Annotated in this window: 51 protein-coding genes and 2 pseudogenes (1 of these 53 cut by a window edge); 29 read left to right on the top strand and 24 right to left on the bottom strand. The window is 64.7% G+C overall.

What is annotated here, in order from left to right:
• The 4 genes from GH660_RS16210 to GH660_RS16195 all read right to left on the bottom strand — a co-directional run.
• Positions 1-617, bottom strand: partial view of a GNAT family N-acetyltransferase gene (locus GH660_RS16210; protein WP_153147803.1) — the 5' portion only. It extends 322 nt beyond the left edge of the window; the window shows 617 of its 939 coding nt (coding positions 1-617); it begins with the start codon at positions 615-617; its stop codon lies off the left edge, out of view.
• Complete coding sequence (locus GH660_RS16205; protein WP_153147802.1) at positions 614-1573, bottom strand: polysaccharide deacetylase; 960 nt, start codon at positions 1571-1573, stop codon at positions 614-616. The genes GH660_RS16210 and GH660_RS16205 overlap by 4 nt, the downstream gene beginning before the upstream one ends.
• Positions 1574-1656: 83 nt before the next feature.
• Positions 1657-1863, bottom strand: a complete 207-nt coding sequence (locus tag GH660_RS16200; protein WP_153147801.1) for a DUF5668 domain-containing protein — start codon at positions 1861-1863, stop codon at positions 1657-1659.
• Between the two features lie 42 nt (positions 1864-1905).
• The gene (locus GH660_RS16195; protein WP_153147900.1) at positions 1906-4128 is read right to left on the bottom strand and encodes a bifunctional (p)ppGpp synthetase/guanosine-3',5'-bis(diphosphate) 3'-pyrophosphohydrolase; all 2223 of its coding nucleotides are present in this window, start codon (positions 4126-4128) and stop codon (positions 1906-1908) included.
• A 53-nt stretch (positions 4129-4181) separates the two neighbouring features.
• Here GH660_RS16195 and GH660_RS16190 point away from each other — a divergent pair, with 53 nt between their 5' ends.
• Both GH660_RS16190 and GH660_RS16185 read left to right on the top strand, forming a co-directional pair.
• Positions 4182-5078: a DMT family transporter gene (locus GH660_RS16190; protein WP_153147800.1), complete on the top strand. Its 897-nt coding sequence runs from the start codon at positions 4182-4184 to the stop codon at positions 5076-5078.
• Positions 5075-5860, top strand: coding sequence for a zinc-dependent peptidase (locus GH660_RS16185; RefSeq protein WP_153147799.1), 786 nt, complete (start codon positions 5075-5077; stop codon positions 5858-5860). The genes GH660_RS16190 and GH660_RS16185 overlap by 4 nt, the downstream gene beginning before the upstream one ends.
• Here GH660_RS16185 and GH660_RS16180 read toward each other — a convergent pair.
• Positions 5800-6567, bottom strand: a complete 768-nt coding sequence (locus tag GH660_RS16180) for an alpha/beta fold hydrolase (RefSeq protein WP_153147798.1) — start codon at positions 6565-6567, stop codon at positions 5800-5802. The two genes, GH660_RS16185 and GH660_RS16180, sit on opposite strands and share 61 nt — an antisense overlap.
• A complete protein-coding gene (locus GH660_RS16175) occupies positions 6564-7418 on the bottom strand; it encodes an alpha/beta fold hydrolase (RefSeq protein WP_153147797.1) in 855 nt (284 codons plus the stop codon). The genes GH660_RS16180 and GH660_RS16175 overlap by 4 nt, the downstream gene beginning before the upstream one ends.
• 82 nt (positions 7419-7500) lie before the next feature.
• On the opposite strand from GH660_RS16175, the gene GH660_RS16170 reads away from it, so the two are divergent.
• Positions 7501-8358: an alpha/beta fold hydrolase gene (locus GH660_RS16170; protein WP_153147796.1), complete on the top strand. Its 858-nt coding sequence runs from the start codon at positions 7501-7503 to the stop codon at positions 8356-8358.
• A gap of 59 nt (positions 8359-8417) precedes the next feature.
• Here GH660_RS16170 and GH660_RS16165 read toward each other — a convergent pair whose 3' ends face one another.
• The 4 genes from GH660_RS16165 to GH660_RS16150 form a co-directional block, all read right to left on the bottom strand.
• Positions 8418-9416, bottom strand: coding sequence for a 2-hydroxyacid dehydrogenase (locus GH660_RS16165; RefSeq protein ID WP_153147795.1), 999 nt, complete (start codon positions 9414-9416; stop codon positions 8418-8420).
• A gap of 39 nt (positions 9417-9455) precedes the next feature.
• A complete protein-coding gene (locus GH660_RS16160) occupies positions 9456-11048 on the bottom strand; it encodes a TrkA C-terminal domain-containing protein (RefSeq protein WP_153147794.1) in 1593 nt (530 codons plus the stop codon).
• A gap of 349 nt (positions 11049-11397) precedes the next feature.
• Positions 11398-12735: an alpha/beta fold hydrolase gene (locus GH660_RS16155; RefSeq protein ID WP_153147793.1), complete on the bottom strand. Its 1338-nt coding sequence runs from the start codon at positions 12733-12735 to the stop codon at positions 11398-11400.
• Between the two features lie 35 nt (positions 12736-12770).
• Positions 12771-15308, bottom strand: coding sequence for an alpha/beta hydrolase (locus GH660_RS16150; RefSeq protein ID WP_194266343.1), 2538 nt, complete (start codon positions 15306-15308; stop codon positions 12771-12773).
• Between the two features lie 130 nt (positions 15309-15438).
• Here GH660_RS16150 and GH660_RS16145 point away from each other — a divergent pair, with 130 nt between their 5' ends.
• Both GH660_RS16145 and GH660_RS16140 read left to right on the top strand, forming a co-directional pair.
• On the top strand, positions 15439-16422 hold the full coding sequence (locus GH660_RS16145; RefSeq protein WP_153147791.1) for an alpha/beta fold hydrolase: 984 nt from the start codon (positions 15439-15441) through the stop codon (positions 16420-16422).
• Positions 16419-17033 carry a hypothetical protein gene (locus GH660_RS16140; protein ID WP_153147790.1) on the top strand — a complete coding sequence of 205 codons (615 nt, stop codon included), beginning with the start codon at positions 16419-16421 and terminating at the stop codon, positions 17031-17033. The genes GH660_RS16145 and GH660_RS16140 overlap by 4 nt, the downstream gene beginning before the upstream one ends.
• 67 nt (positions 17034-17100) lie before the next feature.
• On the opposite strand, the gene GH660_RS16135 is transcribed toward GH660_RS16140, so the two are convergent.
• Together GH660_RS16135 and GH660_RS16130 are read right to left on the bottom strand one after the other, a co-directional pair.
• Entirely contained in the window at positions 17101-18564 is a 1464-nt protein-coding gene (locus tag GH660_RS16135; RefSeq protein WP_194266342.1) for an OprD family outer membrane porin, read from the bottom strand.
• 146 nt (positions 18565-18710) lie between these two features.
• The gene (locus GH660_RS16130) at positions 18711-21044 is read right to left on the bottom strand and encodes a DNA internalization-related competence protein ComEC/Rec2 (protein WP_153147788.1); all 2334 of its coding nucleotides are present in this window, start codon (positions 21042-21044) and stop codon (positions 18711-18713) included.
• A gap of 23 nt (positions 21045-21067) precedes the next feature.
• Here GH660_RS16130 and GH660_RS16125 point away from each other — a divergent pair, with 23 nt between their 5' ends.
• Positions 21068-21598 (top strand): DUF2062 domain-containing protein, encoded by a 531-nt coding sequence (locus tag GH660_RS16125; protein WP_153147787.1) that lies wholly within the window; start codon positions 21068-21070, stop codon positions 21596-21598.
• 10 nt (positions 21599-21608) lie between these two features.
• Here the strand turns inward: GH660_RS16125 and GH660_RS16120 are convergent, their stop codons facing one another.
• From GH660_RS16120 to GH660_RS16105, 4 genes are all read right to left on the bottom strand, one after another.
• Complete coding sequence (locus GH660_RS16120; RefSeq protein WP_153147786.1) at positions 21609-22586, bottom strand: AAA family ATPase; 978 nt, start codon at positions 22584-22586, stop codon at positions 21609-21611.
• Between the two features lie 320 nt (positions 22587-22906).
• Positions 22907-23578: a hypothetical protein gene (locus GH660_RS16115; protein ID WP_153147785.1), complete on the bottom strand. Its 672-nt coding sequence runs from the start codon at positions 23576-23578 to the stop codon at positions 22907-22909.
• 239 nt (positions 23579-23817) lie between these two features.
• Positions 23818-24498 (bottom strand): ABC transporter ATP-binding protein, encoded by a 681-nt coding sequence (locus tag GH660_RS16110; protein WP_153147784.1) that lies wholly within the window; start codon positions 24496-24498, stop codon positions 23818-23820.
• Positions 24491-25738, bottom strand: a complete 1248-nt coding sequence (locus tag GH660_RS16105) for a lipoprotein-releasing ABC transporter permease subunit (RefSeq protein WP_153147783.1) — start codon at positions 25736-25738, stop codon at positions 24491-24493. The genes GH660_RS16110 and GH660_RS16105 overlap by 8 nt, the downstream gene beginning before the upstream one ends.
• 70 nt (positions 25739-25808) lie before the next feature.
• Between GH660_RS16105 and GH660_RS16100 the strand changes: the two genes are divergently transcribed.
• From GH660_RS16100 to GH660_RS18070, 6 genes and pseudogenes are all read left to right on the top strand, one after another.
• Positions 25809-26825 (top strand): hypothetical protein, encoded by a 1017-nt coding sequence (locus GH660_RS16100; RefSeq protein ID WP_153147782.1) that lies wholly within the window; start codon positions 25809-25811, stop codon positions 26823-26825.
• Positions 26822-28513, top strand: a complete 1692-nt coding sequence (recJ, locus tag GH660_RS16095; protein ID WP_153147781.1) for a single-stranded-DNA-specific exonuclease RecJ — start codon at positions 26822-26824, stop codon at positions 28511-28513. The genes GH660_RS16100 and recJ overlap by 4 nt, the downstream gene beginning before the upstream one ends.
• Positions 28514-28529: 16 nt before the next feature.
• Positions 28530-30626, top strand: coding sequence for a tetratricopeptide repeat protein (locus tag GH660_RS16090; protein ID WP_153147780.1), 2097 nt, complete (start codon positions 28530-28532; stop codon positions 30624-30626).
• 107 nt (positions 30627-30733) lie between these two features.
• Entirely contained in the window at positions 30734-30967 is a 234-nt protein-coding gene (locus tag GH660_RS16085; protein WP_153147778.1) for a DUF3567 family protein, read from the top strand.
• 352 nt (positions 30968-31319) lie between these two features.
• Positions 31320-31487: pseudogene (locus tag GH660_RS18220) on the top strand (HNH endonuclease); the annotation flags it as partial.
• Between the two features lie 192 nt (positions 31488-31679).
• Positions 31680-32021, top strand: a complete 342-nt coding sequence (locus GH660_RS18070) for a hypothetical protein (RefSeq protein ID WP_228276535.1) — start codon at positions 31680-31682, stop codon at positions 32019-32021.
• A gap of 154 nt (positions 32022-32175) precedes the next feature.
• Here GH660_RS18070 and GH660_RS18215 read toward each other — a convergent pair whose 3' ends face one another.
• The 6 genes from GH660_RS18215 to GH660_RS16050 form a co-directional block, all read right to left on the bottom strand.
• A complete protein-coding gene (locus tag GH660_RS18215) occupies positions 32176-33492 on the bottom strand; it encodes an ATP-binding cassette domain-containing protein (protein ID WP_153147774.1) in 1317 nt (438 codons plus the stop codon).
• 12 nt (positions 33493-33504) lie between these two features.
• Entirely contained in the window at positions 33505-34266 is a 762-nt protein-coding gene (locus GH660_RS16070) for an ABC transporter ATP-binding protein (protein WP_153147772.1), read from the bottom strand.
• Position 34267: 1 nt separating this feature from the next.
• Positions 34268-35200 carry a branched-chain amino acid ABC transporter permease gene (locus tag GH660_RS16065; RefSeq protein ID WP_153147771.1) on the bottom strand — a complete coding sequence of 311 codons (933 nt, stop codon included), beginning with the start codon at positions 35198-35200 and terminating at the stop codon, positions 34268-34270.
• A 2-nt stretch (positions 35201-35202) separates the two neighbouring features.
• Positions 35203-36081, bottom strand: coding sequence for a branched-chain amino acid ABC transporter permease (locus GH660_RS16060; protein ID WP_228276534.1), 879 nt, complete (start codon positions 36079-36081; stop codon positions 35203-35205).
• Between the two features lie 87 nt (positions 36082-36168).
• Positions 36169-37218, bottom strand: coding sequence for a 2Fe-2S iron-sulfur cluster-binding protein (locus GH660_RS16055; protein ID WP_153147768.1), 1050 nt, complete (start codon positions 37216-37218; stop codon positions 36169-36171).
• A 93-nt stretch (positions 37219-37311) separates the two neighbouring features.
• Positions 37312-38340 carry a hypothetical protein gene (locus tag GH660_RS16050; RefSeq protein WP_153147766.1) on the bottom strand — a complete coding sequence of 343 codons (1029 nt, stop codon included), beginning with the start codon at positions 38338-38340 and terminating at the stop codon, positions 37312-37314.
• A gap of 368 nt (positions 38341-38708) precedes the next feature.
• On the opposite strand from GH660_RS16050, the gene paaN reads away from it, so the two are divergent.
• The 15 genes from paaN (at position 38709) to GH660_RS15975 (ending at position 52980) form a co-directional block, all read left to right on the top strand.
• Positions 38709-40376, top strand: coding sequence for a phenylacetic acid degradation protein PaaN (paaN, locus tag GH660_RS16045; RefSeq protein ID WP_153147764.1), 1668 nt, complete (start codon positions 38709-38711; stop codon positions 40374-40376).
• A gap of 9 nt (positions 40377-40385) precedes the next feature.
• Positions 40386-41180: a 2-(1,2-epoxy-1,2-dihydrophenyl)acetyl-CoA isomerase PaaG gene (gene paaG, locus GH660_RS16040; RefSeq protein WP_153147762.1), complete on the top strand. Its 795-nt coding sequence runs from the start codon at positions 40386-40388 to the stop codon at positions 41178-41180.
• Between the two features lie 4 nt (positions 41181-41184).
• The gene (paaH, locus tag GH660_RS16035; protein ID WP_153147761.1) at positions 41185-42714 is read left to right on the top strand and encodes a 3-hydroxyacyl-CoA dehydrogenase PaaH; all 1530 of its coding nucleotides are present in this window, start codon (positions 41185-41187) and stop codon (positions 42712-42714) included.
• Positions 42707-43171 (top strand): hydroxyphenylacetyl-CoA thioesterase PaaI, encoded by a 465-nt coding sequence (gene paaI, locus GH660_RS16030; protein ID WP_153147759.1) that lies wholly within the window; start codon positions 42707-42709, stop codon positions 43169-43171. The genes paaH and paaI overlap by 8 nt, the downstream gene beginning before the upstream one ends.
• 28 nt (positions 43172-43199) lie before the next feature.
• Entirely contained in the window at positions 43200-44525 is a 1326-nt protein-coding gene (paaK, locus tag GH660_RS16025; protein WP_153147757.1) for a phenylacetate--CoA ligase PaaK, read from the top strand.
• 120 nt (positions 44526-44645) lie between these two features.
• Positions 44646-45851 carry a 3-oxoadipyl-CoA thiolase gene (pcaF, locus tag GH660_RS16020; protein ID WP_153147755.1) on the top strand — a complete coding sequence of 402 codons (1206 nt, stop codon included), beginning with the start codon at positions 44646-44648 and terminating at the stop codon, positions 45849-45851.
• 28 nt (positions 45852-45879) lie between these two features.
• Positions 45880-47025, top strand: a complete 1146-nt coding sequence (locus GH660_RS16015; protein WP_153147753.1) for an ABC transporter substrate-binding protein — start codon at positions 45880-45882, stop codon at positions 47023-47025.
• A 76-nt stretch (positions 47026-47101) separates the two neighbouring features.
• Entirely contained in the window at positions 47102-48115 is a 1014-nt protein-coding gene (gene paaA / locus GH660_RS16010) for a 1,2-phenylacetyl-CoA epoxidase subunit PaaA (protein ID WP_153147750.1), read from the top strand.
• Positions 48112-48405: a 1,2-phenylacetyl-CoA epoxidase subunit PaaB gene (gene paaB / locus GH660_RS16005; RefSeq protein ID WP_153147748.1), complete on the top strand. Its 294-nt coding sequence runs from the start codon at positions 48112-48114 to the stop codon at positions 48403-48405. Before paaA ends, paaB begins: the two co-directional genes overlap by 4 nt.
• Entirely contained in the window at positions 48405-49187 is a 783-nt protein-coding gene (gene paaC, locus GH660_RS16000) for a 1,2-phenylacetyl-CoA epoxidase subunit PaaC (RefSeq protein WP_153147746.1), read from the top strand. Before paaB ends, paaC begins: the two co-directional genes overlap by 1 nt.
• Positions 49188-49191: 4 nt before the next feature.
• The gene (gene paaD / locus GH660_RS15995) at positions 49192-49692 is read left to right on the top strand and encodes a 1,2-phenylacetyl-CoA epoxidase subunit PaaD (RefSeq protein WP_153147744.1); all 501 of its coding nucleotides are present in this window, start codon (positions 49192-49194) and stop codon (positions 49690-49692) included.
• Between the two features lie 19 nt (positions 49693-49711).
• A complete protein-coding gene (gene paaE / locus GH660_RS15990) occupies positions 49712-50809 on the top strand; it encodes a 1,2-phenylacetyl-CoA epoxidase subunit PaaE (protein WP_153147742.1) in 1098 nt (365 codons plus the stop codon).
• 36 nt (positions 50810-50845) lie between these two features.
• Positions 50846-51619 (top strand): enoyl-CoA hydratase, encoded by a 774-nt coding sequence (locus GH660_RS15985; RefSeq protein WP_153146622.1) that lies wholly within the window; start codon positions 50846-50848, stop codon positions 51617-51619.
• 8 nt (positions 51620-51627) lie between these two features.
• On the top strand, positions 51628-52410 hold the full coding sequence (locus GH660_RS15980) for an enoyl-CoA hydratase/isomerase family protein (protein WP_153147741.1): 783 nt from the start codon (positions 51628-51630) through the stop codon (positions 52408-52410).
• A gap of 69 nt (positions 52411-52479) precedes the next feature.
• A complete protein-coding gene (locus GH660_RS15975) occupies positions 52480-52980 on the top strand; it encodes an acyl-CoA thioesterase (protein WP_153147739.1) in 501 nt (166 codons plus the stop codon).
• On the opposite strand, the gene GH660_RS15970 is transcribed toward GH660_RS15975, so the two are convergent.
• The gene (locus GH660_RS15970; RefSeq protein WP_153147737.1) at positions 52977-53777 is read right to left on the bottom strand and encodes an IclR family transcriptional regulator; all 801 of its coding nucleotides are present in this window, start codon (positions 53775-53777) and stop codon (positions 52977-52979) included. The genes GH660_RS15975 and GH660_RS15970 overlap by 4 nt on opposite strands.
• Positions 53778-53850: 73 nt before the next feature.
• Here GH660_RS15970 and paaY point away from each other — a divergent pair, with 73 nt between their 5' ends.
• Complete coding sequence (gene paaY, locus GH660_RS15965) at positions 53851-54468, top strand: phenylacetic acid degradation protein PaaY (protein ID WP_194266341.1); 618 nt, start codon at positions 53851-53853, stop codon at positions 54466-54468.
• 1377 nt (positions 54469-55845) lie between these two features.
• Complete coding sequence (locus GH660_RS15960) at positions 55846-56532, top strand: hypothetical protein (protein WP_228276533.1); 687 nt, start codon at positions 55846-55848, stop codon at positions 56530-56532.
• Between the two features lie 40 nt (positions 56533-56572).
• Here the strand turns inward: GH660_RS15960 and GH660_RS15955 are convergent.
• Positions 56573-56704 (bottom strand): annotated as a pseudogene (locus GH660_RS15955) (IS481 family transposase); the annotation flags it as partial.

Genomic DNA, 56704 nt, shown 5'->3' with positions numbered 1-56704 from the left:
ATCAGCGTTCCATCGTCGATCGGACAATAGAGATACGAAACGGGGCGTTCACGGTCGAACAGGATGTATGCCCGGACCTGATCCTGTGACGCCAGCGACTCCATTTCGCGGACAAACCATTCGCTCTCCGGGATGCCGGCGTCGAGGAGCTTTTCCTGGTAAGTTTTCCTCGCCACCTCACGCGCCAGCGGAAGAAACTCCCGGAGCTCATCGACCGTCCGGTAGGTTTTCCAGGACAGCGCGCCACCCGCATGCTCGGCGTATTTCCTGACTTTGCGATTGATCGTCGACCGGGTCTTGGAGGAGAATTTTTTCTGATAGTCCTCGAACGACGATCGGAAATCGATAACGCAATGCCGATACTGGAGCTGGACGTAGCGCAGGTAATCGCCCGCCACCCCGATCGGCGACAGTGCTTCGGCAACCGGCAGCGCACGCACCAGATAGCCCTGGCTCCCTGGCGCCAGAGGATCGGCAGGCGGCACAGGCTCCCTCACCGGAACCAGGCGCTCGGCCACCTTTACCGACGCCATCTGCAAGGGAAACGTCGCACTGAACAGGGTCCAGTCGCTGAGTTGATACTTTAGCGCGTAATCCCGGCAGGCGCTCCCGTTCATCGGAACCTCCGGCGACCGGCTTGTTCCATCATTCTCATGGCAGTTTTCCAGACTGGGGATTTCAAGGGTGCCGGCTGCAGCGTAGCCAGATCAGGGGTCAAACCCTCGAAGCCGCGCAAGTTGAAAGAATCACGGTTGCGATCAAGGAAGGCGCAGAGCTGACGAAAACGGGAAACCACCACATCGTCCGGGCGATCCCTGGTCGTGTTCAGCAACTCGAAATTGTGAGAAAGGATCATGAACGACCGTCGTCCGGTTTCCAGCGCCTGCCAAAGCAAGCCCTCCATCTCGCGATGCGAGCAGGCAGTCAACTGGGCATGGCGCAAGGCCGTACCGTCGTCATAGACGGTCATGGGATACTCGCAGATGCCGTCGCACTCGAATGCATCCACCAACACCTGGCCCGGACCCACACCACTGTCGAGGCCGAATATCGTGGCGTTGTAGCTACTGTCAAAACGAATGCCATTTGCTACCAGCGCGGTCAACGTATCCCGATTGAAGCCGAAACTGCCGGCCCGGAATGCTGCACATTCGCCACCGCCCGCCTCCGCTATCAGGCGCTTGCCGGCAGCAACGAGAATCTCCTGTTCGCTGCGCGTGTAATAACGAAGGTGCTGCCGCTTGCCCTCGATATTTTCCAACAGGGGTTCGATGGATTCATCCACCCATTCAGGATGCAAATGCAGTTGGATTTCCTGCTTTCCCTCACGCAATAAACCGACGATTTCCTGCAACGGTTGGCTACCGAATCGCGTCGAGAAGAGCGGTTCGACGAAGAAGACCCCAGTCAGTCCATGATCCTCAAGCACCCTCAACGTGTACGGAAGCGCGTAATCTCCATGCGCAGTCGGCCCGTAGACGTAGCGTCTGAAGGCTTCAGGAAACTTCTCGTCGAGATTGTCCCAGCCATCGCACCAGACCTCGACGTCGACCGAGAAAAATACGTCAAGCATTTAAACGGACCTTCGCAAAGGGGTGAGCACCCCTGGCAAAACCAATTGCGGATGAAAAGAATTGAATGAACGCCAATCCATGCTCAATCACCGCCATGGGCTGACGATCCGGAACCCTTGCGCCGACCGTCGTCCGGCGTGAAGAACAGCGCCGTACCAAGGGCGATCAGCGCCAGCGGCCACCACTTGCGCAGCAGGGCAACGAGATCGAATTCGATCAGGTCGAGATTGACCGCCAGCGCGATGGCGCCGATGACGATCAGCGCCACGGACATGAAATTTCCCTTCATCGATTTCCCCTGTTTTCGGACGTCGACCGCAGCATTCGCCGATCAGGCCCGGCGCACGCCGACCACGCCTTCGACATCGTGGATCAGCGTCAGCGTGCGCTGCAGTTGCTGCAGGTTGGTGATTTCGACGGTGAAGCCCATGTGCGCCTTGCCCTGCTTGGACTGGGTATTGACGCCGATGACGTTAAGCTTTTCCTTGGCGAAAATTTCCGAAATGTCGCGCAACAGGCCCTGGCGGTCGTGGGCATCGACCACGATGTCGGCGGCGAAGACGCCGGTGGTCTGCAGCCCCCAATCGGTCTCGATGACGCGCTCGGGATGCAGGGCGGCCAGGTTGGCGAAATTGGGGCAGTCCATGCGGTGGATCGAGATCCCCTTGCCGCGCGTGACGAAGCCCTGGATCTCGTCCGGCGGCGCCGGCTTGCAACAGCGCGCCAGCTGGGTCAGCAGCTTGTCGACGCCGACGATCAGGATACCCTGGTTGCCGGCGACCGGCTTGCTCGGCCGGGTCTGTACCGCGTCCGGCAACTGGGTTTCGGCGAGCAGGTCGCCGCCGCGCGCCACCGACTGGAAGTGGCGCTGGTTGAGGTCGCCGCGCGCCGCCGCAATGTAGAGGTCGTCGGCGCGCGAAAAGCCGAGCTTGTGGGCGAGTTCGTCGATGTTGGCGCCGGTCTGCCCGGCGCGCTGCAGTTCCTTGGCGATCAGCGCCCGCCCTTCGGACAGCGTTTCCTCGAGCGCCAGGTTGGCAAACCAGGCCCGCACCTTGACCCGCGCGCTCTTGGTGTGGATGTAGTTGAGCGTCGGGTTCAGCCAGTCGCGCGACGGGCCGCCCACCTTGGCGGTGATGATCTCGACCCGCTGCCCGGTCTCCAGCGGCGTGTTGAGCGGCACGAGTTGGCCGTTGACCTTGGCGCCGCGGCAACGATGGCCGAGGTCGGTGTGCACGCGGTAGGCGAAATCGACCGGCGTCGCCCCCTGCGGCAGGTCGACCACCTTGCCCTGCGGGGTGATGACATAGAGCGTCTCGTCGAGCGCCGCCTGCTTGTAATGGTTGATCCAGTCCGAGCTGTCGGCGACTTCCTCCTTCCAGGTCAGCAGCTGGCGCAACCAGGCGATCTTCTCGTCGTAGTTGTCCTCGGCGCTGCGCTTGGTGCCTTCCTTGTAGCGCCAGTGCGCGGCGACGCCGAGTTCGGCGTGCTTGTGCATCTCCCAGGTGCGGATCTGGATTTCCAGGCTGCGCCCGTCCGGGCAGCGCACCGCGGTATGCAGCGAGCGGTAGTAGTTGCCCTTGGGATTCGAGATGTAATCGTCGAATTCCTTGGAAATCGGCGACCACAGGTTATGCACGATGCCGAGCGCGGTGTAGCAGTCCTTGAGGTCGTCGACGATGATGCGCAGGGCGCGGATGTCGTACACCTCCGAGAACTCGACGCCCTTCTTGCGCATCTTGTTCCAGATGCTGTAGATGTGCTTTGGACGGCCGTAAACCTCGGCGTTGGCAACGCCGGCCGCCGCCAGTTCCTCGCGTACCCGGGCCACGGCGTCGGCGATGAACTGCTCGCGCTCGCGGCGCTTCTCGTCGAGCATGCCGGCGATCTTCTTGTAGGTCTCGGGGTGCAGGAAGCGGAAGGAAAGATCCTCCAGCTCCCATTTCAGCTCCCAGACGCCGAGCCGGTTAGCCAGCGGCGAGTAGAGTTCCAGCGTCTCGCGGGCGACCTGGACGCGCAGGTCGTCCTGGTGGACAGCGTAGAAGCGCAGGGTCTGGGTGCGGCTGGCGAGGCGCAGCAGGACGACGCGGATATCCTCGACCATGGCCAGCAGCATCTTGCGCAGCACTTCGATCTGCGCCTTCATCTCGGCCGGATTGACTTCGCCGCCCTCGATGTTGGCGGCGACGAAGCCCTTGGTGATCGGCCGCAGGCGGTTGAGCCGGGAAATGCCATTAACCAGGTGCGCTGCCGGCTTGCCGAAGCGCTCCTCGATGCGCACGATGCCGTTCTCGTCGTGCGCCGGCACGGCGAACAGGAGCGCCGCCATGCGCGATTCGACGTCGAGCTTGAGCCCGGCGATGATCACCGCCATGCCCAGCGCATGCGACCAGATACGTTCGCCACTACCGAGCATGGCATCGCCGTACACCTCCCAGGCGTAGGCGACGGCCGCCTTCAGCGCAGCCGTCTCGTCGGCGTCGAGGCCTTCGGCGAGCGTCACGAAAAACTGGTCGAAGTCGCTTTGCGCAGCGACGGAATGAACGACGGAAACCATGGTGGAATTATACCGTCTGAGCATGCCCAACCTGCTGAGGCATAATTCACGGCATGTCCGAGAAAAAGACCCATTTCCATACCAATCCCTACCTGCTGCTGACCCTGACCGTCCTCTTCTGGTCCGGCAACATGGTCCTCGGACGCGGCATCCGCGCCGACGTGCCGCCGCTGGCGCTCGCCTTCTGGCGCTGGGCGATCGCCTTCGCCTGCGTGCTGCCGCTCGCCCTGCCCCATTTCAAGGCCCAGTGGCCGTTGCTGCGCGGCGGCTGGAAGCCGGTCGTAATCCTCGGCGTGCTCGGCGTCGGCGGCTACAACACCTTCGCCTACATCGCCCTGCAATACACCTCGGCGACCAACGCGGTGCTGCTCAACTCCTTCATCCCGGTCGCCACCATCGCCATTTCCTGGGCCTTTCTCGGCAAGCACCTGCGCCGCCTCGAAGGGCTCGGCGTCGTCGTCTCGCTGTGCGGCGCGCTGACCATCATCGCGCGCGGCGACCCCGCCGTGCTCGCCCACCTCAACCTCAACGCCGGCGACGTCTGGATGCTCGGCGCCGTGCTGGTCTGGGCCATCTATACCGTCGGCCTCGCCTGGCGCCCTGCCGGCGTGCACCCGATGCTGATGCTGGCGGCGATGACTGCCGTCGGCCTCGCCACCCTGGCCCCCGCCTACGCCTGGGAGATGATGCAGGGCCGGCAGATCAACGTAAGCATCGCTTCGCTCGCCTCGCTCGCCTATGTCGGCATCTTCCCCAGCTTCCTCGGCTACATCTTCTACAACCGCGGCGTCGCCGAAGTCGGCGCCAACAAGGCCAGCCTGTTCATCCACCTGATGCCGGTGTTCGGCACGCTGCTCTCGGCCATCTTCCTGGCCGAGATCCCGCACTGGTACCACTACCTCGGCATCGGCCTGATCTTCACCGGGATCTGGCTGACGATGAGGAAATGATGGCCCTCCGCGACTGGTTCGGCGGTCGCCGTCGCTCGGCCGTTCCCGATGACTTGTGGGTGCGCACCCTGGGCGCCCTGCCCTCCCTCGACATGCTTGCGGTCGACGAGAAAAAAAGGCTCAAAACCCTGGTCGAGCAGTTCCTGGCGGAAAAGGAATTCAGCGCTGTCGGCGGCCTCGAACTGAGCGACGAGATCTGCGTCGCGATCGCCGCCCAGGGCTGCCTGCCGGTTCTCGAACTCGGCCTCGCCGGCTACCGCGACTGGGTCGGCATCGTCGTCTATCCCGACGAATTCGTCGTACCACGCCGCGTCGAGGACGAGGACGGCGTCGTCCATGAATACGACGACGTGCTCTCCGGCGAGGCATGGGAAGGCGGACCGCTGATCGTTTCCTGGCACGACGCGCAGATGGCCGGCGCCGGCTACAACGTCGTCATCCACGAATTCGCGCACAAGCTCGACATGCTCAACGGCGAGGCCGACGGCATGCCGGCGCTGCACTCCGGACTGACGGCGGCGGCCTGGAACGAGGTCTTCCTCCCCGCCTACGACGATTTCTGCCGCCGCGTCGACAGCGGCGAGGAAACCATCATCGACCCCTACGCCAGCGACGACCCGGCCGAATTCTTCGCCGTGCTGTCGGAAAACTTCTTCGAACTGCCCGACGTGGTCGACCGCGAATACCCCGCCCTCTATGCGCTGCTACGCACCTATTACCGTCAGGACCCGCTGAGCCGCCTGACGAAGGCATCGACCGCCCCGAGCACCGCCGCCGGCTGATCGCGGTGCGGCGAGTGGCCGCACTGGGGCAGCTTGAGCAGCGTGGTGCCCGCCACCTGTTCGGCGATGACCTCGATCTGGCGCATCGTCGCGTACTCATCGTCCTCACCCTGGATCGCCAGCACCGGGCAGCGGATCGCCGGCAGGTATTCCTCGATGTTCCAGTCGCGGAAGGCGGGCGACAGCCAGGTGTCGTTCCAGTCGGCGAACACACGATCGACATCGGCGTGGTAGCGCCCCAGCTTCTGCGGCAGGTCGGTTGCGGTCCACGCCTCGCGGGCGGCCAAAATGCCGGTCAGCGTTTCTTCCTCGACGAATTCATGCGGCGCCATGACGATCACGCCCAGCGGCACCTCGGGAAAGGCGCCGGCGAAGATCAGCGCGATGCTGCCGCCGTCGCTGTGCCCGAACAGCAGCGGGCGCGCGACCCCGATTTCGGCCAGCAGCGCCGGCAGCGCCTCCAGCGCCTCGCGGTGCATGTAGCGTGGCGTGCGCGGCTCGCCATAGGGCTGCGAATGGCCGTAGCCGGCGCGCGACCAGACGATCACCCGGCAGCCGGTCACCGCCGCCACGCGTTCGGGAAAATGCCGCCACATGGCGATGCAGCCGAGCCCTTCGTGCAGCATCAGGATGGTCGGCAGGCCGTGGCGATGCGCCGGGTAATCGAGATATTCGAGGCGCAGGCCGTCGACGACGAGATGTTTCATGGCGTCAGCAGGAAATCGCGGGCGACGGCGACCTGGTCGTCGGTCAGGAACAGCGGCGCATGGCCGACGCCGGGAATTTCGGCCAGTTTTGCGCGTGGACCGCGGCTGCCCATCTGCTCCCACGTTGCGCGCGTCAGCAGGTCGGATTCGGCGCCGCGCACGACCAAGGTCGGGCAGCGCACGCGCTCGTAATACGGCCAGAGGTCGATCGGCTCGCCGGAAAAGGCCGCCTTGAAGGGTTCGGAAACGCGCGGATCGTAGCGGAAGCGCCAGCTGCCGTCGGCGTCGCGGATGATGCTGTGCTCGGTCAGGTGGTGCCACTGCGCATCGTCGAGGGCACCGAACGGCGCGCTGACCGTGCGGATGTAGGCAAGCGCCGCCTCGAAGCTGGGCCAGCGCGGGTCGGTGCCGACATAGGCGGCGATGCGCGCGATCGACTCGGACGTGATCTCGGGGCCGACGTCGCTGAGCACCAGGCGACGCACCGGCGTATTGTCCATGCTGGCCAGCGCCATGCCGATCAGCCCACCCATCGAGATGCCGACCCAGTCCACGTGCTCGACGTCCAGACGGGCGATCAGCGTGACGACGTCGGCCACGTAGTTTGGAATCACGTAGCCGGCCGGATCCTTGAGCCAGTCGCTCAGGCCGCGCCCGGCGATGTCCGGGCAGACGACGCGGTAATGCGTCGCCAGCGCCCGGGCCAGAAAATCGAAATCGCGGCAGTTGCGGGTCAGCGCATGCACGCAGACCAGCACCTGCGGATTACGCGGGTCGCCCCACTCCGTATAAGCCATGCGATGCAGGCCGGACGGCCCGGCACACTGGACGCTGCGCAGTCTGAAATCCATGTCCTTCCTCCTCGCCGTGCAATGTAGCACCTTCCGGCGGGAGCAATCTATAATGCATGAACCCATCATGGAGGATAAAAATATGCCGCGCATCCAGGTCGGAGACATTTCCCTGAACTATATCGAGCACGGCAGCGGCGACAACGTCGTCCTCGCCGTGCATGGCAATCTCGGCTGCGCCAACTGGCTCGACCTCGCCATGCCGCTGCTGCCCGACAACATCCGCGTCATCGCCGCCGAATGGCGCGGTTGCGGCGATTCCGACAAGCCGGAGCCGGCGCCCGACTACTCCAACTACACGATGGAAGTCCATGCGCGCGACCACCTCGCCCTGATGGATGCACTGGATATCGGGAAATGCCATCTCTATGGCCACTCGACCGGCGGCATCATCATTTCGCACATGCTGACCATGGCGCCCGAGCGCTTCGGCAAGGTGCTGATGCTCGATCCGGTCAGCCCGCTCGGCCTGCAGATGAACTCCAGCCAGGTCGGCGTGATCACGGCGATGAAGACCGATCCCGACGTCTGCTTCGCCGGCCTGGCCAGCGCCGCGCCGACCCTGTTCCGCCCCGAGACCATGGTCGCCGGCCAGATGCCGCAGTTCGCCGATGCGACGAGCAGCGCGCAGCGCGACCTGTTCAAGAAGATCATCGAGCGCACCCGCGTGCTGTCCGACGGCATCTGGTTCGGCACGCCGCACAATCTGGGGCTGGAATGGGACGCCGGCACACTCGCCCGCCGCATGCCGGAGATGGCGCACGAACACCTCATCCTGTTCGGCAAGATGGACTACTGGATTCCGCGCGAGCACATGGACGTCATGGTGGACAAATTGCCGAACGCCCGGCTCGAAATCTTCCCCTACGTCGGGCACTCGATGAACCTCGAACAGCCCTTGCTGTTCGCGCGCGTCTTCGGCGACTACTTCCGCGGCTGAAACGCCGCCAATGAAGAGGGCAGCCCGCGGGCTGCCCTCTTTTTTCGGCGTGGCGACCCTCAGCCGCCGGCAGCGATCTCGTTGGTCAACGGCTGGCCGGCGGCGAACTCGGTCGCGCTCTTCAGCGTCGTCTCGCAGATCGTCGTGATCGCTTCCCGCGTAAAGAAGGCCTGATGGCCGGTGATGATCACGTTGGGGAAGGAGATCAGCCGCTGCAGCACGTCGTCAGTGACGACGACACTGGACAAGTCGCGGAAGAAAATCCCCGCCTCCTGCTCGTAGACGTCGGCCGCGAAGCCGCCGATCTGGCCGCTCTTCAGACCCTCGATCACCGCCTCGGTATCGACCAGGCCGCCGCGACTGGTGTTGATCAGCAGCGCACCGCGCTTGGCGCGGGCGATCGTGTCGGCGTTGATGATGTGGTAGGTCTCCGGCGTCAGCGGCGCATGCAGCGAGACGATGTCGGCGTCGCGACCGATCTCGCCCGGCACCGCGTAATGGCCGCCGAGGGCCACGAATTCCTCGGACGGATACTTGTCGTAGCCGATCACGTTGCAGCCGAAACCGACCATGATCTTCGCGAACACCCGGCCGATCTTGCCGGTGCCGATCACCGCGACCGACTTGCCATGCAGGTCGAAGCCCATCAAACCATCGAGCGCAAAATTCGAGTCGCGGGTGCGGTTGTAGGCGCGATGGATCTTGCGGTTGATCGCCAGCAGCAACGCAACGGCGTGTTCGGCGACCGAGTACGGCGAGTAATCGGTCACGCGCACGACCTTGAGGCCGAGCTGTGCGGCGGCCTTCAGGTCGACGTTGTTGAAGCCCGTGCAGCGCAGGGCGACCAGCCCCGTACCGCCGGCCTTCAGTTGCGCCAGCACCTCGGCATCGGCCTTGTCATTGACGAAGATGCAGACTGCCGCGTAACCGGCGGCCAGATGGACGGTATCGAGGTCGAGCGGCGCTTCGTGGTACTTGAGCGTATGCCCCGCGGCGACGTTGACGGCATCGAGGTATTCGCGGTCGTAGCGCTTGGCGCTGAAAACGGCAATTTTCATGTCTTCTCTCCAGATGTTGTCGTTATGGGCATACGAAGGTCAGCCACCGAGCAGCGCCGCGGCGACCTGAACGAAAAGTATCTTTGCCACCGTCATCGACGGGAAGATCATCGCGTAGCCGATGTCGGGCTTGTCGGTCGGCGCGACGCGCCCGGCGAAGGCGAGGATGGCGGGGTTGCCGGTGGCGCCACTGATAACACCGGCGGTGGTATCGAAGGGCAGGCGGAACACCCAGAGCGCCAGCGCGCCGGTGATCAGCACCAGCGCCAGCAGGATCAGCGCCCCGTAGGCGAGGAAGGTGATCCCCTGCGCCCCGACGGTGGCGAAGAACTTGGGCCCCGAAGCGATGCCGACCTGGGCCAGGAAGATGGTCAGGCCGAAGTTGCGCAGCACGAGGTTGGCCGACAGCGGCATGGTCCACACGAACGGACCGGTGCGCCGCGCCTTGCCGAGCCAGAGCGCGAGCAGCAGCAGCGCAGCGAGGCCGAGCGTCAGCTTGCCGACGCCGGGAATGACGATCGGGATGAGGCCGAGGCCCAGCCCGAGCGCGGCGCCGATGCCGATCGAGATGAAGCTCAACTCGGCAGTGCCCTTGATCGAGTCGCCGAAGAACTTGCGCATCGCCTTGACATCCTTGCGGTTCACCAGCAGGCCGACGCGGTCGCCGAATTCGAGGATCAACTCGGGATTGGGCAACATGTCCGCGTCGCCGCGGCGAACCTGGACGATGGATGCAGTCACGCCCTCGGGGAAACGGAGGTCGCCGAGCGCCAGACCGACCACCGCCTTGCTCGATGCGAAGACGCGCTGGTAGTCGAGATCCTCGCGGTGGCTGGTCATGCGCCCCGGCTGCAGTTCGCCGAACAGGGCAGCGGCCTTCCTGAGGGCATCCGGACTGGTGCTCGTGGCGAGCAGGACGTCGTCGTCGCGCAGCACGAGGTTGTCCGACGGCAACTGGTTGTGGTGCTCGCGACGGATCGCGGCGATCGCGACGCCGGCCGGCAACTTGGCGGCCAGCACCGACAGGCGCTTGCCGACGAACTCGGAACTGTGCAGCGCGATCTCGGCCAGCTCGATGACCTGATTGGGGGGCTGCGCGATCTTCGGCTTGAGGATGGCGTTGAGCGCATAGATGCAGAGGATGGGCCCGGCGACGCCGAACGGGTAGGCCACCGAGTAGCCGACCGCGGCGCCGTCGCTCTTCAGCGCCGCGATGATCGCCTGCAGCGTCGCAGTGCTGGTTCCCGAGCCGGCGAACATGCCGAGCGCCTCGTCGAGCCTGACGCCGGCCAGCGGCACCAGCGCCAGCGCGACGCAGCCGGCGCCGAGGACGCCGAGAAAGGCGGAAACGTTGGCCTTGATCCCCTCCGGACTGGTCAGGCCCTTGAAGAACTGGGCGCCGTACTGGATGCCGACACCGTAGAGGAAGAGCAACAGGCCGAGGGTGCCGAGCAAGGCTGGCGGCGCCGCCTTGGGCGCGAAGCCGCCGACCGCCAGGCCGACGAAGAGAACTGCCCCCGAGCCGAGGGAAAATCCCTTGATGTTGATTTCCCCGACCAGATAGCCGAGCGCCACCGTAAGAAACAGCGTCAACAGCGGCTGGGATTCAAGCAGTATTCTGACCTGTTCCATATCACCCCCTTGGCATGGCTATTTAAGATGCGGATTCCCCGCTGCCTACCACTTCCCGGGCGCTCGGGAAACCCAGCATTGACTACGACCAGTATAGGCCCTTCCTGCTGCGGTCGACCGACAAAAAATGACAAAAACGACTGCGGGAAAACGGTCGCAACATGCGGCAATTCGACGTGTCGGTCAGGGTGCGCGATGCTCTTCCAGCCATGAGGTTGCGCGATCGGCCTCGCCCTCACCGATCGGCCTTGGACCCGGACTCGCTTCGCGGGAGCCGTGATCCATCGCCGATACCCGGCACAAAATGGCAAGGCCGCCCGCAGGCGGCCTTGCATCGGTTACGACCGCCTTACTTCGCCAGTCCCGCCGGCTTCTCGGCCGACGCCTTGGCCCCACCGCCACCGCCGCTCGCTCCGGCAATGCCCGGCAGGCTGGTGGTGAAGGTATTGTCGACGAAGGACTTGATCGTGTCCTTGAGCACGTTCGGCGCCTTGAACACGCCATAGTGCGCCGTCGCATCCGGGAAGCTGGCGAACGCGGCGCCGTTGACCTCCTTGGCCGCCTTTCTGGCATTCTCGACCATCAGCCACATGTCATTGTCGACATGCACCACCAGCGTCCGCGCCTTGATCCGCTTCAGATCCTTGTTGATGTTGTAGTTGAAGCCGGCATCGTTGCGGTACCAGTAGTCGACCGGATCCTCGGTCTTGGTCCGGGCGATCCAGGTCGCGTTCTGGTTGCCCGTCGGCTCCCAATAGAAGACCTCGCGCTCGATCTTGTCCCACGGCGTCGCCGAACGTACCGGGAAAGTCAGCCCGGTCAGCTGCAGGCGTGACCACATGAACTGCAGGCCGCGCTTGGGATGCTGGTCGACCGGCAGGTCGTAGTAGTTGCCGTTCGTCTTGCGCCACACCGGGTCGCTTTCGATCGCCGCCTGCGCCAGCAGGAAGGTCCACGCGCCGATCGGATCGTCGCCGTCGGAGGCGGTCGTCCCGCCGATCGGCATGATCGCCTTGACGAAGCCGCTCGGCGAATGCATCACGCCCCACACCCAGCTCTGCGTGGCCCCCATCGAGACACCGGTCGCCAACTCGACCTGGGCAACCTTCAGGTGGTCGCGCAACAGGCGGTAATTGGCCTGCACCATGTCGAAATAGCTGTAGCTCGGGAACTTGCGTCCCAGCCCTTCCGACGGCTTGGAAGCGCCCCACAGGCCGATCGCGTCGAGAAAGACCACGTAGTAGCGGTTGGTGTCGATGGACAGGCCGGGACCGACGACCGCGCCACCGGAAAAGGCATTGGCCGGCTGCCCCGCGTACCAGGTGTTGTACATGAAGGTCGAATCGCCCGAATAGAAGGTGTTGACCACGATGGCGTTGATGATCTCGCCGCGGTCGTTGCGCTTCGGCGTGCCGACCGCGATGTAGGCGACCTTGAGCGGCCCGGCGCCCAGCGATTCGAGGGTGGTGCCGCCCTCGCCGCCATTGCGCCAGGTTTCCGGATCGGCATCGAGGTTGTACTTGCCGCCGATGCGGAAATTGGAGATTTCGTAATAGCGCTTGTGCTGGTCCTGCGCCATTACCAACGAATTCGGCGTCAGCGGGAACTTGCCCGCCTCGGCCGCCAGAGCGGCGCCCGGCAGCGCGAAAACGGCAGCCAGCGCCAAGGCAACGATTTGCTTTTTCACGTCAGCTTTCCTCATGTTCGTTTTCATGGCGCACCTCACTTGGCCAGGCCGGCAGGCTTGTCGCCCCCGGCGGCAGGCGCGGCGGCGGCCATCGGCTTGGCGCCATTGATCAGCGAGTCGATCACCTCGGGCGTCACCGCATCGACATGGCGGGTCTTCATGAAGCTGACCGTGTCGCGGGCGAATTCGAGCGGCACGTCGGTATGGATGAAGTGCCCGACCCCCGGGTAGATCTTGACGACCGGCGGGTTGCCCGCGGCGGTCATGCGCTCGACGAAGGGAATGATGACCTGTTTCGACTTGTCGGTCAGCCCGTTCAGCGCGGTACTCGGGATGAACGGTTCGAGGGCGCCGAAAGCCAGGAAGATCGGCGCCTTGATGTGTGGCAGACGCTTGTACAGTGAGTTCCCGTCCTCGCGCGCGTTTTCCGAGCACATCGAGAAGGTGTCGTAGTGGAACAGGAAGGCCCACTGCTCGAACTCACGCCGGTTGCCCGTGATCATCGCGATCCGCTGGTCGGTGTGCAGCCGCGAGTACTGGGTGTCGTTGATGAAATAGCCGGCCGGCGCGGGCACGGCATTGCCGGCGGCGTCGCGCTTCTGCCAGTAGAAGAAGTCGCGCACCTGCTGCTGCGTGCGCTTCAGTTCGGACTCGACCAGGCCGAACGGACCCCAGGCGGCTTGCCAGCGGTTCAGGTCGCGGCCGATCGCCTTGTCGCAGATCGGCAGTTCCTTGTCACCCAGCTTGAAGTTCTTCGGATACTCCTCGAGGCCGGCCGGACCTTCGAGAATCAGGCCCTGCACCGCGTTCGGGTAGCGCAGGGCATAGCCGAGCACCGTCTGCCCGCCCTGCGAGTGGCCGTAGTAATAGGCTTTCTGTACGCCCAGCTTGCCGACCACCAATGAATGGAAGGCGTCGCGGATGTCGTCCAGCGTTCGTGCCTGCGGCTTGTCGAGGTTGCCCGGGCCCGAGGTGCCGGCCAGCGGCATGTCGGGCGCGATGACGCGGAAGCCGCGCTCGACGGCGTACTTGATGAGGTTGCCGTAGTGCGCGCCGAAGGCACCCTTGCCGTGGACGACGACCAGGGTCGGCGGGTTGCTCTGCTTGCCGCAGTACTCGTCCATATAGCCGATCTGCCAATCGACGCCGTTGCGATCCTTGGCGTTGGCGTACTTGACCGGGAACGGCGAAACCATTTCGTCCTTCCAGAACGACTTCTTCGGATCCGGGTTCATGTTGATGCGCGGCCGGCGATAGTTCTTCGCCTCGCAGACGATGCCCTGTTCTGCCTGGTTCATGATGCCGGTCGAACGCATGAAGGCGCTGAAGGTCTGGTTGTTCTTCAGCACGTTCGGCGCCTTGAAGACGGCGTAGTGGGCGATCGGGTCGCTGAAGCCGGCATACAGGCCGCCCGGGATTTCCTCGGAAGCCTTGCGCGCATCGCTGCCCATCAGCCACAGGTCGTTATCGACGTGCACGACCAGGGTGCGCGACTTCATGCCCGGCAGCAACTTGTCGATGTTGTGGAGTTCGCCGACGGTATCGCGGTACCACAGGTCGACCGCATCGAACTGCCCCGCCATCCGCTTGAGGGTGGTGCCGATGTTCTTGCCCAGGCGCGGGTCTTCCTTCCAGGTGAACACTTCCTTGGAAACCTCGTCCCAGCCGAGCGACTGGCGGAAGTTCAGGTCGAAGCCGGTGAGCAGCAGTTGCGACCAGTGGAACTCGACGCCCTGGTTCGGGTGCTTGTCCTTGGGCAGCTTGTAGTAGTCCGCCTTGGTTTCGATCCAGACCGGGTCGGATTCCAGCGACGCCTTGGCCAGCTGGAAGGTCCACGCGGCGATCTGCCCGCCGGTGCCGTCGGTCGCCGAGGCGCCGCCGATCGGCATCACCGCCTTGACGAAATCGGGATACATCAGGCCCCAGTAATACGACTGGGTGCCGCCCATCGAGACGCCGGTGGCCAGCACCACCTGGCCGATCTTGAGGTGATCGCGCAGCAGGCGGTAGTTCAGGTGCACCATGTCGTAGTAGCTGTAGACTGGGAACTTGCGGGCCAGCCCGTCCGATGGCTTGGACGCGCCCCACAGGCCGAGGCCGTCGAGGAAGACGACATAGAAGCGGTTGGTGTCGAACATCTGCCCGGGGCCGACCAGCGCACCGCCGGCGAAGCCGTTGCCGGACTGGCCGGCATACCAGCTGTTGTACATCGCGGTCGCGTCGCCGGAGAAGAAGGTGCTGATCACGATGGCATTGACGATTTCGCCCTTCTCGTTGCGCTTGGGCGTGCCGACAGCGATGTAGGCGGTCTTCGCCGGACCGGCGCCGAGCGATTCGAGGATCGTGCCGCCTTCGCCGCCGTTCTCCCAGGCCTTGGGATTGGCCAGGTCGTACTTGCCGCCGATGCGGAAGTTGCGGACCTCGTAGGTCTGCTTCAGCTTGTCCAGCGCGGCGACGGCCGAACGTTCGGTGACGGCTTGTTGAGCATGCGCCATGCAGACCAGCGAAAGCGTCAGCAACAACGACGCCAGCCAGTTCACGACAGCACGGCAACCCAGCGGGCTACTTGTCATGTCTTGATCCTCCATTGTTGGAATTTTTGTTTCGCCGGTCATGTCACTGCGCTACCGGAGCTATCATAATAGTCGCATTGAATAGCCGGTCAATGTCTTTTTTCAGCTGCATTTCCTCACGGGGAGCGCCATGCCAACGACCCAGTACGGCCACCATCAGGTGCATTACGAATTGACCGGCGAAGCGGGCCGGCCGGTCATCACCTTCCTCAATGGCCTGACCCAGAATGCCAACCTCTGGAAGAGCTACGCCGATTATTTCGTGCCGCGCGGCTACCGCGTTCTGGCCTACGACATGCTCGGCCAGGGGCGTTCGTCGAAGCCGGTCATCGACATCAAGCTGGCCATGCATGCCGACCTGCTCGACCACCTGCTGGAGCAGCTGGACATCGAGAAGACGCATCTCGCCAGCATCTCCTTCGGCGGCATCGTCGGCCTCGATTTCGCAATTCGCTACGGGCATCGCCTGCACAGCCTGACGGCGATGAGCACCTTCGCCGAGCTGACCCCGCAACTCGGCCTGCTCGGCGCCGTAATGCTGCAGGGCCTGGCCGAGGTAGGCCTGCCCTACCTGCAGAGCATGCTCTACCCGATGAACATGAGTTCGGCGTGGATCGCCGCCAACCGCGAACGCATCCCGGCGATGAAGCGCGCCGGCTACATCGGCAACGACGGCTATGCGATGCAGAACCTGATGGAGTCCTTCGTCGAGTTCGAGCCGCTGACGCCGAACCTGCACAAGATCAAGGTGCCGACCCTGATCATGAACGGCGAATTCGACTTCTTCACGCCGCGCGAATGCCACGAGGTCATCCGCAGCAAGGTGAAGAACTCGCGCCTGCTGATCGTCCAGCGCGCCTATCATGCCTTCACGCTGGAAATGCCGGCGGTCACCATGCGCCAGCTCGAGATCTTCCTCGAACAGGTCGGCACGAAAACCTGGCAGGGCGACCAGAGCGTGTGGATCGCCGCCGACGACCCGGCCGCCGAAGTGCAATGGCTGCCCTGCGCCGGCGACTGGATGCGCGCCGTGCAAGCGCAAGCGGCCACCGTCCCGCCCGCCGCCCAAGCCCCCGCCCGCCGCAAGGCTCCCACGAGGAAGAAAACCCCATGATCGATCCCGCACTCTACGACAAGGCGCGCGACCGCATCGCCGCCGCCGGCTTCACGCCGGAAATCCAGACCAAGATCACCCTGCTGGTGTGCACGGCCAAGAACGGCAACCTGATGTTCCACTCTGGCGTGCAGTGGATGCAGAACCTCAACGTCGTCCAGCAGTTCATCCTCTCGCAGTATTCGCGCGAGCTAGAGGCCGTCACGCTGCTGAGCCGGACGACACACTGGTCCAAGGACCCGGCGCTGGCCATGGAAGGCAGCCGGATCGTCGCGCCGCTGATGCTGGCCTGGGGTCAGATCATGCTGCCGCCTGGACCGATGCTGAATCCGCAGGCGGCCTACCGCGGCATCTCGCTCGGCCACGCCCAGCTGGCGCGCATCCGCCTGCTGCCGGTCATTCCCGACAAGGCGGATCCGCTCGATCCCTTCGTCGTCGCCCTGCAGCGCATCGAAACGGAAAACGGGCGCATGCTGCAGACGCAGATCCGCCTGCTGAAGAATATCGGCACCGAAATCCCGATCGAGGAACGCGAAGCCCTGGTGGAACAGGATCAGGAACTCGTCGACGGCGTCTTCGGCGAATTCCTGACCTGGCTGGCCGCGCCCTGACCCGGTTGCGGTCGACACAAAAAAGGCGGCCAATTCGGCCGCCTTTTCGTTACCTGACTGTCACCGCTTACTTGAACGGGATGTTCAGCTGGACGTCGAAGCGCACGTCGTTGGTCGTGGAATCGGCGTACTGAATGGAACTCCCAGTCCAGTTATCGCCCTTCTGCCAGACCTTGGCGTAGCGTGCCCGGGCACGCAGGTTCTTGAAGAAGCCGTCCTGCGGGAAAATGTAGATCAGGTCGGTGGCCATTTCGTCCCAGTCGGCAACCGGCAGGTTGGGATTTCCGTCCACGTTGCGATTGGTACGCTGGCCGTAGGTGATATCGAACGACAGTCCCGGCGCGCCAAAAGTCGAGAAATCGAAGACCGTGCCGAGAATCCAGGTACGCTCGCCCGCCCGCGAGTTCTCGCCAACGCGCTGGATCAAGTAGGACGGGCCAATGGAGAATGGCGAGTAGATCTGGTTGTGGTCCGAAGTCAGACCGGCCATGGCATAGGGAATCCACCACTTTACCGGCCGCGCTTCGAGATAGATGCCGCCGTAGTTGGTATTAAAACTCGGCCCGGTGCTTCCGTTGACCCCGCGCATCAGGCTCTGGCCGTTCGACTCCTGGTACATCCACTGGGCGCCGATCCGGAAGTACTTGCCCTCTTCCATGCGGAATACATGGTCGTAATCGAGATAGACCATGTTCAGCATGTTCTGCACGTTGTGGTACGACGCCGAGATCATGTTGTCGTTGGTCGGCTTCCAGTTCATGCCGATGTAGGCCATGCCGTCGCTATCGCCCTCGCGGCTGGCGGAAGGATACTGGAAGACATTCCAACCACCTTGATACAGGTTGCGGAACTTGTCGTCGTTGACCTGCTTGACACTCGTCACATAGCCGGCGTAGTAGCGCAGGGAGTCGTTCAGCACCCGGCCCTGGAGGGTCGCCGCCTCATAGGTCAGCCACTGCATGCCGCGGATGTCGCGCGGGCCGACCATGCTCTGGTCGAGCTTGTTGAAGAAGCGGTAGACGCCATCCATGAACCACTGGTTGCGGATGGTCTGACGCCCGATGACGAAGGTATTGGTTTCATAGCGCAACCGGGCGTTGAGTTCGCCGACGACCCCGTAGCCGGACTGGCTGGTGTCCTTGAGGATGAAGTTGAACGGATATTGCTCCGGCGACCAGATCGGCTGGACGAAATTGTAGGTCGCGCCGAAGGAGAGGAAATTGGCCAGTTCGCCGGTCGTGCCGTACAACCAGCCACCGACACCGGCACCCGCCTGCTTGAAGGTCGCTATGCCAGCGCTCGGATCGCCGTTCGACGAACGATTGAAGGACGCGGTACGGAACATGTAGCCGATATTGGCTTCGTCCCAGAAGGGCACGCCGCTTTTGGCAGGTTCCTCATACAGCGTCGGTGCTTCGTTCTGAACCTCCGACTGGCTCTGTGCCGCCACCGGCCCCGCTGCCAGCATGGATGCCAGGGCAATGCCACCCAACACGCCGGCCTGCCGGCCTCCTCTCGCTCTCTTCTTCATTGATTGTCCCCTCGTTGTTTTGTGCGACGCCACCCACATGGACTATCCCATGCAGATTGCACGATACTCCTGCGCGCGTTATGTGTGTCACGGTCGACGCAAATTTTGCTGCAAATTTGCGTTTGCGCAACACGCGCTCAGGGCATTCAATCCGCCAGCCGGTGCGCCTGCCAATAACGTTGACGCTCGTCCCGCCAGGCCGAAACCGTCAGCCCGCCGCCGGCCATCACCACGCGCAGCGCGCCATCGCGGTCGGTCCGCCAGACCCGGGCGCCACCTGCCTCGTGGCGGTCGACGACCTCGGCCTTGGGATGCCCGAAGCGGTTGCGGTAGCCGACCGGAATCACGGCATGCTGCGCCCCCACCGCCGCGATGAACGCCGGCGTCGACGACGTGCGGCTGCCGTGATGCGGCACCAGCAGCACGTCGGCCGCCAGTTGCGCCGGGTCACGGGCGAGCAGCGCCGCCTCGTCGCGCGCCTCGATGTCTGAGGTCAGCAGCAGGCGCCGGCCGCCGGCCTCGACGCGCAGGACGCAGGAGAGATTGTTGCTCTTGCGCGGCCCGTCGTAGTCGTCGGCCAGCGGATGCAGGACGTCCATGGCCACCCCGTCCCACGCCCAGCGCTGCCCGGCCCGGCATGGTTCGCTGCCGGCCTCGCCGGTCGACGACAAGACTTTGTCGACCTGCAGCGCCGAGCGCACCGACACCGCCCCGCCGGCATGGTCGCTGTCGCGGTGGGTGACGACCAGCGTGTCGACCCGGTCGATGCCGAGCGCGCGCAGATAGGGCACGACGACACGCTGGCCGGCGTCGGATTCGGCGCTGTAGAGCGGCCCCGGGTCGTAGATCAGCGTGTGCTCGCGGGTCCACACCACCGCCGCCAGCCCCTGCCCGACATCGAGCACCGTCACCCAGGCCTCGCCCGCGGGCGGCCGCTCGACCGGCCAGAACAGCAGCGGCATCAGCAATGCCGCGCTCACCCAGCGCCCCGGCATGCCGCGCGGCAGTAGACAGAGCGCCACGCCGAGCGTCGCGACGACAGCCACCCACAGCGGCGGCGCCGGCGCTTGCCAGACCGGCCACGTCGCGCACCAGTCGAGGAACACCATCAGCCAGCCGAGCACCGCATGCGCCAGCGCGGCGATCGGCCACCACGGGATGACCGCAGCGAGCAGCGCCAGCGGCGTGACGATGAAACTGACAACCGGGATCGCCACCGCATTGGCCAGCGGCGAGACCAGCGAGAACTGCTGGAAGACGAGCAGCAGGACCGGCAGCGAGGCCAGCGTCGCCGCCCACTGCACGACGCCCCAGGCGCGCAGCCGCGCGCGCCAGCCTTCGCCGGCGCCGACCAGCGCCGAACCGACATAGAGCAGCGCGCCGACGGCGCCGAATGACAGCCAGAAGCCGGCAGCCAGCACCGCCCAAGGGTCGATCAGCAGGACGACGGCGAGCGCCAGGCACAGCGTGCGGCTGGGCGCAACGATGCGCCCCGAGCCGGCGGCCAGCGCGGCGACCAGCAGCATGTAGAGCGTGCGTTGCGCCGGCACCGCGAAGCCGGCCAGCAAGGCGTAAAAGAGCGCCGCCAGACAGCCGGCCAGCAGCGCCGCCCGCTGCGCCGGCAGGCGCAGGGCGAGCGCCGGGATACGCCGCCACACGGCGCCGACCAGCAGCGCGAACAGGGCGGCGACCATCGTCACGTGGAGCCCGGAGATCGACATCAGGTGGGTCGTCCCGGTACGGTTGAAGGTGTTCCACAAATCGCCCTGGATCGCCCGCTGGTCGCCCACCGCCAGCGCCACCAGGATGCCCGCCCAGGGGTAGCTTTCGGCCGGCAGCATGGCGGCGAACGAATCACGGACGCCGAGGCGCAGCCGCTCGATCACATAGTCCGGCCGCCACACCATGTCCGCCAGGCGTTGCGGCGGCACCGGCCGCACGTAGCCGGTCGCCCGGATGTCGCGTTCGAGCAGCCACGCCTCGTAGTCGAAGCCGTTCGGGTTGGCGTTGCCGTGCGGGCGCTTCAGGCGCACCGTCAATTGCCAGCGCTCACCGGGGCGCAGCGGCTGGCGCACGAACTCCTCGCCGTCGCGCTGCCCCTGGTACCACGACAGCATGATCCGCCGCGGCACGACGGCGGTTGCGGTCGACACCTTTTCAACGGCAAATTCGAAGCGGCTGCCCTGGCTGAAATCCTGCGGCAGCGCGGCGACGACGCCGATCACCTCGACATCGCGCCCCTCCCACGCCGCCGGCAGCGCATCGGCCAGGCGGATGTCGGCCCGCCACGCCGCCCAGGCGAAGCCGAGCACCAGGCAGCCCAATACGGCGAACGTGCGCGCCGGCACGGCCTTGTGCCAGTGCATCGCCGGTAGCACCAGCGCCAGTCCGGCCAGCGCCCAAGGCCACGCCGGCCGCAGTTCCGGCTGCATCTGCAATGCGATGACGCCGGCAGCGAAGGCGAGAATGTTGAGGCGCATCCTGCAATAATAGAGGCGAGACCATGCGCAAGCACCTGAAAAAATACCTGCCGAATCACGAGGCGGTGCACGATAACCGCTGGCTGCGGCCGTTCCGCAATTCGCTGCTGCACCCGCGGCTGTGGCACCTCAATCGCCACTCGGCGGCCGGCGCCGTCGCCGCCGGGTTGTTCTGCGGGCTGATCCCGGGACCGCTGCAGATGCTCGGCGCCGCCGTCTGCGCCCTCGTCTTCCGCGTCAACCTGCCGCTGGCACTGCTGGTGACGCTCTACACCAACCCCTTCACCATCGTCCCGCTGTACGTGCTGGCCTACCAGATCGGCCGCCTGGCGACCGGCGACAGCAACGGCTTCGTCGAGCCGCCAGCCTTCGACATGACGCGCTTCGTCGCCTGGACCGAGGCCATGCAGCACTGGATGCTCGGCGTCGGCAAGCCGCTCGGCATCGGCCTCGTGTTGCTCGCCATCACGCTGGCGGTCGCCGGCTATTTCCTGACCAAGGCGGCCTGGCGCTTCTACCTGATCCGTGCCTGGCGCCAGCGCACGCGGCGCTGAAGCGGGCCGTTCAGGAGAAGACGGCTTCCTCGAACAGCGAGCGGATCGTCACCTTCTTCACTTCCGGCCGATCCGGCACCACGTAGAGCACCGGCGTGATCATTTCCTCGAAGATGCCGCGCAGGCTGCGCGCGCCGACCTTGAACTCGAGCGCCAGATCGGCGATCTGCCCGAACACCACCGGCTCGATGACCAGCTCGACGCCCTCGTTCTGCAGGATGGCGCGGAACTGCCGGTAGATCGAATGCTGCGGCTCGATCATGATGCGCACCATCATGTCCTTGGTCAGTTCGCGCAGGCGGGCGATGATCGGCAGGCGGCCGGCGAACTCCGGGATCAGGCCGAAGCGGAAGAGATCGGTCGGCTTGACGCGGGCGTTGAGGCGGTCGAGCACCTTCTGGTCGTCGCCCTGGGAGGTGGCGATGAAGCCGAAGGCCTGCGTCTCGGCCAGGATGCTGTCGAGCCCGACGAAAGCGCCGCCGCAGATGAACAGGATCTGCGTCGTGTCGATGTAGTTCCCGCTCGCCAGGCGCACCGAGGCGCCCTCCATGATCTTGAGCAGCGCATGCTGGACGTTCTCGCCCGACGCCGCGCGCGCCTGGCCGCTGATCGCCTTCAGCTTGTCCACTTCGTCGATGAACACGATGCCGCGCCCGGCCTTGTCGGTGTCGCCGCCGGCGCGGTCGAGCAGGCGCTGCAGGATGGCGTCGAGTTCCTCGTTGACGTACTCGGTCTGCGCCAGCGACGTCGCGTCGGCGGTGACGAAAGGCAGGTCGAGGACGCGCGCCAGCGTCTCGCAGAGCAGCGTCTTGCCACTACCGGTCGGGCCGATCAGCAGGATGTTGCTTTTGAGCATTTCCAGACGGTCGACCGCAACCATCTCGACCTTGCGGAAATGCGAATAGACGGCCACGGCAAGCGTCTGCTTCGCCTCCTCCTGGCCGATCACATGGCGGTTCAGCTGGGTGACGATTTCACTCGGTTTCATCGGAGCATTCCCTGGCAGGCGTTGAAGCAGACGATAGGCTGCGAAAATCGGAAGAAGACGGCAATGCCACCATTGTGAAAGCGGCGTTAAGACTGTGCCAGCATTTTTGCCTGTTTTTTCCGGGGCGACCGCAACAGGGCAGAGGGAACGGTGATCTGTGCCCTATAGTTGCTTTAATTCGAGCCTGGCCCCTTTGATTCCCGCTTTGATTCCCGCTTTGATTCCCGGGCCCTTTGATTCCCTAAATGCCTAACTTTTTACATAAGCAGCCTGCCGAACACAGGTCCGCTTGAATGATGGGTTAGGTTGTGCGGTAAAGCCTAGGGAGCGACAGCGGCTCCAACCCCGGCACCGCCAAGGGTGAATGATGCGGTGGCGACACCGCCGCTGGGTACAGCGAAAACAGCGTCCGCAGCAATGAGCGACAAACCGCCAAGACCAAGAGACCACTTCGCAATCTGACGTCGCAGCTTAGTGCCAGCCTCTTCCTTCTCCTGAGCCTCCGCCAAGACCTTTGCACCTCTACACGTCTCGGTTCGCAGTTTCTCCATATTCCCCAGAAGTACTGCGGCCGACAAGGGCTCGCGCAGCGAGTCCCTTGATAACGCCGCTGCTATGAGGATGTTCTCTGTGGAGCCAGCCGGCACCCCTGACCTTAGCAAGTACTCGCGCTCCTGAGGAATGAAGACGTCGATAAAGAAGATGAGATCAGTAGCGAGCTGACGATGAAACTCAATGTTCTTCGGTGAGGCCGCCGCTAGGGCCTCGACGTCCTTTCGGAAGTATGGGTCTTTGTCGAGAAGAATGTTTAGCGTATTGCACGCACGAACCGCGATGGCAGCAACGTCAGCAGAGGACGGCTTTAGTGCCCGACGCTGAATCTCCAGTATCTCGGCAACGGACTTGTGAAGATAGTCATAGCGGGACTGTGCAGAAGCGCTCGTGCACGCAAGTGCGAACAAAATGAAGACACAACGGCAAAAAGCGTTCATTTGAGTCTCCTATGTTCTTCGACGCGATACGCGGACTGTACTTGCGAGCCTAACGTGGATCAAGCCCAACATGTCCGATTGTAGTACCGTAAGCAGTAATAGGGACAGACCACAGTTTCCGGGCCATTTGTCGCGGTCGACCCAAAATTATGGGTAAAAAAAATCATTTGGGTAGCCGAGCCGCTTTCGCGGCATCGGCAATGCCAGGCACTTGCAGCGCCTCGCCTTCTCGCAGCGCCCTACTCGCCCACCAGCACACCGTCATTCAAATGCATGACCCGGTCGGCGCGGCCAGCGAGTTCGGGGTCGTGCGTCACCATGACCAAGCTGGCGCGCTGCGAGCGGACCTGGCCGAGCAGCAGGTCGAAGACGGTGCCGGCGGTCTGGCGGTCGAGGTTGCCGGTCGGTTCGTCGGCCAGCAGGCACGATGGCGAACTGACCAGCGCGCGGGCGATCGCCGCGCGCTGGCGTTCGCCGCCGGAGAGTTCGCCGGGGCGATGCTCCAGGCGGTGGCCGAGGCCGACGGCGGCGAGCATTTCGCCGGCCGCGCGCAGGGCCGCCGGGCGCGCCGTGCGGCGGATGAGCAGCGGCATGGCGACGTTTTCCAGCGCCGAGAATTCGGGCAGCAGGTGGTGGAACTGGTAGACGAAGCCGAGGTGCCGGTTGCGCCAGTCGCCGCGGTCGACCTCGCCGAGGGCCGAAAAATCGCGGTCCATCAGGCGCACATTGCCGGCGGTCGGCGCGTCCAGCCCGCCGAGCAGGTGCAGAAGCGTACTCTTGCCGGAGCCCGAGGCGCCAACGATGGCGATCGTTTCGCCGGCCCGCACGGTGAGGTCGATGGCGGTCAGCACCGGCACTTCCAGCCCGCCGTTGCGGAAGACCTTGCCGAGCCCGGCGGCGGCGAGAATCACGTCACTCATAGCGCAGCGCCTCCGCCGGATTAACGCGCGAGGCGCGCCAGCTCGGGTAGAGCGTGGCGAGCAGCGCCAGCACGAAGGCGATCAGGGTGACGCCCCAGACGTCGCCCCACTGCAGGTCGGACGGCAGGTCGGAGATGTAATAGACCTCCTTCGACAGGAAGTGGATGCCGAGCAGGCGCTCGATGAAGGGCACGACGACGTCGATGTTGAGCGCCAGCGCAACGCCGCCGGCGATGCCGAGGCCGAGGCCGATGAAGCCGACCAGCGCGCCCTGGATGACGAACACCGTCATGATCGACAGCGGCCGCGCGCCGAGTGTGCGCAGGATGGCGATGTCGGCCTGCTTGTCGGTAACCGCCATGACCAGCGTCGACACCAGGTTGAAGGCAGCGACGGCGACGATCAGCGAGAGGATGATGAACATCATGTTCTTCTCGATCTGCACGGCGCGGAAGAAGTTGGCGTGGCTCTTGGTCCAGTCGCTCAGGTAGGCGTCGGCGTTGATCATTCCGGCCATTTCGCGGGCGATGCGCGGCGCCTGGAAGAGGTCGTCGACCTTGAGCCGCACACCGCTGACGCGGTCCTCCATCTGGTACAGCTTCTGCGCGTCGGCCATGTGGATCAGCGCCAGCCCGCTGTCGTACTCGTACATGCCGACCTCGAAGATGCCGACCACCTTGAACGACTTCAGGCGCGGCACGACGCCGGCCGGCGTCACCGTGCCCTGCGGCGCGATCAGCGTCACCTTGTCGCCGACGAAGACGTGCAGCATGCGCGCCAGGTCGGCGCCGAGGACGACGCCGAATTCGCCGGGACGCAGGTCGTCGAGGCTGCCGCTCCTGATCGTCTGGCGGAAATCGGCGACGCGGTCCTCCTGGTCGGGCAGGATGCCGCGCACCAGGGCGCCGCGCACGCCGTTGTCGACGGTGAACATCGCCTGCGACTGGACGAACGGCGCCGCTGCCCGCACCTCCGGGTGCTGCGCGGCCTGCGCGGCGATCGCCGGCCAGTCGCTCAGCTCGCCGTTGATGCCGGTGATCTGGATGTGCGAGGCGACGCCGAGGATGCGCGTGCGCAGCTCCTTCTGGAAGCCGTTCATCACCGACAGGACGACGATCAGCGCGGCGACGCCGAGCCCGATGCCGAGCATCGAGATCAGTGAAATGAAGGAAATGAAGTGGTTGCGGCGCTTGGCCCGCGTGTAGCGCAGGCCGATCAGGAGTTCGTAGGGGAATGCCATGCGGCGGGGAAAGGCATGAAAAACCGCTATGGTACACTCTTCGCCTCCCCCGACGCTGGCCAGAATTCCCGTGCATCTCACCCTGCTTGTCCCCGAACTGATCTGGCCCGAACCGGCCGACCAATTCACCCTCGGCAAGCTCGCCGCACCCGGCCTCGAATGGCTGCTCGCCCGCGCCCATCTGGAACGCCGGCCGCGCCGCCCCTATGAAGTTGTGCTCGCCGACTGCTTCGGGCTTGCCGCCGCGCCCTTCGGGCCGCTGCGCCTGCTCGGCGAAGGCAGCGACGACGCGCGCAGTGGCCACTGGCTGTGCGCCGACCCGGTGCACCTGCGCTTCCACCAGGAACGCATCATCCTCGCCGACGCCGGCGCCTTCGACCTCGAAACCGAGGAAGCGGAGAGCATCGTCCAGGCGCTCAACGCCGAGTTCGCCGACGTCGGCCGCTTTCACGCCGCCAGCGCCCGGCGCTGGTACCTGCGGCTGAACGTTGCGGTCGACCACCCGGCGGAGCCGATTTCCGCCGTCGCCGGCCGCCGCGTCAACGGCGAACTCGAGGGCAGCGCCCTGCCGCTGGCGCGCTGGCTGAACGAAGTCCAGATGTTCCTCTACTGCCACCCGGTCAACGAACGGCGCCAGGCCGCCGGCCAGCCGGCGATCAACAGCCTGTGGCTGTGGGGCGGCGGCACCCTGCCGGCCGCCACGGCGCCGGCATTCTCCGCCGTCTGCGCCGACCTCCCGCTCGCCGCCGGCCTCGCCCGCGCCGCCGGCATCCCGCTGCACGCCCGACCGGACGACCTGGCCGCCGTCATCGCCAGCGGCGGCGAACGGCCGCTGATCGTCCTCGACCAGCTGCTGGCGCGCGTCCTCTACGAAGACAGCGAGGGCTGGCGCGAGGATTTCGCGCAGCTCGACGCGCGCTGGTTCGCGCCGCTCAAAAAAGCCCTCGGCGGCAAGGTCGACCGCATCAGCCTGCTCGCCCCCACCGTCTATGGCGACCTGCGCTACGAACTTTCCTCCGGCGACCGCTGGAAGGTCTGGAAAGGCGGCAAGGCAATCGCCGAATCGGCCAAGGAACTCGCCCGATGACCCGCATCGTCGCCCGCACCATTCCGCCGCGCGCCGCCTGGCAGCTCGAACAGCAGGGCCTGCACCCGCTGCTCGCCCGCCTTTACGCCGCACGCGGCGTCACCGACAAGGCCGAGCTCGACTACGAGCTGAAGTCGCTGCTGCCGCCGGCCACCCTCACCCACGCCGGCGACGCCGCGCAGATCCTCGCCGACGCCATCGAGGCCGAAGCCCGCCTGCTGATCATCGGCGACTACGACTGCGACGGCGCCACCGCCACCGCCGTCGGCATGCGCGCCCTGAAAATGCTCGGCGCCGACGTCGATTTCCTGCTGCCCGACCGCTTCAAGCTCGGCTACGGCTTGTCGCCGGAAATCGTCGATGTCGCCGCGCAGCAGTCGCCCGACCTCATCATCACCGTCGACAACGGAATTGCCAGCATCGAGGGCGTCGACCGCGCCCGGCAGCTCGGCATCGCCACGCTGATCACCGACCACCACCTGCCCGGCGCCACGCTGCCCGAAGCAGACTGCATCGTGAACCCGAACCAGCCGGGTTGCGACTTTCCGTCCAAGTGCATCGCCGGTTGCGGCGTCATGTTCTACGTCATGCTCGCCCTGCGCGCCGAACTGCGCGAGCGCGGCTTCTTCGCCGACAGGCCGGAGCCCAATTTCGCCAGCCTGCTCGACCTCGTCGCGCTCGGCACCGTCGCCGACGTCGTCCGCCTCGACCGCAACAACCGCATCCTCGTCAGCCAGGGCCTGAAGCGCATGCGCGCCGGCCAGCTGCAGCCCGGCCTCGCCGCGCTGTTCAAGGCCGCCGGGCGCGACCCGCGGCGGGCGACGGCGATGGATCTCGGCTTCATCCTCGGCCCGCGCCTGAACGCCGCCGGCCGCCTGGCCGACATGCGCCTCGGCGTCGAATGCCTGCTCACCGACGATGCCAGCCGCGCGCTGCAGATCGCCCAGCAGCTCGACACCCTCAACCGCGAGCGGCGCGAGATCGAGTCGGACATGCAGGAACAGGCGCTGCTCCTGCTCGAATCGCTGGCCGCCGACGACGCCGCGCCCGGCATCGCCCTGTTCGACACCGGCTGGCACGAGGGCGTCGTCGGCATCCTCGCCTCGCGCATCAAGGACAAGCTGCACCGCCCGGTATTCGCCTTCGCACCTGGCGAGGGCGGGCTGGTCAAGGGTTCCGGCCGCTCGATCCCCGGCCTCCACCTGCGCGACGCGCTCGACCTCGTCGCCAAGCGCGCCCCCGGCCTGTTGGTGCGCTTCGGCGGCCACGCTATGGCGGCCGGCGCGACGCTGCGCGCCGAGAACTTCGAACAGTTCCGCGCCCTGTTCGCCGAGGTCGCCGGCGAACTGCTCGACCCCGCCGACCTGACCCGCACGCTGGAAACCGACGGCGCGCTGGAAGGCGGCTACATCTCGCTGGAAACGGCGCGCCTGCTGCAGAACGAAGTCTGGGGCCAGGGCTTCCCGGCGCCACTGTTCATGGACGAATTCGAGGTCGAGCAGCAGCGCGTGCTCAAGGACAAGCACCTCAAGCTGCGCCTGCGCAAAGGCAACACCCGCATCGACGCCATCCAGTTCAACTTCAGCAGCCAGCCCGGCAACCGCGCCCGCGCTGCCTACCGCCTCGCCATCAACGAGTACATGGGCGTCGAATCCCCGCAGCTGATGGTGGAATACCTCGACCAATGACCCGCCGGAGCGCCCGATGACCGCCCCCTTCCAGCTCCTCGGCCAGTGGATCGGCGCCGCCAACGCCGCCAACGCCAGCGGCCAGTTCGACACCGCCGTCGGTCTCTGCCGGCAGGCGCTGAAGGTCGCACCGAACCTGCCGGAAGCCTGGTACAACCTCGCCATCGCCCATCGCGGCCGCGGTCGGCGGGCCGATGCGCTGGACGCGCTGAAGAAGACCGCCACGCTGACGCGCGACTCGGCCGACGCGCAGAACAGCATCGGCCTCGAATTCCTCGAACTCGCCGCCTTCCCAGAGGCGAAGCGCGCTTTCGAGCGCGCCATCGCGCTGGCGCCGGGCTACCCCTTTCCGCACTCGAATCTCGGCAAGCTGCTCGAACGCCAGAAGCGTTACAAGGAAGCCGAAGCCGCCTTCCGGACGGCGCTCCGCCTGCAGCCCGACCTGGCCCCGGCGCACGCCAACCTGTGCGGCATCCTCAACGCCCAGAAGCACTACGTGGCGGGCGAAGCCGCCGGGCGCCGGGCGGTCGAACTCGCCCCCGCGGCGCCGGTCGCCTGGAGCAACCTCGCCTCGTCGCTGATCGGCTGCAAGCGCTTCGCCGACGCCGAAACCGCCTGCCGCAAGGCGCTCGACCTCGACCGCAATTCGCCGGAAGCCTGGGGCAACCTCGGCCAGTCGCTGGCCGAGCAGTTCCGCCTGGACGAAGCCGAAGCCGCCTACACCACCGCCCTGGCGCTCGACCCGGCGATGGCGTCGCTGCACAGCGGCCTGGCCAAGGTGTTCCTGGAAAAGGGCAACGTCGCGCAGGCCGCCGAGGAACTCGGCAAGGCCCTGGCCAAGGACCCGGACGACCCGGAAATCCTTGCCCACCAGCTGTTCTGCCTCAACTACCTGCCCGACCGGCCGCCGGCCGAAATGACGGCGATCGCCCGGCGCTACGGCGACGTCCTCCGGGCCGGCGTCACCGCCTTCGACGCCTGGCGGTGCGACCCGGACCCGGCGCGCAAGCTGCGGATCGGCCTGGTCTCCGGCGACCTGCGGCGCCACCCGGTCGGCTACCTGCTGCGCGGCCCGCTGCGCGAAATCGCCAGGAGCGAATTCGAGCTCTTCGCCTACAGCAACTTCCCGCAGGAAGACGACCTGAGCGCCGAGTTGCGCCAGCACTGCGCCGCCTGGGCGGTGGTCAACGAGCGCAGCGACGCCGAACTGGCGCGCCAGATCCACGACGACCGGATCGACATCCTGCTCGACCTCTCCGGCCACACCGACTTTTCCCGCGTCGCCGTCTTCGCCCGCCGGCCGGCGCCGGTCCAGGCCAGCTGGGTCGGCTATTACGCCACCACCGGCGTGCGTGAAATCGACTGGAAGATCGGCGACCCCTGGGTCACCCCGGACGACGAGGCCGGACATTTCACCGAACGGCTGTGGCGCCTGCCCGACAGCTGCTTCTGCTTCGCTCCCCCGGAAGGCGCGCCGGCGGTCACGCCCCTGCCGAGCGAACGCAACGGTTACGTCACCTACGGCTGCTTCAACAACCTCGCCAAGGTCAACGACGCGGTCATCGAAACCTGGTCGCGCATCCTGCACGCCAGCCCGGACGCGCGGCTGCTGCTCAAGGCCCGGCAGCTCGGCACCGATGAACTGCGCGCGGCGCTGCTGGCCCGCTTCGCCGCCTTCGGCATCGGCCCCGAACGCCTCGATCTCGAAGCCGCCGGCAGCTACGCCGAATACCTCGACACCTACGCCCGCATCGACCTCGCGCTCGATCCCTTCCCCTTCGCCGGCGCCACGACGACGGCGGAAAGCCTGTGGATGGGCGTCCCCGTCGTCACGCTGCGCGGTGACCGCTTCATCGCCCACCAGGGCGAAAGCCTCATGCACGCCGCCGGCCTCGGCGAGATGATCGCCGCCAACCGCGACGCCTACGTCCAGCTCGCCGTAGACGCCGCCGCCGACCGCCAGGCCCTGGCCGCCCTGCGCGCCGGCCTGCGCGAGCGCGTCGCCGCCTCGCCGCTGTTCGACGCCGCGCGCTACGCGCGCAACCTCGAAACCGCCTGGCGCGGCATGTGGACCGCCTGGTGCGAACGCGGGGAAAAGCCCGCCACGCGCTGAGGCGCCGAGCGCCGACAAAATCTGCCGGCGAGCGTGAAATAGTTACTTAGGGAAAATTTGGCACTGCCGTAACTTGGCATCGGGAAACAGGTTCCCCGAGGTGTGCCATGAACGTCATCTACAGCAGCGACCATTTCTGGATTCTGGCCTATCCGGCCCAGCACAGCTTCGAGCTGTTCGACAAGTACCACCTGCGCACTCTCTACCTGCAGGGGCCGTCGGCCCGGCATTTCCAGAACGCCATGGAAGAAATCCCCGAAGCGGAACGCAACGAGGAAAACGTCGACGCCCTACTCGACTCCCTCTGCGATGACGGGGCACAGCCTATCGTTTTTCACTGATCGTCGTTGAAAAGCGCAAACCGGTTTTGCTCTGATACGCTTCATGCTGAGACAGCGACTAACCCACAACGAATATTCGGAAAATCTGGTCATCATCTGGTAAGAATCGGCCAATAGATCTCCTTGCAATTCAAAATCGCAGAGCGGACATACCCCTTGGGCCAAATGGCGTACGGATAGATACTTGTTCGCCTGTCTTTTCTTTCGTAAATAGACAAACGAGCGATATGCCAGAAAACACATATGAATTAATTGGTTTGCGGCGCTTTTCTTGTGCCACGTCGACTTTGCATAGGCGGACCGGCGGGTCCGCTTAATAACTGTCACCCCCCCATTTATCGAGCCCCTACCTATGCCATTTCCCCGTGTAGTACGCGACGAAGCGTTAGTGAGATCGCACCGGAGATGTTGCGTCTGCCACGAATTTGGTGGACGTAGCGTAAACGTTCATCACATTGTGCAAGAGGCAGACAGTGGCCCCAATACCATCGAAAACGCTATCTGCCTCTGCCTGAGATGTCATGCGGAAGCTGGTCATTTCAACCCACGTCATTCGATGGGAACGAAATACTCACCTGACGAGTTACGCTTGCATCGAGACCAATGGTGGACTCACTGCCAAAGTCATCCGGACGAACCGCGCGGACTATTTCTAGAAGTCCATTTCAAAGCTCGGTCCCGTAACGCTGATGCTCACAAGTATCGGCTCATCGTGAACTACACAAACACGTTGAAGGAAGCGCACAACGGATGGAAAGTACAAATCTTCATTCCTGCCTTCGTTCCGGTTGAAGTTGGAGACTTTGACAAATATGACACATCCGTTGATGACGCCCGCTACACGATGCTCGAGACCCAATCTGCTGAACGAGTCTTTCCGGGAGCAACCATTGAAGTTGTCCCGAATATGAACCACTTCTTCATCGAGTACGAAGTGAATAACGCCAATTACGATCGCGTCTTGAGCGCGGGAAATGTCATGTGGAAGTTCTTCACCTCCAATGCTCCGGTGATTGAAGGAGAAAAGCCAATTGCAGAACTTCAGGAGTTCTAACCAATAATCGCTAACTCGGCGTTGTAGGGGACGCTCTGCCTTTCGGCAGTGCGCCCCTGAACTGGACGTTTCTAAGTGTCAGCTTTTTCATAGCTCGATTGGCTGCAAAGAGTCGCCTCCCGCCTTTCCTGCCGTCTAACTTGCCCCTCCCCCATCACATCCCCAGATAAGCCGCCCGTACCTGCTCGTTGGCAATCAGTTCCTGCCCGGTGCCGGTCAGCGTGACGCTGCCGGTTTCCAGCACGTAGCCGCGGTCGGCGATGGCGAGGGCGGCGAAGGCGTTCTGCTCGACCAGGAAGATGGTCATGCCCTGCCCCTTTAGCGTCTTGACCACGTTGAAGACCTCCTCGACCAGCAGCGGCGCCAAACCCATCGACGGTTCGTCGAGCAGCAGCATCTTCGGTCGGCCCATTAGCGCGCGACCGATGGCCAGCATCTGCTGCTGGCCGCCGGACAGCGTGCCTGCCGGCAGCAGGCGCTTTTCCTTGAGGATCGGGAACATCGCGTAGATCTTTTCGAGATCGCCCTCGACCTGGGATTTCGGCTGCGTGTAGGCTCCGAGGCGCAGGTTGTCCTCGATACTGAGCGGGCCGAAGACCTGGCGGCCTTCCGGGCTCTGGCAGATGCCGCGGCGCATGCGCAGGTCGGAACGCAGTTTCGAGATGTCCTCGCCGTCGAAGACGATGCGCCCGGCGCTCATTGGCTGCACGCCGGAGAGGGTGCGCAGGAAGGTCGTCTTGCCGGCCCCGTTGGCGCCGACGAGGGCGACCAGCTCGCCCTGGCGAACTTCAAGGTCGATGCCCTTGAGCGCCTTGATCCGGCCGTAGCAGCTTTCCAGCCCGCTCACCGAGAGCAGTACGTCGCCGCGCGGGGCCAGCACGCCGGGCTGCAGTTCGCCGGCGCTGCGCGCGCCGAGGCCGACCGATTCCGGCGCCAGGCTGACGATGCGGTGGAACAGCTCGCGGAACTCGGCGCGCGCCTTGGCGCCGAACAGCGGGTCCTCGTTGTCGAGGAAGGCGCGGTCGATCTCGGCCCAGTCGGCGGCGGTCAGCACCTCGCGGGCGAGCGGCATGGCGTCTTTTTCCTCGCTGCGCACGTGGCTGCGCATGCCCTGCGTGTAGTTGCGCAGGGCGGCGGTGAAGGCGGCGTTGTTTTCGCCGCCGGCTGCGGTCGACGCCAGTTTTGCCCTTAAATCGCGCAGGTTCTCCGGGCCGTTGCGGTGCTCGGCCTGCAGGCGGTCGAGGATGGCGCCCGCTTCCGGCGAGCGTTCGCGCAGCAGGCGGAAGAGGAATTCGTCCTCCTTGGCGTGGTGGGCGCGATCCATGAACTGGTCGATGTAGTCAAAGACCGAGGTGAAGAACGGCACCTCGACCCGGGCGCCGCCGTCGATCTCGTCGGCGACCATGTCGAGGGTGGTGGCGATGCGCCACAGGTTCTGGTGTTCTTCGGTGATGATGCGGAGAGCTTCCATGCGGTTCACCTCTTAGGCGTGCGCGCCGAGATAAGCGGCGATCACATCGGGGTTTTTTCTGATTTCCTCGCCCGTCCCCTCGGCCAGCTTCTTGCCGTAGTTGAGGACGAGGATGCGGTCGGAGAGGTTCATGACCATCTTCATGTCGTGCTCGACGAGCACCACCGTCACGCCGGAATCGGCGATCTTGCGCACCAGGTGGTCGACCTCGATGGTCTCCTTGGGATTGAGGCCGGCGGCCGGTTCGTCGAGGAAGATCAGGCGCGGCTTCATGGCCAGGGCGCGGGCGATTTCCAGGCGCTTCAGTGCCCCGTAGGACATCGCATCGGCGCGTGCCTCGACGTACTGCCCGAGGCCGACGAAGCGCATCAGCTCGGCGGCTTCCTCGCTCAGTTCGCGGTCGCGCGACTTGAGGCCGGGGAAGCGCAGCGCCGCCTTGACCAGGTTGCGGTCCAGCCGCAGGTGGGCGCCGACCATGACGTTCTCGCGGGCGCTCATGTTCATGCAGATCTGCAGGTTCTGGAAGGTGCGGGCGACGCCGCGCCGCGCCAGTTCGTTGGGCGACTTGCCGTGGATGCCTTCGCCGTCGAGGCGGATTTCGCCCGTCGTCGGCTTGTAGACCCCGGTGATCAGGTTGAACAGCGTCGTCTTGCCGGCGCCGTTGGGGCCGATCACCGAATAGACGATGCCGGCGTCGATGGTGAAGCTGACGTTCTGCACGGCCTTGACGCCGCCGAAGTGGATCGAGAGGTCGTTGACTTGCAGCAGGCTCATGTTACTCCCCCTTGCCGAACTTGGCGGCCAGCGTCGGCACCAGGCCGCGCGGCAGGAAGATCATCGACAACATCAGAATGGCGCCGAAGACCACCGTTTCCCAGCCTTCGAAGGTGGCCAGCGCCTGCGGCAAGGCGGTCAGCAGCACGGCGCCGACCAGCGAGCCGTACACCGAGGCCATGCCGCCGATCACCACCATGGTGACCAGTTCGATCGAGTGGAAGAAGTCGGCGAAATTGGGGCTGACGAAACCGACGTAATGCGCCGTGACGCTGCCCATCAGGCTGGCGAAGACGGCCGAGAGGACGAAGATCGCCACCTTGTAGCGCACGACATCGACGCCGACCACCTGCGAGGCAACTTCGGAACCGTGCAGCGCGCGCAGCGCCCGGCCGAACGGCGAGTCGATCAGGTTGAGCGAGGCCCAGACCGACACCGAGAGCAGGATCGCCACCACCCAGTACCACTGCTTGTCGTTGCTCAGTTCGAAGCCGAAGAGACCCATCGCCGGCACCGGCATGCCGTCCGGCCCGCCGGTCCATTGCGCCTCGTTGCGCAGGGCGATGTTGATGATGATGCCGAGCCCGAGGGTCGCCATCGCCAGGTAGTTGCCCTTGAGCTTGAAGATCGGCCGCGCGACCAGCGCCGCGAGGATGCCGGTCGCCGCCGCTCCCGCCCCCATGGCGAGCAGCGGATGCCAGCCGAAGTGGGTCGGCAGCACCGCCGAGGCATAGGCGCCGATGCCGAGGAAGCCGGCGTGGCCGAGGCTGATCTGCCCGGCGAAGCCGATCAGCAGGTTGAGCCCGAGGACGATCACGGCGTTGATCGCCATGCGGATGGCGAGGTCGAGATAGAAGCTGTTGGGCACGATGAAGGGCAGCACCAGCAGGATGGCGATGACCAGGAAGAGGCCGTTGTAGACGCTTTTCTTCATGCTCACACCCGGTCCGTCGATTTGCCGCCGAACAGGCCGCGCGGCATGAAGAAGAGGATGAAGAGGATCAGCACGAAGGGGATCGCGTCCTTGTAGGCCGACGAGATGTAGCCGGCGCCCATCGCCTCCAGAATGCCGACGAGCAGGCCGCCGACGACGGCACCGAGGCCGTTGCCCAGCCCGCCGAGGACGGCGGCGACAAAGCCCTTGAGGCCGAGCATGATGCCGACATCGTAGGAAGTGAGGGTGATCGGCGTGATCAGGATGCCGCCCAGCGCGCCGAGCGCCGCCGACATGGCGAAGCTCATGAACAGCACCCAGCTGGTGTTGATGCCGACCAGTTCGGCAGCCAGCCGGTTGTAGGAGGTCGCCAGCATGGCCTTGCCCTGCAACGTGCGGTTGAAGTAGTACCAGAGCGCGACGACGACCACGGCGGTGACGCCGAGCACCCACAGGCTTTGCGGTATCAGCGTGGCGCCGAGGATGTCGATCGGCGTTTCGCCGGAGAAGGCCGGCAGGCTGTGCGTGCCCTTGCCCAGAGTGACGGCGACCAGGCCGCGGATGACCAGCGAGGCGCCGATGGTGATGATGATCAGGGTCACCGTCTCGGCGCCCTTGACCGGCTCAATGGCGAACTTCTCGATCAGCACGCCGACCACCGCCGGCACCAGGATGGCGAGCAGCAGCGCCACCGGCAGCGGCAGCCCGGCCTGGGCGAAGAACACGGCGAGCATGCCGCCGAGCATGATGAACTCGCCCTGGGCGAAGTTGATGACGTTGCTGGCGTTGTAGATCAGCGTGAAGCCGAGGGCGGCCAGCGCGTAGGTGGCGCCGACCGTGATCCCGGAAAAGAGGAATTGCAGGAACTGGGCCAGCATCATGCCCTCCTTCTCTGTGGGTGCAAGGGGTTCATCTCGTCTCCTTTATCGTTATTTCGCTACTGCTTTGACACGGCTGCGGTCGACCGCTCAAACCGGCAACAAATGGTCGGCGTCGGCGACCACCGGCTGCTGCTGGGCGAAGAAGCCTTCGGTGTGGATCAGTTCGTCCAGCGCGCCCTGTTTTTTTGCGGCGGCGACGCAGGTATCGACGAATTCCGGGCTGCCGGCGACGAAGATCGTATGCTTCGACAGATCCTTGAACAACTGCGGCAGCACGACATCGATGCGGCCGGCGAGAAAGCCTTCGGCCTGCTCGCGGGTCAGCGTGATCTTGTAGTCGAAGTTGCGGTGCTTGGTCCGCCACCAGGCCATCATGCCCTGGCTGTAGACGTCGTCGCGGGTGCGCGCCGAGAACAGCATCGTCACCGGTTTCTTGAAACCGCGGCGCAGCGCCGCCTCGGCCAGGGAAAGCACGGGTGCCAGGCCGGTGCCGGCGGCCAGGCAGAGGACCGGCGTATCGACCGAGGGGTCGCCGATGAAGGTGCCGTAGGCGCCGGAAACCTTGACGTTCTCGCCGACCGCCAGCTGGTCGTGGATCCAGTTGCTGGTCACACCGCCGTCGGCGCGGGCGACCTGCAGCACCAGCTCGCCGTCCGGGCGCGGCGCGTTGGAAATCGAGTAGGCGCGGGCCGGGATGTCGGCGCGCGGATTGCCGATGGTCACGTACTGGCCGGGCCAGTAGCGGATCGGCTGGCCGACCGGGCGCAGGCGCAGCTCGACGACACGTGCGGCGATGACGCGCTTGTCGATGACGACGAACAGCGCATCCTCGCGCGGCGGAAAGAGTTTCGGCTTGGCATCGAGAGTGCCCCACTCGATGACCAGTTCCTCGGAAATCGGCTTTGCCATGCACATCAGGCCGTAGCCCTGCTTGCGCTCGTCCTGCGACAGCGCCATGTCGAGCACCATGCCCTGGTCGAACTGACCGGCGGTGACCTTGACCTTGCATTCGCCGCAGGCGCCGGCGCGGCAGTTGTTGGGCAGCGCGTAGCCGGCCTTTTCCAGCGCCATCAGGACGGTGTCGCCATAGGCGCAATCCACCGCCTTGCCCGAAGGTTGCATCACGATGCGAGCCATGTCTCTTCCTCTGTTGTATTGATTGATTCTCTGTTGCGGCAAGGCCGGCGCCTCACGAGGCGCCGGCCGGCTGCTTGCTGCGGTCGACCCTGCTTAGAAGACCGGAATGATGTCCTGCATGTCGATCTCCGACACTTCCTGACCGGTGATGCCGACTTCCGGAATCGCCGGGAACGGGATGTTGTAGCGGTCGAGCACGCCCTTCAGGTTGATCATCGCGTTTTTCCAGTTCTCCAGCTTGGCTTCGTAGCTCGGGATACCGAAGCCGGCACCGCGCGCCACTTCCTCGCCTTCACGCTGGTTGGCGATGAAGTCTTCCGGCAGGTCCCAGAATTCCATCGGCGGCTCGAACAGCACGGCCGACAGGAACAGGTAGCCGGCGCGGATCTGCTTGGTGACGACGGCCTTGGTCTCCTCCTTGAGGCCCGGATAGTCGCGTTCCATCACCGCCATGCAGATCGCCATGTGGCGGCCCTCGTCGCGGCCGATGTTCTTGAAGCCTTCCTTGAACACCGCTTCGCGGGAATTGTCGAACATCTGCTTGAAGATGGTGGCGGCAGCGATCTCGCCCATCAGGAAGGAACTGAACAGGACTGCCAGGTCGTACTTGGGCACCGCCTGCTTGTAGCCGTTCCAGTAGCGGGCGCCGTTGAAGTACAGCCACTTGACGTTCTTCTGCAGGCGGCGGCCGAGATCGGTCTTCGGCACATAGGTGATCGGGTCGGGGTGGCCGAGCAGCTTGGTGATGGCGAGGCCGCACATGATCTCGTGGTTCTGCTCGTCACGGGTCACCGAGAAGAAGCACTTGCGGACGGGGTCTTCCTCATGCACCTCATAGGTCTTGATCAGCGCTTCGGCGAACACCGGAGGGGCCGATGCATCGAACACCGACAGCAGACTCCACCAGTAGGCGATCGACTCGCGCTCTTCCCACGTATAGCTGTCCACGTCCAGGGTATCCCAGGGCAGCTTCTCCGGGTCCCAGTTCTCGCGCAGCGCTGCTTCCCAGACTTCCTGCAGCTTCTTGGTCTTGCTGTTCCACGACAGCGGATAGATGTTGGGCTGCTCGATTGCCGGCGGGAACTCCATCTTGTCCGCAAAACGCTCCTTGTTGCTTGCCATGTCTCACTCCTCGATTCGGGTTTCATCATCAGTTCTGGAACGCCATCCGGCCTGCCGGGTGGCGATGGACAAATAATGATACGTTACAACACAGTTTGTCAACATTTTTTGTATCTCTTTTGAAAAAAACACGTTCGTAACAAATTCTTCATTTCAGAACTGGTAGAACTATCATCATATTTTTAACATTTATTGCATTGTTTTAATTGTTATTTTTTTGTTTTTCACAATCTGTTTTGTTATTCGTAACATCAAAACGACACAATTTTTACGATACTTTTGTTTGACTTTTTTGAACCATATAAGTATCGTTGAGTCAGATTGTCGCTGCCCCGCACCCACAGAAGAACGTCGCCAAGGAGATATCGATGTCCCACCCCCTGCTGGAAAAACACCGCGCCACGCTCGATGGCGCCCTCAACGCCATCCACACCCGTGGTTACTGGTCGGCCTTTAACGAGATGCCGAGCCCCAAGGCCTACGGCGAAACGGCGGCCGACGACGGCAAGAAGGCTTTCGCAGCCCACCTCGGCCAGCAGTTCGCGCTGGAGCAGCCGGGCCAGAGCGGCTGGCTGGCCGGCGAGCAGTCGCCCTACGGCATCGACCTCGCTGTGCAATACCCCGTCTGCGACCACGAAGCGCTGATCGCCGCCGGCCAGCAGGCCATGAGCGGCTGGCAGAAGGCCGGCGCCGACGGCCGTACCGGCATCTGCCTGGAAATCCTCGACCGCCTGAACAAACAGAGCTTCGAGATCGCCCACGCGGTGATGATGACCACCGGCCAAGGCTGGATGATGGCCTTCCAGGCCGGCGCCCCGCACGCCCAGGACCGCGGCCTGGAGGCCGTCGCCTACGCCTGGCGCGAAATGAAGTTCGTGCCGGCCGAGACGACCTGGGAAAAGCCGCAGGGCAAGAATCCGCCGCTGGTCATGAAGAAGCACTTCGAGATCGTCGGCCAAGGCGTCGCCGTCGTCGTCGGCTGCGGCACCTTCCCGACCTGGAACACCTACCCCGGCCTGTTCGCGGCGCTGGCCACCGGCAACGCGGTGATCGTCAAGCCGCACGGCAACGCCATCCTGCCCGCCGCCATCACCGTGCGCACTATCCGCGCCGTGCTCGCCGAGAACGGCATCGACCCCAACCTGGTCACGCTGTGCGTCGCCGCCAAGCGCGAGACGACGCAGGCCCTGGTCACCCATCCGGCCGTCAAGTCGGTGGACTTCACCGGCGGCAACGTCTTCGGCCAGTGGTTGATCGATAACTGCCGCCAGGCACGCGTCTATGCCGAACTGGCCGGCGTCAACAACATCGTCATCGACTCGACCGACAGCTACAAGCGCATGCTCGGCAACCTCGCCTTCACGCTGGCGCTCTATTCCGGCCAGATGTGCACAACTTCGCAGGCGCTGTTCGTGCCGGCCGGCGGCATCGACACGGAAGACGGCCACAAGAGCTACGACGAGGTCTGCGCCGATCTTGCCAAGGCCGTCACCGGCTTCCTGGCCAAGCCGGAAGTCGCCCACGCCGTGCTCGGCGCCGTGCAGTCGGCCGACACCCTGAAGCGCATCGGCGAAGCCGACAGCGGCCGCCTCGGCAAGGTGATCCTGGCTTCGACCAAACTGGAAAATCCGGAATTCCCGCAAGCCGAAGTGCGCACGCCGGTACTGCTCGCCTGCGATGCCGCCGACGAAGCCGCCTACATGGAAGAGCGTTTCGGCCCGATCAGCTTCATCGTCAAGGTCGCCGACACCGCCGCCGCCATCGCCCTGTCCGAGCGCATCGTCCGCACCCACGGTGCGCTGACCGCCGGTATCTACTCGACCAAGCCGGAAGTGATCGACGCGATGACCGCCGCCACGATGCGTTCCAAGGTCGCGCTGTCGATCAACCTGACCGGCGGCGTCTTCGTCAACCAGTCGGCCGCCTACTCCGACTACCACGGCACCGGCGGCAACCCGGCCGCCAACGCTTCCTATTCCGACGCCGCCTTCGTCGCCAACCGCTTCGTCGTCGTCCAGCGCCGCTACCACATCTGAGTTGACGCCATGAATTTCGAAAACATCACCTTCACCGTCGACGCCGGCATCGCCCGCCTGACGCTGAACCGTCCCGACAAGCTGAACAGCTTCAATGGCGCGATGCACGCCGAGCTACGCGTCGCCCTCGACCGCATCCAGGAAGACAAGGCGGTGCGCGTCCTGGTCCTGACCGGCGCCGGCCGCGCCTTCAGCGCCGGCCAGGACCTCGCCGACCCGGCGATGGCCGCCGTCGACGGCAGGATGCCGGACATCGGCAACGTCGTCGAAGCCAGCTACAAGCCGCTGGTCATGCGCCTGCAGAACCTGCGCGTGCCGACCATCGCCGCGGTCAACGGCATCGCCGCCGGTGCCGGCGCCTCGGTGGCGCTGGCCTGCGACCTGGTCATCGCCACGAAATCCGCCTCCTTCCTGCAGGCCTTCTCCAAGATCGGCCTGATTCCGGATACCGGCGGCACCTGGTTCCTGCCGCAGCGCGTCGGCATGGCCCGCGCCATGGGCCTCGCCCTGCTCGCCGACAAGCTGCCGGCCGAGAAGGCCGCCGACTGGGGGCTGATCTGGCAATGCGTCGAGGATGCCGACTTCGCGGCCGAGGTCGACGCGCTGGCGCAGCAACTCGCCACCGCCCCGACCAAGGCGCTGGTCCGCACCCGCCAGGCCATGCACGCCGCCCCCGGCCACACGCTGGAACAGCAACTGTCCTTCGAGGGCGGCTTCATGCGCGAGCTGGGCTGGAGCCCGGACTACGCCGAAGGCGTCGCCGCCTTCATGGAAAAGCGCGCCCCGAAATTCACCGGAGAGTGATCGCGTGAGCCATACCCCCCTTCCCCAGCAGGCAGTCATCGCCGTCGTCGGTACCGGCGCCATGGGCGCCGGCATCGCCCAGGTGGCGGCCGCCGCCGGCCACCCGGTCAAGCTGCTCGACGCCCGCCCGGATGCGGCGAATCGAGCCGTCGCCGGCATCCGCGCCCAGTTCGCGAAAATGGCTGAAAAAGGCAAGTTGACCGCAGCAGCAGCCGAAGCGGCCGGGCAACGCCTGATCCCGGTCAGCAGCCTGGCCGACCTCGCCGATGCGGCGCTGGTCGTCGAGGCCATCGTCGAGAACCTGGAAGCCAAGCAGAAGCTCTACGCCGACCTCGAAGCCATCGTCGGCACCGACTGCATCTTCGGCACCAACACCTCGTCGATCTCGGTGACCGCCATCGGCGCCGCCCTCAAGCACCCGGAACGCCTCGCCGGCCTGCATTTCTTCAACCCGGCACCGCTGATGGCGCTGGTCGAGATCGTCTCCGGCCTCGCCACCGACAAAGGCGTCGCCGACACCCTGTACGCGACCGCCGCCGCCTGGGGCAAGACCCCGGTGCATGCCAAGTCGACGCCCGGTTTCATCGTCAATCGCGTCGCCCGCCCCTACTACGCCGAGGCCCTGCGTCTGGCGCAGGAAGGCGCCGCCGATTACGCCACCATCGACGCCGTCATGCGCGAGGCCGGCGGTTTCCGCATGGGACCGTTCGAGCTGATGGACATGATCGGCCACGACGTCAATTTCGCGGTGACGAATTCCGTCTGGCGCGCCTTCTACAACGACCAGCGCTTCCTGCCCTCGCTGATCCAGCAGGAGCTGGTCGATGCCGGCTTCTACGGCAAGAAAACCGGCCGTGGCTTCTACGATTACCGCGAAGGTGCTGCCAAGCCGGTGCCGCAGACCGAAGCCGCCCAGACGCCGGCCGGCAAAATCACCGTTTTTGGCGAGTCGACCGCAGCTGACGCCCTGGCCGATCGTCTGCAGCACAGCGGCCTGTCGTTCACCCGCGCCCCCGAGGTCGACGGCCGCATCGCCGACATCGGCCGGGCCATCCTCTATGTCACCGACGGGCGCAGCGCCACCCAGCGCGCCGCCGAATCCGGCGTCGCCAACACCGTGCTGATCGACCTCGCCCTGGACTACGACAAGGCCACCCGCCTTGCCATCTCCGCCGCCGAGCAGTGCGAACCCGCCGCCGTCGCTTCGGCCATCGGCCTGCTGCAGGCCGCCGGCTTCGCCGTCTCGCGCTTCATCGACGTGCCCGGCCTCGCCGTCATGCGCACCGTCGCCATGCTCGCCAACGAGGCGGCCGACGCCGTCAACCAGGGCGTCTGCTCGGAAGCCGGCGCCGACCAGGCGATGCGCCTCGGCGTCAATTACCCGCAGGGGCCGCTGGCCTGGGCCGACCAGGTCGGCATCGCCGCCATCCGCGACGTGCTGGCCAATCTCGGCACCAGCTACGGCGAGGACCGTTACCGCATTTCGCCGCTGCTCCAGCGCGCCGTCTTTGCCGCAAGGAAGATCCATGACTGAACCCAAGCTCACCCCGGCCGCAGCGCAAGCCTTGGCCGAAGCCACCGCCGAAGCGATGTTTTCCCGCGATCGTGCCGCCCAGGCGCTCGGCCTGAAAATCGTCCGCGTCCAGCCGGGCAAGTCGCTGCTGACCATGACGGTGCGCGGCGACATGGTCAACGGCCACCACATCTGCCACGGCGGCATGATCTTCAGCCTGGCCGACACCGCCTTCGCCTACGCCTGCAACAGCTACAACAAGAACACGGTGGCCTCGGCCTGCCATATCGACTTCCTGGCCCCGGCCAAGGAAGGCGAGACGCTGGAAGCCGAAGCCGTCGAACAATCCGCGTCGGGTCGCACCGGTGTCTACGACATCACCGTGCGCACCACCGGCGGCAAGACCATCGCCCTGTTCCGGGGCAAAAGCTATCGCATCAATGGCGAAGTCATCGCCGGACTGCAACAGGCCGACTAAGCCAGACCAACAACAGAGGAGACAAACCATGACCGCCAAGAAGCCCCTGCCCGGCGAGCTCGACCCGATCGAGACCGCCAGCCGCGACGAGATTTCCGCCCTGCAACTCGACCGTCTCAAATGGTCGGTGCGCCACACCTACGACAACGTCGCCCCCTACCGCGCCAAGTGCGAGGCCAAGGGCGTCCATCCCGAAGACCTGAAGTGCCTGGCCGACCTCGGCAAGTTCCCCTTCATGACCAAGCTCGACCTGCGCGACAACTACCCGTTCGGCCTGTTTGCCGTGCCGCGCACCAAGCTGGCCCGCCTGCACGCTTCCAGCGGCACGACCGGCAAATCGGTCGTCGTTGGCTACACGAAGAACGACATCGACAACTGGGCCAATGTCGTCGCCCGTTCGATCCGCGCCGCTGGCGGCCGCGCCGGCGACATGGTCCATGTCGCCTACGGCTACGGCATGTTCACCGGCGGCCTCGGCGCCCATTACGGTGCCGAGCGCCTCGGTTGCGTCGCCGTGCCGATGTCCGGCGGCCAAACCGAAAAGCAGGTCCAGCAGATCATGGACTTCAAGCCGGAAATCATCATGGTCACCCCCTCCTACTCGCTGGTCATCGCCGAGGAATTCGAGCGTCTGGGCATCAAGCCGGACGAAATTTCGTTGAATGTCGGCATCTTCGGCGCCGAGCCGTGGGGCGAAGGCATGCGCCACGAGATCGAGAAGAAGCTCGGCATCGACGCCATCGACATCTACGGCCTGACCGAAGTGATGGGCCCCGGCGTCGCCTGCGAATGCATCGAGACCAAGGACGGCCCGGTGATCTGGGAAGACCATTTCTACCCCGAAATCATCGACCCGGAAACCGGCGAAGTCCTGCCCGACGGCGAGGAAGGCGAGCTGGTGTTCACCTCGCTGACCAAGGAAGCCTTTCCGGTCATCCGCTACCGCACCCGCGACCTGACCCGCCTGCTGGCGCCGACGGCCCGCTCCTTCCGCCGCATCGGCAAGATCACCGGTCGCTCGGACGACATGCTGATCATCCGCGGCGTCAATGTCTTCCCGACCCAGATCGAGGAACAGATCCTGCGCGACGCCCGCCTGGCCGGCAATTACCAGGTCGTCGTCACCCGCGACGGGCACATGGACAACCTGGAAGTTCGCTGCGAACTCCAGCGCGAACTCTCCGGCAAGCTGCCTCCCGCAGAGATCCAGCAGATCGGCAAGGAACTGCAGCACCGCATCAAGACCATCATCGGCGTGTCGACCATGATTACCGTCATGGAATTCGAGGCCATCCCGCGTACCCAGGTCGGCAAGGCCAAGCGCGTGCTCGACGAACGCCCGACGCAGAACTAGCGCGAAGACCCACAACCCCTCCCCGGCCCTCCCCTTGTCAAGGGAGGGAGGTTGAGCTCCCCCCTGACAAGGGGGGCTGGAGGGTTCAGGAACGCCAGCCTAATTACGGAAAGAATGAAAATGACTGAAGCCTATATCTGCGACGCCATCCGCACCCCGATCGGCCGCTACGGCGGCGCGCTGTCCGGCGTGCGCGCCGACGACCTCGGCGCCATCCCGCTCAAGGCGCTGATGGAGCGCAACCCGCAGGTCGACTGGACCGCCGTCGACGACATCATCTACGGCTGCGCCAACCAGGCCGGCGAAGATAACCGCAACGTCGCCCGCATGTCCGGTCTCTTGGCCGGCCTGCCGATCGAGGTGCCGGGCACCACCGTCAACCGCCTGTGCGGCTCCGGCATGGATGCCGTCGGCCTCGCCGCCCGCTCGATCAAGTCCGGCGAAACCTCGCTGATGATCGCCGGCGGCGTCGAGAGCATGTCGCGCGCCCCCTTCGTCATGGGCAAGGCGGAATCCGCCTTCTCGCGCAGCGCGGCGATCTACGACACGACCATCGGCTGGCGCTTCATCAACCCGCTGATGAAGAAGCTGTACGAGACCCACTCGATGCCGCAGACGGCGGACAACGTCGCCGCCGACTTCAACATCAGCCGCGCCGACCAGGACGCCTTCGCCGTCCGTTCGCAACAGCGCTGGGGCGCCGCCGATGCCGCCGGCCGCTTCGCCGACGAACTGGTGCCGGTCGTCATTGCGCAGAAAAAAGGCGACCCCAAGGTGGTCGACCGCGACGAACACCCGCGCCCGGAAACCACGCTCGAACAACTCGCCAGGCTTAAGGGCGTCAACGGCCCCGAGCTGACGGTCACCGCCGGCAACGCCTCCGGCGTCAATGACGGCGCCTGCGCGCTGCTGATCGCCTCGGAAGGCGCCGCCGGCAAATACGGCCTCAAGCCGCTGGCGCGCGTCGTCGGCATGGCGACGGCGGGCGTCGCGCCGCGCATCATGGGCTTCGGCCCCGCCCCGGCAGTGAAGAAGGTGCTGGCGCAGACCGGCCTGACGCTGGCGCAGATGGACGTCATCGAGCTCAACGAAGCCTTCGCCGCACAGGCGCTGGCGGTGCTGCGCGACCTCGGCCTGGCCGACGACGCAGCGCACGTGAATCCCAACGGCGGCGCGATCGCGCTCGGCCACCCGCTCGGCATGAGCGGCGCCCGGCTGGTCACCACCGCCGCCTACGAACTCAAGCGCCGTGGCGGCCGCTACGCCCTGTGCACCATGTGCATCGGTGTCGGGCAGGGCATCGCGATGGTGATCGAGCGTGTCTGAAAAAATTTCCAACGGAGGAGACAAACCCATGAAACAAAGCATGAAGAAGCTGGTTGCCGGTGCCGCCCTGGTCCTTGGCGCCTTTGGTGCCATCGCCGCCGAGCCGATCAAGATCGGTTCCGTGCTGTCCGTCACCGGCCCCGCCGCCTTTCTCGGCGACCCCGAGCTGAAGACGCTGCAGCTGTACGTCGACGACATCAACAAGAAGGGCGGCGTCATCGGCCGGCCGCTGCAGCTCGTGCATTACGACGACGGCAGCGATGCCAACAAGGCCAACGGCTTCGCCAAGCGCCTGATCGACGACGACAAGGTCGACATCCTGGTCGGCGGCACCACCACCGGCTCGACCATGTCGATGGTGCCGCTGGCCGAGAAATCGGGCACGCCCTTCATCTCGCTGGCCGGCGCCGTGGTCATCATCGAGCCGGTCAAGAAGCACGTCTTCAAGACCCCGCACACCGACCGCATGGCCGCCGAGAAGGTCTTCGAGGACATGAAGAAGCGCGGCATCACCAAGGTCGCCCTCCTCTCCGAGACCTCGGGCTTCGGCGCTTCCGGCAAGAAGGAAACCGAGGCGGTCGCCGCCAAGTACGGCATCACGCTGGTCGCCAACGAAACCTACGGGCCCAAGGACACCGACATGAGCCCGCAGCTGACCAAGATCAAGGGCACGCCGGGCGTCCAGGCAGTGTTCGTCTTCGGTCTCGGCCAGGGTCCGGCGATCGTCACCAAGAACTACAAGCAGCTTGGCATCACCCTGCCGCTGTATCAATCGCACGGCGTCGCTTCCGACGAATTCCTGAAGCTGGCCGGTCCCGCCGCCGAAGGCGTCCGTCTGCCCTCCCCGGCGCAATTGATCCCGACCAAGCTGCCGGCCAACGATCCCCAGAAGCCGGTCGTCACGGCCTATGAAAACGCTTACAAGGCGGCCTACAAGCAGGACGTGTCGACCTTCGGCGGCTATGCCTACGACGGCCTGATGCTTGCGGTCGACGCCATCAAACGGGCCAATTCCACCGACAAGTCCAAGGTCCGCGACGCGCTCGAAGCGACCAAGGGCTTCGTCGCCACCAGCGGCACCTTCAACATGTCGCCGACCGACCACATGGGCCTCGACCTCTCGGCCTTCCGCATGCTGGAAGTCAAGGGTGGCGACTGGGTCATCGTCCAGTAAGCAGCCTCGTCCGGGACGACCGCCAAAGCCGTCCCGGGCAGTTGCCCAGACATAACACATACCCCAGGAGAACCTCATGTACACACAGTCGTTCAATGTCCCCGACGCCCCCGGCGGCAAGACCGTGCCGCTGGCGCCGTCCACCGAAGACCCGGCGCTGCAGGCTGCCTTCGACGCCCGCATCGACGCCGACGGCCGCATCGAGCCGCAGGACTGGATGCCGGAAGCCTACCGCCGGACGCTGGTGCGCCAGATCAGCCAGCACGCGCACAGCGAGATCGTCGGCATGCTGCCGGAAGGCAACTGGATTTCGCGCGCCCCCAGCCTCAAGCGCAAGGCGATCCTGATCGCCAAGGTGCAGGACGAGGGCGGCCATGGCCTCTACCTCTATTCCGCCGCCGAAACCCTGGGCACCAGCCGCGACCAGATGCTGGAAGGCCTGCACAGCGGCCGCGCCAAGTACAGCTCGATCTTCAACTACCCGACCCTGACCTGGGCCGACGTCGGCGTCATCGGCTGGCTGGTCGACGGCGCCGCGATCATGAACCAGATCCCGCTCTGCCGCTGCTCCTACGGCCCCTACGCCCGCGCCATGGTGCGCGTGTGCAAGGAGGAATCCTTCCACCAGCGCCAGGGCTACGAAGCCCTGCTGGTGATGATGCAGGGCACCGCCGAGCAGAAGGCGATGGTCCAGGATGCCGTCAACCGCTGGTGGTGGAAGTGCCTGGCCATGTTCGGGCCGCCCGACGCCGACAGCCCGAACAGCGCGCAAGGCATGCGCTGGGGCATCAAGCGCATCAGCAACGACGACCTGCGCCAGAAGTTCGTCGATGCCACCGTGCCGCAGGCCAAGGTGCTCGGCGTCACCCTGCCCGACCCCGACCTCAAGTGGAACGAGGAGCGCCAGCACCACGACTACGGCCAGATCGACTGGAACGAATTCTGGGAGACCGTCAATGGCAACGGCCCCTGCAACAAGGAACGCCTGGCGACCCGCGTCAAGGCCTATAACGATGGTGAGTGGGTGCGCGACGCCGCGCTGGCCCACGCCCGCAAGCAACAGCAACGCAAGATGAAGGAGGCAGCATGACTACCGCACTGAAAGAATGGCCGCTCTGGGAAGTTTTCGTCCGCAGCAAGCAGGGCCTCGAACACAAGCACTGCGGCAGCCTGCACGCCGCCGACGCGGCGCAGGCGCTGGAAATGGCGCGCGACGTCTACACCCGCCGCCAGGAAGGCGTCAGCATCTGGGTCGTCGAGTCGAAGGCGATCACCGCCAGCAACCCGGACGAGAAGGGCGAACTGTTCGACCCGGCGGCCGACAAGATCTACCGCCACCCGACCTTCTACGAGATCCCGGAAGAAGTGGGGCACATGTGATGAACGCCGCCACCGACTACCTGCTGCACCTCGCCGACAACGCCCTGGTCCTCGGCCAGCGCAATGCCGAGTGGTGCGGCCACGGGCCGATCCTCGAGGAGGACATCGCGCTGTCCAACGTCAGCCTCGACCTGATCGGCCAGGCCCGCCTGCTCTACCAGCTGGTCGCCTCGCTCAAGGGCGGCAACACGACCGAGGACCGCCTGGCTTACTTCCGCGACACGCACGAGTTCCGCAACTACACGCTGCTCGAACTGCCGCACCACGGCCCGCTTTCCGGCTACGCCCACGCCAGCCTCGACTACGGCACGACCATTGTCCGCAACTTCCTTTACAGCGCGCTGATGGCGCTGCTCTGGGAAGCGCTGGAAAAGTCGGCCAACGCCGACCTCGCCGCAATCGCCGCCAAGTCGCTCAAGGAGGTGCGCTACCACCTGCGCCATTCGCGCGACTGGCTGGTCCGCCTCGGCGACGGCACCGACGAATCGCACATCCGCGCCCAGGCCGCGCTCGACCATCTCTTCCCCTACACCCAGGAATTCTGGGCGCATAGCGCGGTTGAATCGGCGGCAGTCGCGGCCGGCATCGGCGTCGACCTCGCGACGTTGCAGGCCGACTGGGATGCCATCGTCGACGCCGCGCTGGCCGAAGCGACGCTGGTCCGCCCGCAAGTCGGCGGCTACGTCCCGGAAGGCAAGAACGGCATCCACTCCGAGCACCTCGGCTTCCTGCTCGCCGAGATGCAGAGCCTGGCCCGCGCCCACCCGAACGGCAGCTGGTAAAGCCATGACGACGAACCTCGCCGCCGTCTGGGCCGCGCTGGAAGACCTGGCCGACCCGGAGATCCCGGTCGTCTCGCTGCGCGACCTCGGCATCCTGCGCGACGTGCGGGAGGGCCCGGACGGCCTGGAGGTGGTCATCACCCCGACCTACAGCGGCTGCCCGGCGATGAGCCAGATCGAGGACGACGTGCGGTCGACCCTCGAAAAATGCGGAATTCCGGCCCGCGTCGTCACCCAGCTCGCGCCGGCGTGGACCACCGACTGGATGACCGAGTCCGGCAAGGAAAAGCTGCGCGCCTACGGTATCGCCCCGCCGCACGCGACGCCGGCCGGCAGCAGCGTCGTCCGCTTCATCGCGAAGCCGGCGCAGACCCCAGCCGTGCCCTGCCCGCACTGCGGTTCGGCCAACACGGTCGAAACCTCGCATTTCGGATCGACGGCCTGCAAGGCACTCTACAAGTGCCGCGACTGCCAGGAACCGTTCGACTATTTCAAGCCCTATTAGCCCTTACCGGAGCCCCAAGATGTCAGCCCTCCGTTTTCACGAACTCACCGTCAAGCGTGTCAGCCCCGAAGCGGCCGGCTCGGTGGCGGTCACCTTCGACATTCCCGCCCCCGTCCGCGATGCCTTCAGCTTCGAGCCGGGCCAGTTCCTCACCCTGCGCACCCTGCTCAACGGCGAGGATGTCCGCCGCACCTATTCAATCAGCAGCCCGCGCAGCCGCCTGGCGCGCGCCGGCGAGCTGGAGATCGGCATCCGCCCGGTCGAGGGCGGCCTCTTCTCCAACTGGGCGGCGCAGACCCTCAAGGCCGGCGACAAGCTCGACGTGATGCCGCCGGAAGGCCGCTTCACGGTCAGGAAGAAGCGCGCCATCCACCGCGTCGGCTTCGCCGCCGGCTCGGGAATCACGCCCATCCTGTCGATCGCCGCGACGACGCTGGAAGAGCAGCCGGAATCCAAATTCACCCTGGTCTACGGCAACCGCCGGATGTCCAGCGTGATGTTCAACGAGGCCCTGCAGGACCTCAAGGACCGCTTCCCCGACCGCCTTACGCTGATCCACGTCCTGTCGCGCCAGGCGCAGGAAGTCGACCTGCTGCAGGGCCGCATCGACGGTGACAAGGTGCGCGCGGTGATCGCCGCCCTGCTGCCGGCGGCCAGCATGGACGAGGTCTTCATCTGTGGCCCGGAAGCGATGATCGAGGCGACCGAAAAGGCATTGATCGAAGCCGGCGTTCCGGCAAGCCGCGTCTATACCGAACGCTTCACCTCCGGCCCGGCGCAGGCGGCCAAGATCCAGGCCGACACCGACGCGGCACCGCTCAAGCAGGCCGCCGCCAAGGACATCGCGCTGACCGTCGTCCTCGACGGCAAGGAACACGAGCTGCAGATCGCCGCCGACGAGCACGTGCTGGATGCCGCGCTCAACGCCGGCCTCGACCTGCCCTTCTCGTGCAAGGCCGGTGTCTGCTGCACCTGCCGCGCCAAGGTGCTGTGCGGCGAGGTGGTGATGGACAAGAACTTCACGCTGGAAAGCGACGAGATGAAGCTGGGCTACGTCCTCAGCTGCCAGGCGCGCGCGACGACAAAGCAGCTGACCGTCAGCTTCGACGAGCGCTGAGCAGGCCCGACAAGAACCAAACCGGAGACAATAGACATGACCCAGGTCGTACTCACCGAAACCCTCGGCAAGGTCGGGCTGATCCGCCTCAACCGGCCGGAAGCGCTGAACGCGCTGAACAACGCCGTGGTCGACGGCATCGCCGCCGCCATCGACGCCTTCGAGGCCGACGAGAACATCGGCTGCATCGTCATCACCGGTAGCGAGAAGGCCTTCGCCGCCGGCGCCGACATCGGCTTCATGAAGGAATTCGATTACATGCACGCCTACAAGACCGACTTCATCACCCGCAACTGGGAACGCATCAAGACGGCACGCAAGCCGGTGATCGCCGCGGTGGCCGGCTTCGCGCTGGGCGGCGGCTGCGAGATGGCGATGATGTGCGACATGATCTTCGCCGCCGACACGGCGAAGTTCGGCCAGCCGGAAATCAAGCTCGGCACCCTGCCCGGCGCCGGCGGCACGCAACGGCTGCCGCGCGCGGTGGGCAAGGCCAAGGCGATGGACCTGTGCCTGACGGCACGGATGATGGATGCGGCGGAAGCCGAGAAGGCCGGGCTGGTGGCCCGCGTCGTGCCGGCCGACCAGTTGCTCGACGTGACGCTGGATGCGGCGCGCACCATCGCCGGCTTCTCGCTGCCGGTGGTGATGATGATCAAGGAGTCGGTGAATCGCGCCTTCGAGTCGTCGCTGAACGAGGGGCTGCTGTTCGAGCGCCGGGTGTTCCATGCCGCCTTCGCGCTGGAGGACCAGAAGGAAGGCATGGCCGCCTTCGCCGAGAAGCGCAAGCCGGGCTTCAGGAACCGCTGAGGCCCGCCATGTACGAAACCCTGGAAATCGAACGCGCCGGCAAGCTCGCCACCATCTGGATGAACCGCCCGGCCGTCTTCAACGCCTTCGACGAACAGCTGATCGCCGAGCTGGCCACCGCCTGCAAGGAACTCGACGCCGACCCGACAGTGCGCGTCGTCGTCCTCGGCGGCCGCGGCAAGCATTTCTCGGCCGGCGCCGACCTCAACTGGATGAAGCGCGCATCGCAATTCACCCACGAGCAGAACCTCGACGACGCCCGCAAGTTCGCCGGCATGCTGCGCACGCTGTCGCAGATGAGCAAGCCGACCATCGCCCGCGTGCAGGGCGCCGCGCTGGGCGGCGGCACCGGCCTGACCGCCGCCTGCGACATGGCGGTGGCGGCGAGCGACGCGGTGTTTTCGACCTCGGAAGTCCGCTTCGGCATCATCCCCTCGGCGATCAGCCCCTACGTGCTGCGCGCCATCGGCCCGCGCCACGCCCTGCGCTACTTCCAGAGCGCCGAGCGGATTGGTGCCGAGCGTGCGCTGGCCATCGGCCTGGTCGGCGAGGTGGTGCCGGTCGAGGAACTCGACGCCTGCGTCGGCCAGCTGGTCGACGCGCTGCTGGCCGGCGGCCCGCTCGCCCAGAAGGCGGCCAAGGAGCTGATCGCTGCGGTCGACGGTCAAAAAATCGACGAAATCATCAGCGAGGAAACCGCCCGCCGTATCGCCCGCCAGCGCGCCACTGACGAAGCCCGGGACGGGATCGCCTCCTTCCTCGAAAAGCGTACGCCCGCCTGGTTGCAATAGCGGAACCGATGCGCCGGCGGCGTCACCGATGCCGCCGGCGTTCGATCATCAACCCCGGGAAATCCATCCATGACGACGCCCGCCCTCGATACCGCCCTGCCCAGCCGGCAAATGACCATGACCCTGCTGATGACCCCGGACATGGCCAATTTCTCGGGCAACGTGCATGGCGGAATCGTCCTGAAACTGCTCGACCAGGTGGCCTACGCGTGCGCCAGCCGCTATGCCGGAAAGTATGTCGTCACCCTGTCGGTCGATCAGGTGATGTTTCGCCAACCCATCCATGTCGGCGAGATGGTGACGTTTCTCGCGTCCGTGAATTACACCGGCCGGACGTCGATGGAGGTGGGCATCAAGGTCATTGCCGAAAACATCCGGACCCAGGTCCTGCGCCACGCCAACAGCTGCTTTTTCACCATGGTCGCTGTCGACGACGATGGAAAGTCCTGCGCGGTTCCGCTGTTCGTCCCGTCGTCGGACGAAGAGCGACGCCGTTTCGCAGCCGCCAGGATCCGCCGCGAGCTGCGTGAGGAATTCGAGCAGCGCAGCCAGGCCGTCAAGGCCCGTTAGGCGGGAAGCTTCGGTTCCCCATGCGCGCCGAGACGCAGCGAAAGGGCCTCGGCATGGCGCTTGAGGCTCGTGATCACGTCGCCCGCCGGGCTGATGTCGAGCATGCCCTGGACGCCGACGACGAGGATCGCCATCGTGATCTCGTTCTTGAAATTGAAGACCGGCGCCGCCACCGCCTCGACGCCGGCAACCTTGTGCTGGCCATTGGTCGCCGCATAGCCCTGGGCGCGAATTTCGGCCAGCAACGCCTCGACGGCTGCCCTGCTCTTCAGTTCCGGCGGCAGCCTGGCATTCTTCAGCTCCTCCGCAATCAGCGGGGAGACGAGCTTTTTCGGCATCCAGGCGGCGAAGACACGACCGGCGGCCGTGCTGAGCAATTCGAGGGCAGTACCGGTAGTGACGTTGACCGTGATCGGGCGCCGCGGGCGCTCCCAGCGCACGACGACCGGCCCGCGGTCGCCCCAGACGGCGAGCGCCGTGGTCTGGTTGATTTCGTCGCGCATCTCGGTAATCGCGCTCAGGCCGAGGCGGACGCGATCCAGCCGGTCGAGCGCGACGAGGCCGAGACTGAGCGCGAAGCTGCCGAGATCGTAGCGCGAGGTCATCGGATCCTGGTCGACCAGGCCGGCGCGGATCAGGCTGACCAGGTAGCGGTGCGCCTTGGAGGCCGGCATGCCTGCCGCCGCCGCGATATCTTTGAGCATCATCGAGCGCTGGCCATCGGCCATGGCGCGCAGGATGCCCATGCCGATTTCCAGCGACTGGACGCCGTGCTTGCCTTCCAGTTCATCGCTCATGACCGCCCCCTGAATTCCGTTATTCAAAACTAGTTCTATAATAAATCAGAACTTCAAAGGAAAACATTTGCTTATGTCAAATTTGCGCGTTTATGCCATCGACGGCATCGTCCCGGTCGTCGACCCCACCGCCTACGTCCATCCCAGCGCCGTGCTGATCGGCGACGTCATCGTCGGCCCCGGCTGCTACGTCGGCCCCTGTGCCAGCCTGCGTGGCGACTTTGGCCGGCTGATCCTGGAAGCCGGCGCCAACCTGCAGGACACCTGCGTGATGCACGGCTTTCCCGGCACCGACACGGTGGTCGGGGAAAACGGCCACATCGGGCACGGCGCCGTGTTGCACGGCTGCCGCATCGGGAACAACGCGCTGATCGGCATGAACGCGGTGATCATGGACAACGCGGTGATCGGCGAATCCAGCATCGTCGCCGCCTCGGCCTTCGTCAAGGCCAGCCAGGAGGTGCCGCCGCGCATGCTGGCCGCCGGCGTGCCGGCCAAGGTGATTCGCCCGCTGAGCGCAGAGGAAATGGCCTGGAAGGTCGACGGCACCCGCACCTACCAGGAGCTGACCCGGCGCTGCCTGGCGACGCTGGTCGAAACGGCGCCGCTGACGGCGGTCGAGGCCGGCCGTAAGCGCATCGAGATGCCGGACGTGGTGCCACTGACCGAACTGAAGAAGCGCGGGGCCTGATGGTCAAATTTGCCTTGGGCAAGCGCGAGACGACACCTTGCCTGACCACCGACAACGGCACTGTTTATAACGGCGGCGAACTGACATCTGTTCGTCATTAGACTTTATCCGGCCAACTGCTGCCGTTGAGCATTTCCTGTAAGCGGTCAGCCGAACGGCCGTTCCACTCTGGTTCCGGACGGCCGGATCACGGAAGCGACTCGGCCAGTCCAGTCAGACAGCCCGGGTCGATCATGCTATAGGTATTGCGGCCGTCAACTGAAATTGGTTCCGCTTGGCGCTGAAACTCAGTTCACCGCGCTATCGAACGCGAACTCTCGATCTATAGCGGAAGTAGCTAAGTCAGGAAAGCTGAGGCCCAGAAACCTCTGGAAGAAGTTAAAGGCAGACATCGAGGCCCAGCCGACCACTGCAACAAAGAGCGGCCTCACGAGAGTATGATTTATCGCAAGCGTACGGCTCTACTAGCCCTGATCGCAGGAATCGAGGCGTGGAAAGAGAAAGCCTTCAACCTGCATTTGGCCTGACGCTCATCACCTGACAATATTGGAAATGTCAGATCTGGTCGCAAGTTCTACAACTGAACGCTACCAGGGAAAATTTGAAGATGACTCGAACATTCTTAATCGCAACATTGATGCATGCAGCGTTGCTGAGCGGTTGCACAATTGCCACGCCAATTACAGAACCAGATGCCCGAATAGCCAGAGATGGGTACAGTTTTTTGTCACCGAAAGGCGAAAGTTGGCGTAAAGGAGCCTCAAGTGATTTCATCAATTTCCACGAATGGAACCCTGAAGTCGAGTCGGAATGGTCTATACGCATTTGGAGACATAATGCCGAGTCACGCGACATTTCGACACAGGAACTGCTTAGGGAAGAAATTGATCGGCTGATTACACCCAAAATGCATATTTCCAATCATCGGCACCGGGTAGAGGTGTATTTTGATGAGAATTTGAGAACGGACTGCGCCGCAATCAGAAGTGTTGGCTACGTGCAATATTTTTACTATCTAAGAATCGGTCGTGCATGCCGAGACCCTAATTTGCCACGGTCCATCGTTTGGGCGACATGCTTCGAATCTCGGCAGTCTGGATCATTTGCCTCGATTTCAGGAAAATTTCGGGAACAATGTGACCGTGTCTTGCAAAGCCTAGAGTTTTCAAAAAAAGTTAATCCTTAATGCATAAACTCGTAACATGCCTTTCAGCAGTTTTTATTGCGGCAGGGTGTTCGACACCAAAGGCAGGTCCATATAAAGAGATTCCTAAATTCTTTGGAATTTCAGATATTGCGGTGACATATGAAGCACCTCTAGCACTTAGAGCGGCGTCCCCGTACCCAGCTGTGCGGGAGAGCTGGAGCCTTGCAGGAATGAAGCTAGAAGGCGGAACCAAAACAGCAACAGAAATTACCGAGGTATTGGCGGAGGTTGCAATTGCCTCTCCCTACTTCCCACCAGCCCTAGTCTTTGCTCCGCTCGCGATTATCGCTGGTATGGCAACCACACCCGCTGTAGAGGCCGCCCGGGAACAATATTTAAAACCTTGTCGAGATATCTGGAGCGCTGATGGCGGCGATGTGGCGGGCCGGCTAAAGGCTATTTTCTGGAAGGACTCAATTCCGGCATTGCTGGACAAAAAACTCCGCAAACACTTCGCTGCAAAAGGGCTTGAGGCCCGTCTACTGCCGATAATCATCGATAAGCATCTGCAGTTCTCGGAAAAACCAAAGGCCCCTTGGTCACATGATGCATTTGAGGAGGTCCACCAAGGTCTGGGAAAATCGGTAATTATTGGTGGCGAACTTGAAATGACTTTAACTTGGGGGAAGCCGGAAGATCAATGCGGCGTCAAATTGGAGTTCAACTTGCCTTTGAATGCCATCACATTCGAACCTGAATATCGATATTTGGCAGAATCCGAAGTAACGGTTACCCGTAGCCTCTTGGGTGAGGAAGCCATAAAGCGCTTGGCCAACGATCCAGAAATTGCCGCCGCATTGATACATGGCGCTGTAGAAGAGTTGGCAGACGGGATTGCGTGGCGTTATTTTCCGTAAGTGAATCGCCACAGCTTCCCTAGACGCTTCTGATCGGCATCTAGTTGTGTAAACCCACCAGGTTGTTCAGTGAGGTGATGCGGGAGATAGGCGGCTGATATTGAAGGCTGGCATGAGGTCTGTGCCAGTTGTAGTGATGCAGCCATAGCGGCAGATGGTGGGCACGGTCGAT

Source organism: Dechloromonas sp. H13 (assembly GCF_009469615.1).
Classification (GTDB): domain Bacteria; phylum Pseudomonadota; class Gammaproteobacteria; order Burkholderiales; family Rhodocyclaceae; genus Azonexus.
Note: the sequence above shows the minus strand (reverse complement) of the source record. Positions and strands in the feature narration are given on the sequence as shown.

Bases quoted from the DNA above. Each gene is read 5' to 3' on its own strand.
- GH660_RS16195 (WP_153147900.1), bottom strand. From the start codon at position 4,128: ATGGTTTCCGTCGTTCATTCCGTCGCTGCGCAAAGCGACTTCGACCAG.
- GH660_RS16205 (WP_153147802.1), bottom strand. From the start codon at position 1,573: ATGCTTGACGTATTTTTCTCGGTCGACGTCGAGGTCTGGTGCGATGGC.
- GH660_RS16140 (WP_153147790.1), top strand. From the start codon at position 16,419: ATGATCGATCCCGCACTCTACGACAAGGCGCGCGACCGCATCGCCGCC.
- GH660_RS16180 (WP_153147798.1), bottom strand. From the start codon at position 6,567: ATGAAACATCTCGTCGTCGACGGCCTGCGCCTCGAATATCTCGATTAC.
- GH660_RS16065 (WP_153147771.1), bottom strand. From the start codon at position 35,200: ATGAAGAAAAGCGTCTACAACGGCCTCTTCCTGGTCATCGCCATCCTG.
- GH660_RS16135 (WP_194266342.1), bottom strand. From the start codon at position 18,564: ATGAAGAAGAGAGCGAGAGGAGGCCGGCAGGCCGGCGTGTTGGGTGGC.
- GH660_RS16145 (WP_153147791.1), top strand. From the start codon at position 15,439: ATGCCAACGACCCAGTACGGCCACCATCAGGTGCATTACGAATTGACC.
- paaG (WP_153147762.1), top strand. From the start codon at position 40,386: ATGAATTTCGAAAACATCACCTTCACCGTCGACGCCGGCATCGCCCGC.
- GH660_RS16060 (WP_228276534.1), bottom strand. From the start codon at position 36,081: ATGATGCTGGCCCAGTTCCTGCAATTCCTCTTTTCCGGGATCACGGTC.
- GH660_RS16115 (WP_153147785.1), bottom strand. From the start codon at position 23,578: ATGAACGCTTTTTGCCGTTGTGTCTTCATTTTGTTCGCACTTGCGTGC.
- GH660_RS15970 (WP_153147737.1), bottom strand. From the start codon at position 53,777: ATGAGCGATGAACTGGAAGGCAAGCACGGCGTCCAGTCGCTGGAAATC.
- GH660_RS16200 (WP_153147801.1), bottom strand. From the start codon at position 1,863: ATGAAGGGAAATTTCATGTCCGTGGCGCTGATCGTCATCGGCGCCATC.
- paaD (WP_153147744.1), top strand. From the start codon at position 49,192: ATGACGACGAACCTCGCCGCCGTCTGGGCCGCGCTGGAAGACCTGGCC.
- GH660_RS16165 (WP_153147795.1), bottom strand. From the start codon at position 9,416: ATGAAAATTGCCGTTTTCAGCGCCAAGCGCTACGACCGCGAATACCTC.
- paaC (WP_153147746.1), top strand. From the start codon at position 48,405: ATGAACGCCGCCACCGACTACCTGCTGCACCTCGCCGACAACGCCCTG.
- GH660_RS15980 (WP_153147741.1), top strand. From the start codon at position 51,628: ATGTACGAAACCCTGGAAATCGAACGCGCCGGCAAGCTCGCCACCATC.
- GH660_RS16170 (WP_153147796.1), top strand. From the start codon at position 7,501: ATGCCGCGCATCCAGGTCGGAGACATTTCCCTGAACTATATCGAGCAC.
- GH660_RS16105 (WP_153147783.1), bottom strand. From the start codon at position 25,738: ATGGCATTCCCCTACGAACTCCTGATCGGCCTGCGCTACACGCGGGCC.
- GH660_RS16085 (WP_153147778.1), top strand. From the start codon at position 30,734: ATGAACGTCATCTACAGCAGCGACCATTTCTGGATTCTGGCCTATCCG.
- paaE (WP_153147742.1), top strand. From the start codon at position 49,712: ATGTCAGCCCTCCGTTTTCACGAACTCACCGTCAAGCGTGTCAGCCCC.
- GH660_RS16160 (WP_153147794.1), bottom strand. From the start codon at position 11,048: ATGGAACAGGTCAGAATACTGCTTGAATCCCAGCCGCTGTTGACGCTG.
- GH660_RS18215 (WP_153147774.1), bottom strand. From the start codon at position 33,492: ATGGAAGCTCTCCGCATCATCACCGAAGAACACCAGAACCTGTGGCGC.
- GH660_RS16150 (WP_194266343.1), bottom strand. From the start codon at position 15,308: ATGACAAGTAGCCCGCTGGGTTGCCGTGCTGTCGTGAACTGGCTGGCG.
- paaY (WP_194266341.1), top strand. From the start codon at position 53,851: ATGTCAAATTTGCGCGTTTATGCCATCGACGGCATCGTCCCGGTCGTC.
- GH660_RS15960 (WP_228276533.1), top strand. From the start codon at position 55,846: ATGAAGCTAGAAGGCGGAACCAAAACAGCAACAGAAATTACCGAGGTA.
- GH660_RS16125 (WP_153147787.1), top strand. From the start codon at position 21,068: ATGCGCAAGCACCTGAAAAAATACCTGCCGAATCACGAGGCGGTGCAC.
- GH660_RS15975 (WP_153147739.1), top strand. From the start codon at position 52,480: ATGACGACGCCCGCCCTCGATACCGCCCTGCCCAGCCGGCAAATGACC.
- GH660_RS16015 (WP_153147753.1), top strand. From the start codon at position 45,880: ATGAAACAAAGCATGAAGAAGCTGGTTGCCGGTGCCGCCCTGGTCCTT.
- GH660_RS15985 (WP_153146622.1), top strand. From the start codon at position 50,846: ATGACCCAGGTCGTACTCACCGAAACCCTCGGCAAGGTCGGGCTGATC.
- GH660_RS16055 (WP_153147768.1), bottom strand. From the start codon at position 37,218: ATGGCTCGCATCGTGATGCAACCTTCGGGCAAGGCGGTGGATTGCGCC.
- GH660_RS16090 (WP_153147780.1), top strand. From the start codon at position 28,530: ATGACCGCCCCCTTCCAGCTCCTCGGCCAGTGGATCGGCGCCGCCAAC.
- paaB (WP_153147748.1), top strand. From the start codon at position 48,112: ATGACTACCGCACTGAAAGAATGGCCGCTCTGGGAAGTTTTCGTCCGC.
- pcaF (WP_153147755.1), top strand. From the start codon at position 44,646: ATGACTGAAGCCTATATCTGCGACGCCATCCGCACCCCGATCGGCCGC.
- paaN (WP_153147764.1), top strand. From the start codon at position 38,709: ATGTCCCACCCCCTGCTGGAAAAACACCGCGCCACGCTCGATGGCGCC.
- GH660_RS16190 (WP_153147800.1), top strand. From the start codon at position 4,182: ATGTCCGAGAAAAAGACCCATTTCCATACCAATCCCTACCTGCTGCTG.
- GH660_RS16110 (WP_153147784.1), bottom strand. From the start codon at position 24,498: ATGAGTGACGTGATTCTCGCCGCCGCCGGGCTCGGCAAGGTCTTCCGC.
- recJ (WP_153147781.1), top strand. From the start codon at position 26,822: ATGACCCGCATCGTCGCCCGCACCATTCCGCCGCGCGCCGCCTGGCAG.
- GH660_RS16120 (WP_153147786.1), bottom strand. From the start codon at position 22,586: ATGAAACCGAGTGAAATCGTCACCCAGCTGAACCGCCATGTGATCGGC.
- paaI (WP_153147759.1), top strand. From the start codon at position 42,707: ATGACTGAACCCAAGCTCACCCCGGCCGCAGCGCAAGCCTTGGCCGAA.
- paaK (WP_153147757.1), top strand. From the start codon at position 43,200: ATGACCGCCAAGAAGCCCCTGCCCGGCGAGCTCGACCCGATCGAGACC.
- GH660_RS16130 (WP_153147788.1), bottom strand. From the start codon at position 21,044: ATGCGCCTCAACATTCTCGCCTTCGCTGCCGGCGTCATCGCATTGCAG.
- GH660_RS16070 (WP_153147772.1), bottom strand. From the start codon at position 34,266: ATGAGCCTGCTGCAAGTCAACGACCTCTCGATCCACTTCGGCGGCGTC.
- paaA (WP_153147750.1), top strand. From the start codon at position 47,102: ATGTACACACAGTCGTTCAATGTCCCCGACGCCCCCGGCGGCAAGACC.
- GH660_RS16185 (WP_153147799.1), top strand. From the start codon at position 5,075: ATGATGGCCCTCCGCGACTGGTTCGGCGGTCGCCGTCGCTCGGCCGTT.
- GH660_RS16175 (WP_153147797.1), bottom strand. From the start codon at position 7,418: ATGGATTTCAGACTGCGCAGCGTCCAGTGTGCCGGGCCGTCCGGCCTG.
- GH660_RS16050 (WP_153147766.1), bottom strand. From the start codon at position 38,340: ATGGCAAGCAACAAGGAGCGTTTTGCGGACAAGATGGAGTTCCCGCCG.